Genomic DNA, 57,671 nt, shown 5'->3' with positions numbered 1-57,671 from the left:
TCCGCCAGCCCGTCGCCCTCGGCCAGCCCCTCGGCGTCGGCGAGCGCCACCAAGGCCAAGGCGGACCCGGACCTGACCCGCAAGGCGGCCCCCAAGCCGCCGTCGACCAAGGTCCTCCGCTACGACTACCAGGCGCAGACCACCTACTACAACTGCGGTCCGGCCGCGGTGCGCAACGCGCTCAGCGCCTCTGGCGTCGAGCGGACCCAGGACGAGCTGGCCGGCCCGCTCGGCACCACCGAGATGGGCACCAACTCGGCGCTGGACACCACCCGGGTCCTGAACCAGATCGTCAAGGGCGACCCGTACCGGACCCGGATGTTCCAGGGCACCCCCAGCTCCGCGCAGATCGACCGGCTCCAGGCCGACGTGGTCGCGGCGATCACCGACGGCCGGGGCGTCGTGGCGAACGTGGCGGGGACCGCCACCGACACCGACGGCGGCTGGCACTCCTTCCCGGGCGGCCACTACATCGCGGTGGTCGGCTACAAGAACGACGGCCGCACCGTCCGGATCGCCGACTCGGCGGACCCGAACCTGCCGTCGTACTGGCTCAGCACCATCGACCTGGCGAACTGGATCGCCACCCGCGGCTACTCCGCCTGATCCACACCGTCGCACGCACGGGCGCCGGCTCCCCTGGGGGCCGGTGCCCGTCGCCGTTGGCACGGGTCTCGCGCGGCGGAACCGGGCGGTGGCACACTGCGGCCCATGACCGACGACTCGGGTACCCGCCGGCTGCTGTTGCTGCTGCACGGGATGGGCGCCACCGGCGACGTGTGGCTGCCCTGGGCGCCGCTGCTGGAACACCGCTGGCCGGGCCGCTGGCTGGCGCCGGACCTGGCCGGCCACGGCTTCTCGCCGCCGCTGCCCGGCTACTCCTTCCCCGGGTTCGCGACGCAGGTCGCGGCGGGGCTCGGCCCGGTGGCCGAGGGTGCCCGCCCGGGTGACCGGCTGGTCGTCCTCGGCCACTCCCTCGGCGGGGTGGTCGCGCTGGCGCTGGCCGCCCGCGACGCCGGGCTCCCGGTGGACGCGGTGGTCGGGCTGGGCATCAAGGCGGTCTGGTCGCCGGCCGAGCTGGCGAAGGCACGCGAGCTGGCGGAGCGCCCGGTGACCTGGTTCGCCACCCGGGACGAGGCGGCCCGCCGCTACCTGAAGGTGGCCGGTCTCGGCGGGCTCTTCGCGCCGGACCACCCGGTGGTCGACGCGGGGCTGCGTGCCGAGGACGGCCGCTGGCGGCTGGCCATGGACCAGGCCGCCTTCGCGGTGGGCGCGCCGGAGCTGCCGGCCCTGCTGGCCGCCACCGACGTCCCGGTGCTGCTGGCCCGGGGCGAGCACGACCCGATGGTCAGCGACGCGCAGCTCGCCGAGCTGGGCGAGCCGGTGGCGACCCTGCCCGGCCTCGGCCACAACGCGCACGTGGAGGACCCGGCGGCGGTGCTGGCCCTGCTCGACCCGTACCTGTGACCGGTTGCGAACGGCGGGCGTCGCCGCCGCAGGTCGCGTGCGGCTCGGAACCACCTGCCGACCTGGACGTCCGAGCTCGCCGTCCACACCGGACCTCGCCACGGCGCTTGGTGTACCGCCGGACGCCGTCCGCCACTGACCGCAGTCCGTTCGTGAGTCCTGACCAGGGATAGCGCCGCGCTGGTCGAAGATCTCGCCGCCGGCCTCGGGAAGCGCGGCCAGGTCGCTCTGGTGCGCACTGAGCGGCCCCACTGACGTCGTCGGCGTCGGGTCGGGTGCCGATCTCGTCAGTAGGGCGTCAGCATGACGGCGCTGTTGGCCTATTCCAGGGCGCTCAGGGGCGCACGCGGATGACGGTCTTGCCCTTGCGCCGCTCGGTCGGGTTGAGCGCGGGGATGGCGTCGTCGAGAGTCGCGACTGTTCCGATGTGCGTGCGAAGGCGCCCGTCTCGCACCCGGTCGACGATTTCCACCAGCTGACTCGGAACGGACTCGACGACGAAGTCGACCGCCAAGCCGTCGACAGGGCGAGCCTCAACAGGTCCGACCACCGACACCAGCGTCCCGCCAGGCCGGATGATGCTCGCCGAGCGCCTTTGGATATCACCGCCGATGACATCGAAGACCAGGTCGACCCCGCCGATGTCGTCGAGATCCTCGTGGTCGAGGTCGAGGAACTCGTTCGCGCCGAAGTCGAGCGCCGCCTGGCGGTCCGCCGCCCGACCGGTACCGATGACGTAGGCGCCGAACTCCCGGGCGAGCTGCGTCACCACTGACCCGACGGCGCCGGCGGCGCCGTGTGCGAGGACGCTCTGCCCCGCCTGAAGACGACCGTGCTGGAACAGGCCCTGCCACGCGGTCAGGCCGGAGATCGGCAGACTCGCACCCACCGTGAAGTCGACGTTCCCCGGCAGCGGCGCGAGGTTGCGTGCCTCCACGGCCGCGTACTCAGCCAGCGTTCCATCGCGGTGCCAGTCCGTGATCCCGAACACCCGCTGCCCCAGCGAGAGTCCCGTCGTGCCGTAGCCGAGGGAGGAGACCACTCCGGCGAACTCGTGGCCGATGATCGCCTGGGCGCGATCGTGACCGGAGCGATCGACCCACGTCGAAGGCCACTCCCACTCCGCGGGGACGAAACCCGACGCGTGGACTTCAACGACGACCTCGTTGATCGCCGGCGTCGGCTCAGGCCGCTCCGCGAGTGTGATCCCGGCTGCTTCTGCGGCCTGATCCATCGCGACGATTGCCTTCATGGGTGCCTCCGTATATCTCGTGCTCATCGGCTCTGTGCGCCGCTTTTTGGGCCTGCTAGCCCACTAGCGGCAGTCAACGCGACGCGAATGTGGGCTGTCAAGCCCAATCCGGGTTATCGTGTGTGTCATGGAAGCCACAACGGAAGCTCGGGTGCGGCAGAGGCTCACGGACAAGGGGCAGGCGACCCGAGCCCGCATCCTCGAGCACGCCGCGGAGCTCATCTACACCAAGGGCGTCCACGCGACGAACAACGAGCAGCTCCGTCGCGCGGCAGGCATCAGCGGGTCACAGCTCAACCACTACTTCCCGACCAAGGAGAGCCTTGTCCTCGCGGTCATCGAGTGGCAGGCCGAGCGCGTCCTCACGTTCCATCGCAGTGAGCGGTTTACCCACTTTGAAAGCCTCGACTCCCTTCGGGAATGGGCGGGCTTCTACATCGCCTACGAGCGCTCCTACCAGGAAGGCTGCAGCCTCGGCTCGCTCGCCAGCGAGATCATCAAGACGGACCTTGACGTTCGCACGGAACTCGCGAACGCGTTCGAGCAGTGGAGAGACATCTTCCGAGATGGACTCGAACGGATGCAGAGGCTCGGCCACATCAGCGTTGAGGCGGATCCCACCCGACTGGCCTATCTCCTGCTCTCCGCCTTTCAGGGCGGCATGCTCCTCGCCCAGGTCGCCCGCGACATCGCCCCGCTGAAAGACACCCTGCGGGCAGCCATCGACTACGTGCAGACATTCGCGATGCCCCCTGCTGCCGGCGCACTCGAAGATCTCACTGAGGCCCAGCGCAAGCAGCCCGGCCGGCCCCGCAAGCTCGACCCGAACCAGTTCGCCACGGCCCGGGCCGCTCTCGCCGCCGGCCAACCGGTCGAGCAAGTCGCAGCGGCCTTCGGCGTCAGCCACGCCACCCTCTACCGCCACCTCGCCGAACACGACGACGAACAAATTTCCCCCTGAGCAGCAGCGATCAGGGCTGGCCGTGCTCGTTTTGCGGCTGGTGACACGATCCTTACCGGCACCCCCACTCCCACTGATGGCTGCGCAACGGCGGCGGTCACCGCGCCCTCGGCGACGTCGAGCAAACCCGCCAGCACCTCCGGCGCATGACCGCACCCTGACCCTGCACGACATCCGGTGGGCCGGCGCGAGCGTGCCGGCCCGTCCCACGGGCTACGCGGCCGGGCCGCGAGGGAACAGCCCACGGGGTTCCAGATCCAGCCGGGTGGTCGGTACTGCGTCGGGCGGGTCGAGCACCAGGTCGCCGAGCCGGCGGATGGTGTGTGTGATGTATGGGGTGATGGTGGCCAGGTCGTCGTGGTCGACTGGGTGGCCCTCGGCGGCCAGCGTGTTCGCCGCGTCGGTGATATCCAGCGCGGTGGAGTAGATGGCGCAGTTGGCCATCTGTCGGTGCACTAACTGACGTGCCCATTGAGCACCGCTGCTGTACTTAGCTGCTGTACGACAGCAGAAAGGCCACCTCCCGAGACTGGGAAGTGACCTTTGACCTGCGTGGGCGATACTGGGATCGAACCAGTGACCTCTTCGGTGTGAAGCAGGACGCTGCACCCACTCTGACCTGGAAAAACGAGAAGCAGCAGGTGGCGGCGGGTGCAGTTAAGGGCCGTCAAGGAACAACACCGAGGCTGATGTTCACTCAGCGTGACCGATGTCCTGAGGCGGCGCGCACGGTCGGCGGCAGATGTGCCCACCTAATCAAGCCTGGACCGCGCCCGTTCGGCTACCCAAACGACCAGCGGCAAGAACTGACTCCCAGCGTTTGGGTGAAGCCTCCGGGGCGGCCACTTTGCCCCCTAGCAGTCGTTGCTATCGGAGTTCCTTGCGGACCTGCGGCAGGACCTCGGTGCCGAGTAGCTCGATGCTCTTGAGGAAGGTGTCGTGGGGCATGCCGCCGACGTCCATCTGCAGGATGTGGCGGCTGTGTCCGAGCAACTGGTGCAGGTGCAGGATGCGGTCGGCGATCTCGTCGGGTCCGCCGGCGAAGACCATGCCGCCGGGCTCGTAGTTGTTGCCCCTGCCAGTGGGCGTCATCGCGGCGCGGCCGAGTTCGGCGGCGCCGGTGGTGAACATGCGCAGCTCGTGCTCGAGGTAGGTGGCCTTCGCTTGCCGGTCGTCGGTGGCGACGAATCCGTGCACGGCGACGGCGATGTCCGCGGTCTCGGCGGGATGCCCGACTTCGGCCCAGGCTTGCCGGTAGGCGGTGCCGTACTGCGCCCAGTGCTCTGCGGTGCCGCCGAGGATCCCGAGGAACATCGGTAGGCCCAGCTCGACGGCCCGCAGTACCGACTCGGGGCTGCCGCCGGTACCGAGCCAGATCTTGAGTGGCTGTTCCGGGCGGGGCACGATCAGCGCGTCGTTGAGGGGCCGCTGCCGGTGGGGGCCTTTCCAGGTGACGCGGTGGTGCTCGTTGGCGGCGATCAGCAGGTCGAGCTTGGAGCGGTAGAGCATGTCGTAGTTGCGGACATCAAGGTCGAACAGCGGGAAGGTGATGTCGGAGGATCCGCGTCCGGCGACGACCTCAATGCGCCCGGGGGCGATCGCTGCGGCGGTGGCCAGTTGCTGGAAGACCCGTAGCGGGTCGTCGGTGGACAGCACCGTGACGGTGGTGCCGAGCCCGATGCGCTGGGTGGAGGCTGCTGCGGCGTTGACCAGCGAGGTCGGGGACGACAGTGGCATCGAGGGGGTGTGGTGCTCGCCGAAGCCGAAGAAGTCGAGACCGGCCTGTTCGGCGACGTGCACGGCTTCGAGCACGTTGCGGATCGCCTGAGCGGTGTTGCCACCTGCGATGGGCGGGGTGTTGCCGAACGAGTAGACGCCGAGCTCGAGTGTCATGCGGGGTGCTCCTTGGTTCGCGGCCGCTCGCGTTGGTGGCGGGTGGCGCGCAGCATGGCCTTGTACATCTGCCGGGGTGCGGGCGGATCGGGTAGCGGCTGCGCGGCCTGGGCGGCGCAGGCCTGGATGAGGTAGCCGACGAGCCGGCGCCAGGTGTCGGGGGCGGCGTCCACGGTCGCGGTGAGCACGCCGGCGTTGGCCATGAGGAACATCGGCATGTCCTCGGTGACGAAGTCGGCACGCAGTTTGCCCGCAGCCTTGGCTCTGTCGATCAGGGTGGTGAAGTCGGCGAAGGCGCGGGCGCGGTCGGCCTCGAACTGCTTCGCGGTGGGGAAGGTCATCGTCAGCACGGTGGTGAAGCCGCGGTCGCCGGCCTGCATGGCGCAGATCTGCTCGACGTAGCCGCAGAACCCCTGCCACGGGTCCGGATCGGCCAATGCCTGGCGGGCGGTGTCGGCGTACGCGGTCATCTTGGTCTCGAAGGCCGCGGCGATCAGGTCCGCCCGGGTCGGGTAGCGGCGGTAGAGGGTGCCGACGCCGACTCCGGCCCGCTTGGCGATGTCCTCCATCGGCACCTCGAGGCCCAGCTCGGCGAAGACCTCACGGGCGGCGGTGACGATGCGCTGCCGATTCCGCTCGGCGTCGACGCGCAGCCCAGCGCCGCCTTGGGTCCGGGGTGCGGGTGGCGAGGTCATACGGATCACCATACGGGCAAGTGGAAGGCATCGTCCACTTCCGTGCTACGGTCGGTAGGCGTAGTGGAGGAAAGCTTCCACTTCCTTGGAGGAGATGAACATGAAGGCTGTTGTGACTACCGCGCAGGGTGCGAAGCCCGAGGTCGCCGAGGTGCCGACCCCGCAGCCGGCCGCCGGTGAGGTGCTGGTGAAGGTGCAGGCGTCGTCGATCAACGGCTTCGACCTGTCGGTCGCCAACGGCTACGTCGTCGGGATGATGGAGCACCGTTTCCCGGTCGTGCTGGGCAAGGACTTCGCCGGGACCGTGGAGGCGCTCGGCGAGGGTGTCACCCGCTTCGCCGTCGGCGACAAGGTCTTCGGCGTGGTCACCAAGGCGTACCTGGGTGACGGCGGTTTCGGTGAGTATGTGACCGTTCCCGAGGCGGTCGGCATCGCCAAGCTGCCCGAGGGTGTCGACGTGACCGCCGCCGGCGCCGTCGGCCTGGCCGGCACCGCCGCGGTCGACGCGCTGGACGCGGCCGGCCCACAGGCGGGCGAGACGGTACTGATCAGCGGCGCGACCGGCGGCGTCGGCGCGATCGCCATCCAGTACGCCGCCGCGGCCGGTGCCAAGGTCATCGCCACCGCGAAGCCCGGCGAGGAGGCCGACTTCGTCCGCGGTCTGGGCGCCCACGAGGTGGTCGACCACACCGGTGACCTGCCCGCGCAGGTCCACGCGGCCGCCCCGGAGGGTGTCGATGTGATCGTGCACCTGGCCGGCGACGGGTCCGTCCTGGCCGAGCTGCTGACCGAGAAGGGTCGAATCGCCAGCACCGTCGGTTACGGCGCCGACCAGCACCCGGCGGCCACGTTCATCATGGCCAACCCGACCCCGGCCACCCTGGAGCGGCTCGCCGCTGACCTCGCGGCCGGCCGCCTGAGCGTGCCGGTCGAGCGCACCTTCACCCTGACCGAGGTGCCCGCGGCGTTCGGCGAGTTCGCCGGCGGCACCCGCGGCAAGATCGCCATCACGGTCGCCTGATCACCACACCCCTCGGAGACCCCCGCTCATGAACGTGTTCCTGTGGATCGTGCAAATCGTTCTGGCCGCCGCGTTCGTCCTGGCCGGCGTGATGAAGGCGACGCAGCCGAAGGAGAAGCTCACGCCCAACCTGCCGTGGGTGGAGGACTTCTCCGTCGGCACGGTGCGGCTGATCGGTGTCGCCGAGCTGCTTGGTGGCCTCGGCCTGATCCTGCCCGCCGCCACCGGCATCGCCCCGGTGCTCACCCCGATCGCCGCGACCTGCCTGGCGGTGGTGATGGTGCTGGCGGCCATCACCCACATCCGTCGCAAGGAGCCGTCCGGCGTCGCGGTCAACGCCGTCCTGTTCCTGCTCTCCGCGTTCGTCGCCTGGGGCCGGTTCGGCACCTGGAGCTTCTGACCGGCGACGCGCCGGGGCTGCCGGTCCCGCGCCCCCAGCGGCGACCGGCAGCCCCGGCATCGGCCGGTTCTTCGCCCAGTTCGACTGGGGCGGTCTGCCCCGCCCATGGTCGAGACTCGATCTACCGCTTCGCCACCGAGGTCGCCCCGGCGGTACGCGAACACCCCCACCCTGACCCCACAAGCCTGAACGGAGACTCCTGCATGTCTGTCCTCGTCATCGGCGCCACCGGCGCCCTCGGCCGCCTGCTGCTGCCCGAACTGCAAAAACGTGGCCTGGGCGCGGCCGACATCACCGCCGCCGGCCGCAACCAGCAGGTCCTCGACGCCCTCGCCGCCGACGGCTACCGCACCGTCCGCGTGGACCTCGACGACGCCGACCAGATCCGCGGCGCCGTCGCCAGACACGACCAGGTGGTGCTCATCTCGGGCAAGGACCCCCACCGGCTGCAGCAACACCGCGCCGTCGTCGACGCCGCCAGGGCCGCCGAAGTGGAGCATTTCTTTTACACCAGCGGCGTCCGCGCCGACGACCCGAGCTTCGCGCTCGGTGCCGACCACAAGGCCACCGAGGACGCCATCAAGGAGTCCGGCCTGCGCTACACCATCCTGCGCAACGGCTGGTACATCGAAAACTACATCCAGGCTATGCAGGGTGCCGCGAAGACGGGCGTCTTCACCGCCGCCGTCGGCGACGGCCGCGTGGCTCCGGCCGGCCGACGCGACTTCGCCGAAGCCCTCGCCGCCGTGGTCACCACCGACGGCCACGAGGACAAGAACTACAGCCTCACCGGCGACACCGACTACACGTACGCCGATCTCGCCGACGCCATGGCGAAGGTCCTAGGCAAGCCAGTGCAGTACCAGCCGGTCAGCGCCGAGCAGTACCAGGCCATCCTGACCGGCGCCGGCCTGGACGAAGGAACCGCCGGGTTCCTGGCCGCCCTCGACGTAAACATGGGCGCCGGGATCATGGCGTACGCCGGTGACGACCTCACCCGCCACATCGGACACCGCACCATGTCCCTGGTCGAAGGGCTGAGCCAGTGAACGTCACCGTCTTCGGCGCCACCGGCGCCATCGGGCAGCTCATCGTCGCCGACCTGCTCACAGCCGGGCACACCGTCACCGCCTACGTGCGCAACGTCGGCAAGGTCCCGTCGACCTGGCCCCAGGGCTTGCGCCTGATCGTCGGTGAGATCACCGACGCCGCCGCGATCGACCAGGCCGTGGCCGGCGCGGACGCGGTCATCTCCGCGCTCGGCCCCAGCATGGACCGCAAGGCCACCGGCCTGCCGCTGGTCGAGGGCACCCGGCTGATCATCGAGGCGATGAGGCGCCACGGCGTCGGACGGTTCATCGGCAACGGCACGCCCAGCATCGTCGACAAACGCGACAGGCCGACCCTGCAGCAGAAGCTCATCGGGTTCATGGGTCGCAACCTGGTGAGCCGCGCCTACCAGGAGATGCTGGGCATGTCCGACCTCATCATGAGCAGCGGCATCGACTGGACCATCGTGCGGTTCAGCGCACCCAAGAACGGCCCCGCACGCGGCGTGAACCGCTACGGCTTCTTCGGCACCAACAAGATCGGCATGGCAGTGACCCGCGCCGACATCGCCGCCTTCACCGCTGCGCAGCTCACCGACGACCGGTTCCACAACGCCGCGCCGGCCATCAGCAACTGACGATCAGAGCACGTACGGCAGACCGCCGACCGACGTCACGCCCGTGCCCGGCGGCGGGCATGCGCGACACCCGGTCGGGCGTGCCGGCCGGGGCCGCAGTCGGCAGTGCCCGCACCCCGGCGAGACAGGCGGCCGCGGCTGGGGGGGTGTCGTATCCGGGGCGGCCCATCGGGGTCGGCGCCACCTACCAGCAGGCGCTGCAGGACGAAGCCTTGCCCGAGGCCGAGCATGGGGGCGCCGACCTGCTCTGGAATCGCGTCGGCGGGCAGATTCCCGGCCGCCTGCCAGCGGCGTGCGACCTCGGCGAGGTGCCCCTGCAACCGCCAATACACAGTAGCGCAGCGGGGCGAGCCGACCTGCCGCGCGATCAGCATGACCTCTTCGGAAGGGCCGAAGAGGTCACCGAGCTGGAGGCCCTGCTCACAGAGTTCCCCGTGAGATTGAAGTTCCAGTCCTCAGGATCCGCGCTGCCGCCGGCACAGGCACAACCAGAGCCACACATCGATACGGCGGAACCCTGGACGCCGGCGCCGGCAAGATCGAGACGACAACCGGCACGAGTCAAGCGGGACCAGCGGAGCGTGACCTCTTCGGTGTTCTCTGCGAGGTCACGCCGGACCGCTCGACCGCATCACCGCAGGCCGAAGCCCTCGTTCCTGGCCGGCGTTGGTGAGCACTTCGGGCGCGGTGACCACTTCGCCAACCTGCACCCAATCTGCTCCCAAAAGCAAGGCCAGGCCATCCAGGGGCTCCTTACCGCTGTGACCTGCGCATACTCCCCTGCCAGGCGACATGGGTCGCTGTCGATCGCTGCGCAAAACCGCTGAGCACTCCGTGTGAACTCTCGGCAAGGCGGTCGGTTCGGGCTTGATGCGAGGTCAGACGGCCTGCTGACGCGTCCGGCTCGACTGACACGGTTGCTGTACTCCGCTGCTGTACTGCTGGCATCACACGAGGCGCTGGACACGGACCTTCGGGCGCTCGTTCTTCAGGTGGCCCTGCTTGTGCTGGCGGACCTGCTCGTCCCAGATCTCCTGGTCGTACTCCGGGTCCGGCGGGATCCACTTGTGGGAGCCGTCGCTGTAGTGGAACTTCTCGTCGCCGGGCCGCAGAATGCTCACCGCATCCAGCCGAGGAAACGCCGATACAGCGTGCCGGCGGGTGCCCAGGTCAGATCGGCGGTCGCACGAACCAGTTGCGCCCCCATGTAGAGAGACAGGGACACCGGAGCATCCTCGAACTCTGCTCGCAGCTCCCGGCGTCGGGTAGTGCATGGCCATGGTGCGCCACAGCCGCCGCAGCTCCAGATCGGCAGCACTGGCCCGTGGGCGCTCACTTGCCGCCCTCCGCAGACTGCGGCGCCGGGTGATAGTCGAGCGACCGGTCTTCTACCGTCGAGGGCTGCTGCTCCGTGCCTCGCGCCTGATCCAAGAGCCGCCGCCGGGCAGCCTCCTGCTCCCGTGCCTCAATGCGCTGTCCGGTGCCGGGGAGCGCCGGTGGCGACGGGAAAAGCCGGCTGACGATCTGTCGTAGAAGCCCGACAATCAACGTCACGAATTCGCCCCCTCTTCTTTGCAGGGCGCGGAGAGGCAGCGGCTGATGTGCCCTGTTCCGCACCCCGGTGCAGTGAGGAACAGCGTCACGCCACAAACATCGTCGATCCAGAAGGTGACTGTCCGCTAACCGGATGTGCTGTCCGCTGATGGCCGCCGCCCGGGGGCGAACTCGATGCACAGGTCGCGTAAGGTCGCGGCCTCCGGCACTCCCGCCTGCTCCACCTTGGCCAGCAGCTCCGTAGCCCGCCACCAGTTCGACGGCACCACCCGTCCGGACGCCACGGCCTTCGCCCCGAGAGCTACCGCCTCGTCTGACTGGCCAGCGGCGACCAAGGCAAGGCCCAGGTCAAGACGGGCTGACGCGGACCGGCGGGGCCGCGCTCCTCCATCGCCGTCTGGGTCCAGGTCCGCCAGCACGGCTCGCGCAACCTGCTCGGCACCAGGGTCCCCCGCCCACGACAACGTCGTAGCCGTGTACGCGGCAGCCTTGGCCGGGTCATAGCGATAGTGGTGCTCCGCACGCTCAGGAACCGGCAAATTCGCCGCCAGTCGCTCCACCCGATCCAACGCACGCCGCGTCGCACCAACGTCACCCATCCGCGCCCACGCACGCGCCTCCTGGGCAGTTGCCTGAATGTAGGCGGAGCTACCCTTCGGAGCGACCCGCTGGGCCTGGCGGGAAAGGTCGAGTGCTGCCCGGTAGTCGCCCTGAGTCAGCACGTCCCAGGCGCGGGTCTCCAGACACCAAGCCCGGATCTCGGCGTGCTCGGCGTGCTCGGCGAGGTCATGCCCGGCCCGCAAATGGGCAGCCGCCGCAGACCGCTGCCGCAGATCGATGTGAACCGTGGCCCGCAGCACCGCCAACCACCCGCCAGCAACCAACAGCCGTCGTTGCTGAGCAAGCGTGACACGACCGTCGAGTAGCCGCCCGACGTAGGCCAGGTGCCGTCGCACCAGAGGCAGGAGATCAGCTGGGGCCATTGTCGGATAGGCGCTGGCAAGGTCATCAACGCCCTGCTCGATACGGCCGAGCACGTCCTTACTGACATCACTGGCGACAACCCTCGCCCGGAGCTCGCCGGCCTCGGCAGCATGGTCTATGGGTGCATCGATCAAGCGAGCGAGAACGCCTCCCGCGTCGAGGATCCGGTCCAGGTGGCGCGCGGTGTCGACGGTCGGAGCCTTGAGCCCCGTCTCCAGCTCGTGCAGATGGCTCTTACTCCGATGGGCGAGCTGCCCAAGAGACCGAAGCGACAGACCACGGCGCTCTCGGAACTCACGCAGAGCTACGCCGAAGCGCGGGTCGACGAATGAGGCCATAGCGCCGCTCCCAGCTGAAGGTCCAAGCTGACTCGCCGGCCGCCACCCAGCGAGCCATCGCTCTCGACCGTACCCCTCCACGTGGCGCATCGATGTCAACCGGCAGGACGATCGACCGACGCAGACGGCCTGCCCGTCGCCTCGGTCCCGTGAACAGCAACGCGTGCCGCCGGGCCTCTCGCTTGTAAGTTCTGGGCGTTCGTCCGGTGGGGTCCGTCCGGATCCACGACCTCGGGCGGCTGTCTGCGCCCGGCCGCCGGCGGCTGCCCTCGTGCTCGCTTGACTCATCGTGCTGTTCGAGCCCATGTGGGGGTCATACCGGGGTCAGTCTCGGCCCTTAACGTCCGATGTCGAACAAGGTTGCGGCGGTGCCATACACCAGGGCAAGCAGTAGCGGAGCCACCAAGGCGCCCCACACCAGAGCGAAGGCCATGGCTGGCCACCAACCGGGTGTGTGGGAGTCCCGGTCGTAGCGAAGCCAGACCAACGGACCCAGCGAAATCGTAAACGCCGGCCAGGCAACCAGGATGATCCAGAACGGCGGAGGGTTCGGCTCCCACCAGACCAACATGATCCAAACGGCGATGCACGTCAACAGCATCCAGACCGCGGTTGAAGGCAACGACCGCAAGAAGGCCCGTAGGGATATCTCCTTCTCATCCGTGCCCATAAGTGCCTCGTTCTAGGGAGCAGTCGCGCCGGCTCGCAGCTCCAGCATGACTGACAGGCGTGCCTCGCGTCGACACCCCAGTTGGGGTTGCCGCAGGGCTATGGGTGTTCCCCTCTGAAGCTGATGGGCTCGCCTGGGCGGCGCAGCATCGGCTGTCTGGCATCCGCGGGGTATCTCATCTGGCCGTCGCCATCGGCATCTGAGCGAAGGCGCGCTGGACTAGCCGGACCGGAGCCGGTGGACGCGCCCCGGGCCGACGTTCAGGCGGTGGGGGAGAGGGGTGACCCCTCCTGCGCCACCGCGTCGGCGGCGCGCGGCGACGGGGGCTCCCACCCCGGCTCCAGCTCGCGCCGGGCCGCCTCGAGGAACCCCTCGGCGTACGAGTCGGCCGGGAAGTCGCCCAGGTAACGGCGGCGGGTCTCCCACCGGGCCGAGGCCAGCGGATCGGTGTCCAGCAGCCCGGTCAGCACGTCGTCCACGTTGGACATGTCCCGCCGCAGCACGTAACCCGAGCGGGCGAGGGGGAACCGCGCCACGAAGTCGTCGCCGTCCACCCCCATGTCGGTCACCGCGTACGGCTTGCCGGAGTAGAGGAAGTCGGAGATCACCCCGGAGACGTCGGAGACCAGCGCGTCCGCCCGGTTGACGCAGTCGACCAGGGACAGCTCCCGGCTCGCCGCGGCGCCCCAGAGGTGCTGCCGGCCGGTGCGGTTGCGGTCGGCCGCCAGCAGCTCGGTCAGCCGGGCCAGCTGCCGGGCCGAGGCCGGGTTCTGCGAGGTGTACGGGTGGGCCCGCAGGATCACCGTCGCCCCGCGGTCCAGCAGCCGGCGCAGCAGCGTCTCGGCCACCGGCAGCGAGCAGTAGTTGGCGTCGGCGTGGTGCCCCGTCCAGGTCGGGGTGTAGAGCACGGTCGGGTGCGCCAGGCCGGTGACCGGCTCGGTGCGTACCTCGATCGCCTCGACCTGCGGGCGGCCGACCACGACGAACTTCTCCGCCGGGATCTCCACCCCGGCGCGGGCGTACCGCTCGACGGCGGCCGGACCGGCCACGAAGATCCGGTCGAAGATCGCCGACACCGGGTTGGCGCTCGGCGCCTTGTCGCTGTCGCCGTGGTGCAGCTGCACGTGGGTGAGCTGGGAGAACCGGATGCAGTGGCTGTTCTTCGCGCCGTGGTTGACGTAGAAGGCCACCCGCAGGCTCGGCACCAGCGCCTCGTCCATCGCCTTGAGCGTCGGGCAGTAGACGACCGGGGCGCTCGTCGCGGCGGCGACGGTCGGCAGGAACTCCGGCTCCCGCAGCAGCACCAGGAACGGCCGGCCGAGCCGCTCCAGGTACGGCAGCCACATGGTGACCTGGTACTCGGAGCCGGGGGGAGCGGAGAAGTAGAGCAGGAACTCCGGCTGGTGCGCCCGCAGCGCCCGGGCGATCGGCCCGCCGCCCGCCACCGGCCGGAACCGCCGGCGGGCCAGGTCGAGCCCGACCGCGGCGCACGCGCCGGCCACCAGCAGGCTGGCGGCCAGCGCGACGACGGCGGGCAGGGCGAGCGCGGCGCACACCGCCACCACCCCCAGCAGGGCCAGCAGCGCGCCGCCGAGTCGCGCGGCGACCAGCGGGGTCCAGGTGCGCACCGGCAGGTTGGCCGCCCGGATCTCCAGGTTGCCGGCGTCGCGCAGCGGCCCGACCAGCAGCACCAGGCCGAGCAGCGCCAGCGCGGTGAGCACCAGCGCCGGGTCGAAGCCGCCGTCGAGCCGGCGGGCGTACCCGACCAGGATCCCGGCGGCGAGCAGCACCGACTCGGCGTTGATGTCGGCGCCCGGCCGGACCCGGCGCTCCGCCGCGGCCGCGACGAGCGCGGCCACCGCCAGCGCCAGACCCCAGCCGGTGGCGCCGGTCAGCGCCACCACCAGGAACGCGACCACGGCCAGACCGGTGGTCAGGCACCGCGCGATCAGTTTCCTGACCAGGTCACCACGCATGTCGCCCACTCGTCTCCGGGTCGCGGGTCAGCCGGCGTCGACGCCGCTGGCCAGCCGGTCCTGGTCGGCGGCGGTGGGCTGCGCCGGCACCGGCGTCGGCTCGCCCGGCGCCCGACGTACGTCGATCACCTGGCCGGTCAGGTCGGAGATCAGCACGTCCAGCGAGGACTGGGCCACGGTCTCGGCGGCGAGCAGGGTGTGCTCGGGCTCCTCGCCGAAGGCCTTGGTACGCATCGGGGTGGCGGTGCGCTCCGGGTTGATGCAGTTGACCCGCACACCGAACTCGGCCCACTCGTCGGCCAGCGCCTGGGTCAGGTTGACCAGCGCCGCCTTGGTGGCGGAGTAGAGGGCGTACTGGGCCCGGCCCCGGGTGTAGGAGCTGGACGTGTAGAGCAGCAGCTGACCCTTGGTCTGCTGGAGGTACGGCAGGGACTGCCGGGCAGCGATGACCGGGCCGACGAAGTTGACCTGGAGCACCCGGTCCATCGTCTCCTGGTCCATGTCGGTCAGCGAGCCCTTTTCCAGGATGCCGGCGGTGACCACCACGTGGTCGATCCGGCCGGTGGCCTCGAAGGCGGTCTTCAGCGCGGCCTCGACGTCCTCGGCGCGCTCGACGTGGGTGCCGGTGGAGGAGCGGCTGAACGGGAAGACCTGGGCGCCGTAGCGGCGGGCCAGACCGGCCAGGTCGTGGCCGATGCCGTAGCTGCCGCCGAAGATGACGATCGTGCGGCCGGCCAGCTCCTCGGTGTAGCTGCGGTGGTCGGTCAGCCGGGGCGCCTGGGCGGCGGCGAGCTGGAAGAGCTTGTCCGCCAGGTGCACGTCGACCGGGTGGGTGACCTTGATGTTCTCGTCCGAGCCGTCGATCACCTTGATCGGCGTGCCGGGCAGGTAGCGCAGCACCACGCCGCAGTCGTCGGTGGCGGCGAAGTCCGGGTCGCCCTCGGCCCGCCGGTACGCCTCCCGGATGGTGCCGGAGCGGAACGCCTGCGGGGTCTGGCCGCGGCGCAGCGTGGCGCGGACCGGGATGTCGGTGATGCACTCGTTCTCGTCGACCTGGATGATCGTGTCGGCCGAGGGGATCGCCACGTCGACCGCGGAGTAGCTCCAGAGCGCGTTCACGCACTCCCGCACGATGCGGGCGCTGACCAGCGGCCGGACCGCGTCGTGGAAGAGGATGTTGACGTCGCCCTCGCCGACCGCGTCCAGGGCGATCCGGGTGGTGGCGTTGCGGGTGTCGCCGCCCTCGATCACCTTGCTGACCTTGCGGAAGCCGGCCTTGTCGACGATCTGCTGGGCGTCGGCGACGTGGCCGGTGGCCATCAGCACGATGATCTCGTCGATCTCCGCCGCGGCCTCGAAGACGGCCAGGGTGTGCTCGATGATCGGCTTACCGGCGATCTTCAGCAGCTGCTTCGGGATGCCCAGGCCGAGCCGCGTCCCGGTGCCACCGGCCAGCACCACCGCCACCGTCCGCGAGGGCCGCCACGGCGCCGGGGTCTCCGGTGTGGCGTCCGGGCCAGTGGTGTGGTCCTGCGTCATTGCCGATCCTCACTTCCAGGAAAGCCTGAATGAAAGATTGCGCCCGAGTGGCGACGGGTTGAACCTTAACGCGCGGACCACGCCGCCCCAACGGGGCGACGCGGCCCGGGTTGTTACTTACCGTTCGAGAACGCCTCGTATGCCCGGATGACCTCGTCGGTCGGTCCGTCCATCCGCAGCACGCCTGATTCCAGCCAGATCGTCCGTTCGCAGGTGTCCCGGATCGAGGAGAGCTGGTGGCTCACCAGGAACACCGTGCCGGCGCCCTCCCGCAGCTCCCGGACCCGCTGCTCGCTGCGCTTGCGGAAGCCCTTGTCGCCGGTGGCGAGCGCCTCGTCGATCAGCAGCACGTCGTGCTTCTTGGCGGCGGCGATGGAGAAGCGCAGCCGGGCCGCCATGCCGGAGGAGTACGTCCGCATCGGCAGGCTGGCGAAGTCGCCCCGCTGGTTGATCCCGGAGAACTCGATGATCTCCGGGGCCATCCGGGCCACGTCGTCCGGGTGCATGCCCATGGCCAGGCAGCCGAGCGTGACGTTCCGCTCACCCGACAGGTCGTTGAGCAGGGCGGCGTTCACGCCGAGCAGCGAGGGCTGGCCCTGGGTGTAGACCGCGCCCCGGTTCACCGGCAGCAGGCCGGCGATGGTGCGCAGCAGGGTGGACTTGCCGGAGCCGTTGCTGCCGATCAGCCCGATCGCCTCGCCCCGGTACGCGGTGAAGGAGACCCCCTTGACCGCGTGCACCTCCTGGATGTTCGGTGCGGAGGAGCGCTTCACCAGCCGCCGCAGCGCGGCCACCGGCGAGCTGCCCCCACCGGCGCCCTTGTGCACCCGGTAGATCACGTGCGCGTCGTCCACCACCACGGTGGGGATCCGCTCCGTCAGCCGGGGCAGCGTGACGGTGGCGTCGTTGGACGCCTCGAAGTGGTCAACCACGGCCGTACTCCTGTTCGCCGCGCCAGAAGTAGATGAAGCCCCCGACACCCGCCAGCACCGCCCACGCCGCACCGACCAGCCAGAGCTGGGCCAGCGACTCGTTGAGCAGTGGCGCCTGCTCGAGCAGGGAGTAGCGGGCCAGCTCGATGTAGACCAGCATCGGGTTGAACTGGACCACGGTCGTCGCCCAGCCCGGCAGCCGCTCGAAGAGGCTGACGTTGTAGAGGACGCCGGAGCCGTACATCCAGGTGCGCAGGAGGAAGGGCATGACCTGCTTCAGGTCGCTGGCCTTCGCGCCCATCCGGGCGACCACCATCACGATGCCGGCGTTGAAGACCGCCTGGAGCAGCAGCGCCGGCACCACCATCAGCCACTTGAGGGTGATCGGCTCGCCGGTCACCAGCACGATCCCGACCAGCACGATCATCGAGGCCAGCAGCTGCTGGAACTGGGTGAGCGTGGCGGCCAGCGGCAGGCTGGCCCGGGGGAAGTGCAGCGCCCGGATCAGCCCGAGGTTGCCGCTGATCGACTGGGTGCCGGCCAGTACCGCGCTCTGGGTGAAGTTGAAGATGAACAACCCGGTGGTCAGATACGCGATGAAGTTCGGGATCTCGTTCTGGGCCAGCACCACGCCGAAGATCAGGTAGTAGACCAGGGCGTTGGTGAGCGGGGTCAGCACCTGCCAGACCTGGCCCAGCCTGGCGTTGCTGTACGAGGCGACGAGCTTGGCGTTGGCGTACGCGGCGATGAAGTGCCGGTAGGACCACAGCCGGCGGCTGTATTCGGCCAGGGAGGGGCGCTCACCGGCGACCCGTAGTCCGTGCCGGGCGGCCAGTTGCGCCTGGGTCAGGCCCGTTTCGGGGTCGACCAGCGCGGTGTCGGCCATGGAAGGGCGCTCCGATCTTTCGTGCCAACGGGATGCGCGCGACGATGGAATCTTACGAGGGACTGTTCGCGGGGGCCGCCTCGTCGCTGGGTGGACGGTAGTCCAAAACACGTCGGGACGCAACCGTACCGTCGTTGCGGTACATTGGCCCATGTGACAGCTGCGGAAGGTCCCCGATGACCAGCGAGAAGAGGCGTGCGCCGGCCGGCGCCGCGGTGCTCCGGGGCGACATCACGAAGGCCATCCGGCGCGCGCTGATGCAGGAGCTCGCCGCGGTCGGCTACGGCCGGCTCTCGATCGAGGCGGTCGCCCGCCGGGCCGGGGTCAGCAAGACGGCCATCTACCGGCGGTGGAGTTCCAAGCTCGAGCTGGTCCTGGAGACCGTGGTCGCCGCCGCCGGCAGCAAGCTGCCCGCGCTGGACACCGGCACCCTCCGCGGCGACCTGGCGCTGCTGTTCCAGGTGGTGGCGCACGCGCTGAGCCACCCGCTGGCCTCGCAGATCATCCCGGACCTGCTCGCCGAGGCGGCCCGCAACCCGACCATCGACCAGAGCCTGCAGCAGGTGCTCCGGGGCAAGCAGCAGGAGATCGGCGGCCAGCTCATCGGCCGGGCGATCGAGCGCGGCGAGCTGCCGGCCGGCACCGACCCGGACGCCGCGGTCGACCTGATCGTGGGGCCGCTCTACTGGCGGCTCGCCATCGCCCGCACCCCGCTCACCGACACCTACCTCGACACCCTCGCCGAGGCGGTCGCGGCCGGCCTCGGCGCCGAGCCGGCGCTGCCCCGCCAGCGCGAGGCGCCGGTGTCCGGCTGATCCGGGACAGACCGGTGGGCCCCGACGCGTCACCGCCACGCCACCTGTCGGACATCACGAAAAGGTGGTTCGGGCTACTCTGCAACCCGGACCGGAGTCGGGCCGCGCCGGTGGCGCCGCCCGCCGCATGCCTGTCGCGCACATCGCCCACCCAACGACAAGGACGACCCGTGTCGAACGCCGACCACGTTGCCGTCGAGGAGCGTCCCGCCCTCGCGGACGCGTCTCCCGAGAGCCCGCAGGCGCCCGGTCGGCGCCGGCTGTCCGCGCTGATCGCGGCGGCGCCCGCCGCCGTCACCGACGCGGGCGTGGTCGGCTTCGCGCTGTGGACCGTGCTCTACCACGCCGCGTTCCTGTTCAGCCTCCGCCCGTCGGTGACCTTCCTGATCTGGGTGGCGTCCGCGCTGCTGCTGGCCGGCTGGGCGGGGGTGCGCGCCTGGCGGCGCAGCGGCGCGGCCACCGCGTCGACGCCGCCGAGCCCGGCCCCCGCCGCTCACCCGCGCCGCTGGGTGCTGCCGGTCGTGGCGGCCGCCGCCGTGGCGGCGATCACCGCCGGCCTGGCCGGCACGCCGGCCGGGGACGGCATCTCCTGGTGGGTGCCGGCCGGCGCCGGGATCTTCGCGGCCGTCGGCGTGCTGCTGCTGACCCGGCGGGCCTGGCTGGCCGGGCCCGCGCCCGAGCCGGCGGCGCCCGCGCCGACCGCGCTCCAGTCGGCGTACGCGCTGCTGGTCTCGGTCGGGGTGGCGATCTCCTCGCTGTTCATCGCGCGCAACACGCCCGACGACGTCTACTACGTCGGCAAGTCGGTCTGGGTGGCCGAGCGCGACATCGTCCCGCTCAACGACTTCCTCTTCACCGAGAACGTCGCCCCGGCGATGGGCTCGCAGCCGCCGACCCCCTCCATCGAGGTGTTCGCCGGCGCGCTCGGCCGGGTGCTCGGCATCCACGGCGCCTCCGCGACCTGGTACGTGCTGCTGCCGGCGCTGGCCGTGCTGGCCATCCTGGCGCTCTGGCGGCTGGTCCACCGGTGGGCGCCCCGCCGCCCGGTGCTGGCCTTCAGCGTCGCCGTCGCCTACCTCTACCTGGTGGCCGGCGCGGACGCCGCGCTGGGCACGTTCCACCTGCCCCGGCTCTACGAGGGCAAGGGCATGTTCGTCTCGGCGGTCATCCCGCTGATGTGGCTCTACCTCACCGAGTGGTTCGACACCCGCTCGCGCCGGTCGCTGCTGCTGGTCTTCGCGCTGTCGGTGACCGCCGCCGGCCTGACCACCACCTCGGCGATCATCCTGCCGATGCTGGTCGGCGCGGCGGGGCTGGCCATGCTGCTGGTCGGCCGCTGGAAGGACGCCCTGATCGGCGGGGTGGCCGCCGTCGCGTACCCGGTCGGGGCGATCGTGGTGTCCCGGCTGGTGCTCGGCGGGATGACCGCGACCGGCGCGGACGACGCCTTCTTCGACGCCGAGTACACCTACCGGCGGACGCTGCTGGTGGGGATCGTCGGCGTGATCAGCGGCCTGGCGCTCTGGTGCGGTCCGCTGCTGGCCCGACGCCGCACCCCGGCGCTGCTGGCCGCCGGCGCCACCCTGACGATGAGCGTGCTGCTGATCCCCGGCGTGCTGGAGGTGCTGGGCGACCTCAGCGGCATCTCGGTGGTGCTCTGGCGGGTGCCCTGGCTGCTCGCGCTGCCGGCGCTGATCGGCCTGCTCTGCACGGTGGACGTCCCGTCACCCGCGCCGCTGCTGCGCGGCGCGGTCGGGGTCGTTGTGGCGGCGGCGATGGTCGCCTGCTTCGCGGTCTGGGCCACTCCGATGTGGTCGCCGGAGAGCTGGGTGCAGACGCACGACCGGCCCACCTGGAAGCTGCCCCAGCAGCGGCAGAAGATCGCGTTCTGGATCAAGGATCAGGACCGGCCGGACGGCCTCCTGCTCGCCCCGTCGGTGATCATGCGGGCCTCGCTCATCGTCACCAGCGAGGTCCGGGTGGTCCTGCCGCGCGACTTCTACCTGGTCGAGTACGACCTCAACTCGGACTTCGCCAAGGACCGGCTGCTGCTCGCCGGGTTCGCCGACGGCCGGATCCAGCCGCCGAAGGACGAGGTGGCCACGGCGGTGCGGCGGGTCGGCGTGGGCACGATCTGCGTCTACAACGGCAACCGGTACGCCCGCGACACCGTGGTCGACCTCGGCTTTGAGAAGTTCGCCGCGCGCAAGGGGCCGGGGGCGATGACCTGCTACCGACCGGCCGGTTGAGCGGTCCGACACCCACGCCCCGGTGGCGCGCCGGCCCGGGTCGCGGCGACGATGATCGTGCCCGACACCCGAGCGACACCGGGGCATCCACTCGCGTTAAGGTCGCAGTCACCCGCAGCCGGGTCGAACCGGACACGGCGCGGGACAGACCACCCACGTCGCGGCGTGACGTCGACGACAAGGGCAACGCCCGTCATCGATCTCTAGGGAGCGTAACCGTTGTTCGGCACGTTAATGGAACGCATCGGCGTCGCCGCCCGTGGCGCGCTGCTGGTGCTGTCCTACCTGGTCATGCTCGTCGCAGGTGCCCTCGGCTGGGTGCCCGTCTTCGCCGTGGCCGGGCTGGCCGCCGTCGTCGGTGAGTTCGCCCTCTCCCGGTGGTCGCCGGCGTCGGACCTCCTGCTGGAGAAGGTCGGCCTCAACCGGGGCTACCGGCAGCTCAGCCGCGACCTGGCCACGGTGCTGCTGGTCGCCGCGACCGTCCGGCTGACCGCGATCGAGGTGACCTGGCTGCTGATCCTGCCGGCCGCGGTGTGGGTGATCGCGGTCTTCTCCGGCGCGCTCAACACGATGATCGACCGTCGCAACCCGATCTCCGCGCTGGTCCGCAACATCGAGCTGGGCCCGATCCGGTCCGCGCCACGCCCGCCGCAGTGGGCGTCCGACCTCGCCGGCGTCCCGCTGGCGGTGGCGAACGTGCTGCTGATCCCGGCCGCCGTGGTGGCCGCGGTCCAGGGCGACGTCGCCCCGGTCCTGGTCGTCGGCGCGGTGGCCGTCATCGTCGCCGCGGCGGTCGGCGCGATCATCGCGCTGACCTGGCTGCGCGGCCGGGGCACCGGCCAGAGCCCGGTGCTGCCGGTGCTCCAGCGCTGGCTGGACAGCTACCGGCCCGAGGTGGCGCTCTACTTCGCCGGCCCGGCCAAGGACGTCTACCAGGCCAACATGTGGCTGGCCCCGACCGAGGCCCTGAACCAGCGCGGCATCGTGCTGATGCGCAGCAGGGAGGCCTTCCTCGAGCTGGCCGACACCCGGCTGCCGGTGGTCTGCGTACCGGCCGGGGTGGACTTCATGAACCTCGAACTGGGCAGCGTCCGCGCCGCGCTCTACGCCGCGAACGTCGGCGCGAACATCCACCTGCTCCGCGAGCCCGGCATGAAGCACGTCTTCGTCGGGCACGGCGACAGTGACAAGCAGGCCAGCGTCAACCCTTACAGCAAGGTGTACGACGAGGTGTGGGTCGCCGGCCTCGCCGGCCGGGAGCGCTACGCCCGGGCGGGTGTCGGCGTACGCGACGAGGACATCGTCGAGATCGGACGCCCGCAGCTCGCCGGCGTGCACACCTTCGGCGCGCGCGCCGAGGACCGGCCGTTCACCGTCCTCTACGCCCCCACCTGGGAGGGCTGGCTGGACGACGACCCGTACCACACCTCGGTGGTGCTGATGGGGGAGCGGATCGTCAAGGGCCTGCTGGCCACCTCGCCCGCGGTCCGCCTGATCTACAAGCCGCACCCGCTGACCGGCTCCCGGTCCAAGGAGGCCAAGGCCGCGCACGAGCGGATCGTGTCGCTGGTCCGGGCGGCCGGCGGCGACGTCGACGCCACCTCGCTGGACGGCCCCGGCCACCGGGTGGTCACCGGCCGCGTCCCGGCGCTGTTCGACTGCTTCAACCAGACCGACCTGCTGATCAGCGACGTGTCCAGCGTGGTCTCCGACTTCGTGCAGAGCCAGCGGCCGTACGTGGTCGCCAACCCGAGCGGGCTGCCCGAGGACGAGTTCCGCCGGGAGTTCCCGACCTCGCGGGCGGCGTACCTGCTCTCGGTCGACTGCGGCGAGCTGGAGAAGATCCTCGCGCTCACCCGCACCGGTGACGACCCGATGACCGAGGCCCGGCGCGAGCTGAAGACCTACCTGCTCGGCCCGGCCGAGGCGAACCCGATGGACCGGTTCGCCGAGGAGATCGGGCGGCTCTGCCGCTGACCCAGCGCACCAGGAGGCCCGGGACGACGACTCGTCCCGGGCCTCCTCGTCTGCCGGCTCAGCGCAGCAGGTCGGCCACCGCCTCGGCGGCGGGCACGTCCGCCGGTAGCTCCGCGACGCCGGTGACCGCCGCCAGTGGCAGCGCGCCGTACAGGTGCGGGAACCGGGCACCGTCGCGGGACGGCTCCCAGCGCAGGTCGTCGCCGAGCCGGTCCTCCTCGACGGTGAGCAGGGCCAGCCCGGTGGCGCCGGCGTAGTGCCGCCGGGCGGTCTCCACGATCTGGTCCGCCGCCGACAGGTGCAGGAACCCGTCCTGGCGGTCCAGCGCCGAGGCGGGGACGTACCCGTCGACCTCGGCCCGCGCCCACTCGTCGAGGGTCACCAGTTTGTAGATCATGACGGCAGCGTACGGCCCGCTCCGCCCGCCCGGGGCCGGTCGGACACGTCCGGTGGCCGGACCGGGCCTCCCGCCCGTCGCGCTCTTCTGCCACCATTCGCACGTCATCCGTACGACGAATGGGGGTCACCCGTGCGCATCCTGCTGGTCGAGGACGACCGTCGGGTGGCCGCCGCCCTCTCCTCGGCGCTGACCCGGCGCGGGTACGAGGTCGAGCACGCCGCCACCGTCGCGGCGGCCCTCTCCGCCGCCCCGTGCGACCTGGTGCTGCTGGACCTGACCCTGCCCGACGGGGACGGCACCGAGGTCTGCCGGGAGCTGCGCCGGCGCAGCAGCCAGCTCGGCATCATCGCGGTGACCGCCCGGGGCGAGGAACGCGACCGGGTGCTCGGCCTGCGGCTGGGCGCCGACGACTACGTGGTGAAGCCGTTCTCGATGGTGGAGCTGCAGGCCCGGATCGAGGCGGTGCTGCGCCGCGCGTCGCACACCGTGCCGGAGCGGGACCTGATCGAGGCCGGCGCCGTGCGCATCGACGTCGCCGGCCGTACGGTCACCGTCGCCGGGCGGCCGGTGGCGCTGACCCGCAAGGAGTTCGACATCCTGCTCTCGCTGGCCCGCCAGCCCGGCGTCGCGGTGCCCCGGGACCGGATCCTGCTCGACGTCTGGGGCACCACCTGGGCCGACCGGCACACCGTCGAGGTGCACGTGGGCTCGCTGCGCGGCAAGCTCGGCGAGCCCCGCCTGGTGGAGACCGTGCGCGGGGTCGGCTACCGGCTCCGCGGCGAGTGAGGGGCGGCCGGTGCGTCGCCGACTGGTGATCAGCTACCTGCTGCTGATGGTGCTGGTGCTGCTGGCGTTGGAGACCCCGCTGGCGGCCACCCTCGCCTCCCGGGAGACCGACCGGATCCGCGCCGACCGGCTCGCCGACGCGACCCGGTTCGCCTCGCTGGCCGGGCCGGCGCTGCGCGGCGGCGTGCCCGGACCGCTCAGCGGCGAACTGGCCGCCTACGAGGAGCTGTACGGCATCGGCGCGGCGGTGGTCGACCGGGACGGCCGGACCGTGGTGGTGTCGCCCGACTGGCGCGCCGGCCGGGACGCCGAGACGGCGCGGGACACGGCCCTGGCGGGCCAGCAGTTCAGCGGGCCGGAGGCGGTCTGGCCGTGGGTGGACGGCCCGCTGGTGGTGGCGGTGCCGATCAACGACGGTGGTGAGGTGCTCGGCGCGGTGGTGACCGCCACCCCGGCCGGCAAGGTGCGGCGCACGGTGACGGTCTGGTGGCTGCTGCTGGCCGGGATCGGGCTGCTCGCCGTGCTGGCCTGCGTCTCCACCGCGTTCGGGCTGGCCGGCTGGGTGCTGCGCCCGGTGACCGAGCTGGACGCGGTGACCCACGAGATCGCCGAGGGCGACCGGGGGGCGCGGGTGCAGCACCGGCTGGGCCCGCCCGAGCTGCGCCGCCTCGCGGCCAGCTTCAACAACATGGCCGACGCGGTCTCCGACGTGATGGACCGGCAACGTGCGTTCGTCGCCCACGCCAGCCACCAGCTCCGAAACCCGCTGACCGCGCTGCGACTGCGGGTGGAGGAGCTGGGCCCGAGCCTGACCGACCCGGACGGCCGGGCCGAGCACCGGCTCGCGCTGGAGGAGACCGACCGGCTGGCGCTGGTGCTCGACGCCCTGCTCACCCTGGCCCGGGCGGAGCGGGAGGAGAACCAGCGGGTGACCGTGGACGCGGCGGAGGTCGCCGCCTCGCGGGTCGCCGCGTGGGAGCCGCTGGCCCGGCACCGCTCGGTGGCCCTCCGGCTGCGCGCCCGTGGCCCGGCGTACGCCCGGACCGTGCCCACCGCCGTGGACCAGGCGCTGGACGCGCTGATCGACAACGCGGTGAAGTTCAGCGGGGCCGGGGGAGAGGTCACCGTCACCGTCCGGTACGCCGACGGCGGCACCGCCCTGGAGGTACGCGACACCGGGCCGGGCATGACGCCGGGCCAGCTCGACCAGGCCACCGAGCGGTTCTGGCGGGCGCCGGACGCGCAGAACATCGACGGCGCGGGGCTGGGGCTGACCATCGTCGCGGTGCTGGTGGACGCCTCCGACGGGCGGCTGACCATGCGGGCGGGGGAGCCGCGCGGCCTGGTCGCGGAGCTGTGGTTCCCGGCGGACGCCCTGGTGCCGAAGCAGGCGGGCCCGGGGCACTCCGCCGAAGACGTGGGCGTCGACGGGGCGCCGGCCGGGACCTGAGCGGTCAGGGTTTGACGGAGCGGTACCAGCCCGCCGCGCCCGGGTGCAGCGGCAGCGGCGCGGTGGCGATCGCCGAGCGGGGGCTCATCCGGCCGGCCGCCGGATGGGCCGCCGCCAGCTCGGCCCGGCGCTCCATCAGCAGCCGGGTCACCTCCCGCACCAGCGACTCCGGCAGGTCCGCCCGGACGATCAGGTAGTTCGGGTTGGCCACCGTGGTCACCGGGTCGAGGTGGTACACCGAGCGTGGGATGTCCCGCGACACGTACACCTCGCGGTAGCTGCGGCGCAGCGGCTCGGTCCACTCGCCGAGGTCGACGATGCGGGTGGCCGAGTCGGCCGTCAGCTCGCGCACCGCGCGCACTGGCAGCCCGCCGGAGAAGAAGAACGCGTCGATCTCGCCGGCCCGCAGCGCGGCCACCGAGTCGTCCAGGTTGAGGTGCTTCTGCTGGACCCGGTCGCCGCCGAGTCGGGCCACCTCCAGCAGCCGGGTCGCGGTGACCTCGGTGCCGGAGCCCGCCGCGCCCACCGACACCCGCCGGCCCTGCAGGTCGGCGACCGTCCGGACCGGGCCGCCGGCGGTGGTGACCAGGTGCAGCAGGTCGTCGTAGACCCGGGCCACCGCGAGCACCGACGGGTGCGAGGCGGGCCCGGTGGGCAGCACGTCGGCCTGGGTGAAGCCGAGTTCGGCCGCACCCGCGCCGACCAGCCGCATGTTCTCCGCGGAGGCGGCGGTGACCACCACGCTGGCCCGCACCCCGGGCAGCTCCCGGTTGAGGATGGCGGCCAGCGACTGCCCGAAGGCGTGGTACACGGCCGTCGGGCTGCCGGTGGCGATCCGGATCGGCACCGGCTCGGCCGGGGAATCACGGCAGGCGCCCAGCCCGGCCGTCGACACGAGGAGCAGCATCAGCAGCGCCGCCGGGGCGGCGGCGCGCCGCCGGCCGGGGACAGACCAGCAACGGCTCACGCGCAGCACTCTGCGCCGCGTACCGCCCCGGGCGCAAGCCCGCCCGGTCGGTGTACCGGGTCAGCGGGCCGGGGCGAGCGCCGCGCGGTCCATGATCCTGAGCCGGTCCGGGCCGTCGGCGACGCTGACCACGAAGCAGCCGGCCCCCGGCCGGAGCAGGGCCGGCACGTCCAGCAGGGCGGCGCTACGGACCAGCACGGCGGCCAGCTCCCGATCGGTCAGCCGGACCCCCAGGATGTGCCGGCGCACGTGCCGGCCGCCGGCCAGCAGCGCCGACCGCCAGGCCGCCGCGGCCAGCCGGGAGCGCCAGGCCGCCCGGGCCGTCGACGCGCCGGGGGCCGGCCCGCCCAGCAGCTCACGGCGGCCTCGCCGCCAGCCCGACTCACGCAGCTCCGCGTACGCCGCCCGGTGTTCCCGGGGCACGTGCAGCCGGTGCAGCTCGTAGCGGCGGCGCAGGCCACCGCTGACCACCTCGTGCTCCACCGGCACGTCCAGCCGGTTGAGCAGTTGCCGCATCCGCAGCGCGGCGTCCTCCCGGTTGAACTCCACCGGCCGGTACGGTTCGATCGGGACCCGCTCGGCGGCCGGCGGGGGCGTGCAGCGGACCAGGCAGGCCACCTCGAACGCGTCGCCCAGGGTGAGCCAGTCCATCGGCGGCGGGGGCGGCGGAACGCGGGGCCGGTCGAGCAAAGTGGGTTGCGGGGCCATCGGACCGCTCCTTGTCGGCGTCGGGGTCCCCATACCGTCACCCGCGCGCCGGCCGGGTTCCACCGATCCGGCCCAGCCTTGAGGAAATCTTGCGGCTCGTCAGAGCTCGGTGACCACCACGTCGAGCTGCCGGGGGCGCCCGGGCGGCGTCGGCTGCTCCTCGACCGTGTACTTGAGGTCACGCAGCGCGGTGACCAGCCCGGCGGCGGTGCGCGGCCGGGCCCCGGCCACCAGTAGGTCGCGGACCAGCCGACCCTTGGTGGCCTTGTTGAAGTGGCTGACCACGCTGCGGGTCGGCCCGGCCGGCGTGTCCCGTTCGTGCAGCACCCGCACCGTCACCGTGCGGCCGGCCTGCTCGCCGCGCGGCGCCCAGGTGGCGGCGTACGCGCCGGAGCGCAGGTCCAGCACCGGCCCGTCGCCGGCCGCCGCCGCCATCGCCGCGGCCAACGCCCGACGCCAGTACGCCGACAGCGCCCCCACCCCCGGCAGCTTCGCCCCGATCGGGCAGCGGTACGGCGGGATCCGGTCGGTGAGGCGTACGGCGCCCCAGAGGCCGGAGCTGATCAGCACGGTCCGGCGCGCCGCCCGCTGCGCCGGGGCCGGCAGCGAGGCCAGGTCGAGCGCCTCGTAGAGCACCCCGGTGTAGACCTGCCCCGCCGGTGCGGTCGCCGCCCGGTCCAGCCGTGCGTTGCGGGCCAGCTCGCCCCGCTGCCCGGCGCTGAGCCCGAGTGCGGCCAGCGCCGCCGCCTCGTCGCCGCCGCTGAGCCCGATCAGCGCGGCCAGCACCTCCTGGCGGGCGGGGGTCAGCTCGGGCAGGGAGAGCCGGGTCAGGTCGAGCCGCCGGCCCGTGCCGGCGTCGGCCTTCCCCTCGGAGGGCGGCAGCAGGATGAGCACGCCGCCAGCCTACGGGCCGGGATCAGCGCCACGGCCGCACGGCGGCCGGCGGGTGGTACACGCGATAGCCGGCCACCTCGGCCAGGGCGGCGGCGTCGGCCCCCTCGCCGAGCAGGCGGCGCAGCCGGCGGTCCGCCGCGGAGTCGACCGCCAGCACGTACCCGGGCCGCTCCGCCCGGCCCACCTGGTCCCAGTACGGCCGGTAACGGTTCTGCCCGGGGGTGAGCGCGCCGTCGAGCACCGCGCAGACCACCCGCTCGTCGGTGCTGAAGGTCAGCCGATTGCAGGTCCAGTAGTCGCCGTACACCTCGCGCAGCCCGGTACGGCGCACCGCGTCGGCCAGCTCCCGCGCCTGCCGCTCCTCGGCCCGGGCCGCCTCCGTCCCGGTCAGGAAGAGCCCGGTGGCCACCACGGCGGTGGCGGTCAGCCCGGCCAGCACCGCGGTCGCGGTCGCTCCGGCCAGCCGGCCCGCCGCGCCGACCGTGCCTCGCCAGCAGGCCACCGCCGCCGCCCAGAGCGGCCAGAGCACCGCGGACAGGGAGAGCTGGAGCAACGACAGGTAGCGGGCGTTGCCCAGCGGGTCGCTCACGGCGAGCGGGCTGCGGACGTACGCGAACAGGGTCAGGGCCGCGCCGGCGACCAGGGCGAGCTGCGCGACCGGCCGGACCCGCCGGGCCGTGGGCAGGCCGGCGGTCCGGCGGTACGCGACCAGCGCGAGCAGCGCCGCGACCGCCAGCAGCACCGGGTAGAGCAGGCCGAACCACTCCTGCCAGCGCGCGCAGCCGGTGATCGGGCAGAGCCCGGTGGCCAGCGGCACCCCCTCCGGCAGACCGCCGCGCACCCGAGCGGACCAGGGTGGCGGCGGGCCGGCGGTGGCGCTGACCTCGCGCAGCACCGACAGCGAGTCCAGCCCGGGCGGCGCGACCAGGTTGTCCCAGATCATCGGCGCCAGGCCGACGACGAAGCCGGCCAGCAGCAGCAGCGCCGGCCAGCCGAGCAGGTCCCGGCGGGCGGCGTAGAGCAGCAGCAGCCCGGCCACCGCCAGGTACGGCACGATCAGCCAGTCCGACCAGAGCGCCAGCCCGGCCAGCAGCCCGGCCAGGCCGATCGCGGCCCACCGGCGCCGCACCCGGTCCTGGGCCAGCGCCACCGCGATCAGCAGCATCGCCAGCACCGCCGGTTTCACCTCGGGCCGCCCACCCACCACGGTCAACTGGTCGCGCACCACCCGTTCCGTGCCGAGCGCCAGCAGACCCATCACGAAGGTGGCGAACCAGGGCGAGTAGAGCCGACGGGTCAGCCGGTACGACAACCAGAGGAAGAGCGCGTACAGGGCCAGCAGCGGCAGCCGCAGCACCGGCCAGCTCGGACCGGCCAGGGCCACCAGCGGCGCCGCCAGGTACGCCTCCGCCATGCCCATGTAGTGCTGCCCGTAGAGGAACACCGGGCGCTCCCTGCCGGCGGCGATGTGCAGGGCGGCCAGGCCGAAGGTGGCCTCGTCGCTGTTCGACGGGGGCACGGTCAGCAGGGTCAGCACCAGCCGGTAACCCACCCCGACCGCCCCGAGCAGCAGCGCGACGAGCGCCGGCCGGTCGAGCCGCGGCCGCTCCGCGTGGTCCTGCGATCCCGATGTCGACACGACCAACGCCCCCGTCGCCGTCCCGACCGGAGTGTTTCACGCCGTGTCGGAGGGCCGGGGCGGATCCCGGGAGCCCGGCGCCTCTCGCGTGGCCGCTTCCGCCCAGGTGTGGCAGGGTTGCAGCGTGCCACCCACTCCCGCAGGCCAGCTGGCCGTACCGAACCTGCACCGAGCCGCGCGGATCGAGGACGCCGTGCACCAGCTGGTGGAGCGTCGCCTGCGCCGCACCGGCTGGCAGGCCAACATCATCGCGTACGCCGGCTACGGCGCGCCGGGCTGGGCGCGGGTGCTCTGCCGGGTGCTGCTCGGCCGCCCAGACACCCGGCAGCGGGGCCGGCTGGAGAAGGTACGCGGCTGGCGCAGCTTCACCACCCTGCCCGCGAAGCACGTCAAGGTGACCATCGAGGCGGGCGGGGTCACCCACGAGGCACACGCCGACCGCAGCGGCTTCGTCGACACCATCGTCGAGGGCGACTTCACCCCCGGCTGGTCCTCGGTCCGCCTCCGCGTCGCCGACGCCGAGCCGGCCGAGGCGTTGGTGCGGATCCTCGACCCGGAGGTCCGGTTCGGCATCCTCTCCGACATCGACGACACGGTCATGGTGACCGCGCTGCCCCGACCGCTGCTCGCCGCCTGGAACACCTTCGTGCTGGACGAGCACGCCCGGGCTGCGGTTCCCGGCATGGCGGTGCTCTACGAGCGGCTGGCCACCGCCCACCCGGGCGCGCCCGTCTTCTACCTCTCCACCGGGGCGTGGAACGTCGCGCCGACGTTGACCCGGTTCCTGTCCCGGCACCTCTACCCGGCCGGTCCGCTGCTGCTGACCGACTGGGGCCCGACCGCCGACCGGTGGTTCCGCAGCGGCCGGGAGCACAAGCGCGCCACCCTGGCCCGGCTGGCCCGGGAGTTTCCCGAGGTGCGCTGGCTGCTGATCGGCGACGACGGGCAGCACGACCAGGAGATCTACCGCGAGTTCGCCGCCGCCCACCCGGACAACGTCGCCGGGGTGGCGATCCGCCGCCTCTCGCCGACCCAGTCGGTGCTGGCGGGTAGCCTGCCCGCCCCGGCCGGCCAGTCCTCGTCCGGCCCGGTGGGGCAGAAGTGGCTCTCCGCGCCGGACGGCGCCGGGCTCTGGAAGCTGCTGCGGGACGCGGGCCTGGTCTGACGTACGCCCGACCAGGCCGCGCCCACCGCGCCGGTCCTAGTCCGTGCGTGACCCGCTGACCGTGCCGGCCCTGCCGCCGTCGGCAGCCGTACCCGTGCCCGTGCCGGCCATCCCGCCGTCGGCGGCGGGTCCGCCGGGCTCTTCCCCGGCTGCGTCGGCACAGCCCGGCGCGCTCGGGTCGGCCACCATGTAGGCCGAACCGGCACCGCCCGCACCCTGGTGCTGTGCTCCGGCCTGGTCCTGTGACCCGGCTTGGTCCTGTGCTCCGGCCTGGTCCTCGGCACCGGCCTGGTCCTCGGCTCCGGCTTGGTCCTGCGCTCCAGCCTGGTCCTCGGCACCGGCCTGGTCTTCTGCGCCGCTCTGCTCGTGGGCGCCAGCCTGGTTCTCGGCTCCGGCCTGGTTCTGTGCGTCGGCCTGGTCGTCGGCCTCGTTCTGGTTCCCGGCTTCGTTCTGGTTCTGTGCACCGGCCTCGTTCTGCGCCTGGTCCTCGGCTGCGGCCTGGTCGCGCGCGGCCTGCCGGGCCGCCCGCGCCTGCTGCACGATCGCCCGCAGTTGCTGGATCCGGACGCGGATCTGCTGGATCCGCTTGGCGACCTGCCCGCCGGCATTCGCCGCCTTCTGGCCGCCGGCGTTCCCGGCCTTCTGCCCTGCGTTCCCGGCCTGCTGGCCGGCGGCGTTCCCGGCCTGCTCGGCGCCCGCCTCCTGCCCGCCGGCCTCCTGCTCACCTGCGGCCTGCTGTCCACCGGCCGCCTGCTGCCCTGCGCCCTGTTGCTCACCGGCCTGCTGCCCACCGGACCCCTGCGCTCCCGCGCCGGCCTGCTGACGAGCCCTGGCCGCCTCGACGATGTCGGCGATCTGCCCGAGCAGCCCACCCACGGCGTCGATGATCCGGGCCGCGCGCGCCGCGCCCGCGCCGGCCGCCGCGCCTCCGGAGGGAGTTGCGCCTGCGCCGGGATCCGCGCCTGCGCCGGGAGCCGCCTTCCCGGCCTGGGCCTGCTGCGCCCCCTGCACGATGTCGCGGATGCCGCCGAAGATCCCGTCGAGTCGCTGCACCCGGGCCTGGGTCACCCGCGGGTCCGCGAGCTGGCCGGTCCGCTTCCCGGTCAGCTGCTCGGTGACCGCCCACGCCTGGTCCAGGCGGGTGGCCATGGCCACCTCCCACGGGACCATCGGGCAGGCGGCCCCGGCGACGTCCACGTCGCCGTCGCAGCCGGCGGCGGTGCGGCGCTGCTGGATCAGGTCGACCACGGCCTGTCGGTTGGCGATCCGGGCCGGCGAGTTGGCGTCCGGATTCTGCCGCTGTCCGGCGATGAAGGTCAGGTTGTTGCGCAGGGCCGTGTCCAGGCCCTGGCAGTTCTCCGCCGCCTGACCGGTCCCGGTCGCGACCGCGAACGCCGCGCCGGCCGTCACCGCGAGCGCGACCCCGCCGGCGATCTTCCGTTGACGGGACGACCCCGTCACCCTTCGTCTGCTCGTCGTGCCCCTGCTCCACGCCATCGAAGCTCCTCCGCCTCGTCGTCACGGGTATCCGGCATCCGATGCGGGATACGGCGGCGACTGCGGAGACGGTTCACGTCGCGGCACGGCGACGACGCAAAGTTCGACGGAGGGTGAGAGTTGGGGTGTTGCCGGCTACTGCCGGTAGTGCATGGCTGGTCGATGTTCCAGTGAGCGATATGACTCTGAGGCATATTTATGACTCACAGGTATATCGCTCACCACGACCATGTCTCCCCGACGGCGACCTGACCAACCGGCCCGCGACCTGACCAACCGGCCCGCGACCTGACCAACCGGCCCGCGACCTGACCAACCGGCCCGCGAGCCGGCCAACCGGCCCGCGGACCGGCCAAGCGGCCCGCGACCCGGGACCAGCCCGATCAGTCGCGGCGGAGCCAGAGCACGCCCAGCGGCGGGACCCGCAGCGCGACCGACGCCGGCATCCCGTGCCACGGCACGTCCTGCGCGTGCACCGCGCCGAGGTTGCCGACTCCGGAGCCGCCGTAGTGGTGCGCGTCGGTGTTGATCACCTCGGTCCAGGTGCCGCCGGCCGGCAGCCCGACCCGGTAGTCCTCCAGCGGCAGCGCGGAGAAGTTCGCCACGCAGACCAGCGTCGCGCCGTCGGGGGCGATCCGGACGAACGAGACGGTGTTGTGGGCGACGTCGTCGCCGGCGATCCACCGGAAGCCGGCCGGGTCGGTGTCCTGCGCCCAGAGCGCCGGCGTCGCCCGGTAGACCGTGTTGAGGTCTCCGACGAGGCGTTGCACGCCGGCCCGGGCCGGGTCGTGGGTCAGGTACCAGTCGAGGCCGCGCTCCTCGCTCCACTCCCGGTCGTCAGCCAGCTCGCAGCCCATGAAGAGCAGTTGCTTGCCCGGGTGCGCCCACATGTACGCCAGCAGCGCCCGCACGTTGGCCAGCCGCTGCCAGGTGTCGCCGGGCATCTTGGCGGCGAGCGAACCCTTGCCGTGCACCACCTCGTCGTGGCTGATCGGCAGCACGTAGTTCTCGCTCCAGGCGTAGGCCAGGGAGAAGGTGAGCTGATGGTGGTGGTGCTGCCGGTAGATCGGGTCCTTGGCGGTGTAGAGCAGGGTGTCGTGCATCCAGCCCATGTTCCACTTGAACCCGAAGCCGAGCCCGCCCTCGGCGGTCGGCCGGGTCACGCCGGGCCAGGCGGTGGACTCCTCGGCCACCATCACCACCCCGGCGTGGTGCTTGTAGACGGTGGCGTTGACCTCCTGGAGGAACGCGATCGCCTCCAGGTTCTCCCGGCCGCCGTGCACGTTCGGGGCCCACTGCCCCTCCTGGCGGGAGTAGTCCAGGTAGAGCATCGAGGCGACGGCGTCCACCCGCAGGCCGTCGACGTGGAACTCCTCGCACCAGTAGAGCGCGTTGGCGACCAGGAAGTTGCGCACCTCGCGGCGGCCGAAGTCGAAGACGTACGTGCCCCAGTCGGGGTGCTCGCCGCGCCGCGGGTCGGCGTGCTCGTACAGCGGGGTGCCGTCGAAGCGGGCCAGCGCCCACTCGTCCTTGGGGAAGTGCGCGGGCACCCAGTCCAGGATCACGCCGATGCCGGCGCCGTGCAGCCGGTCGACCAGGTGGCGGAAGTCGTCCGGGTCGCCGAAGCGGGAGGTCGGCGCGAAGTAGCCGGTGACCTGGTAGCCCCAGGACCCGCCGAACGGGTGCTCCATCACCGGCAGGAACTCCACGTGGGTGAAGCCCATCTCGGTGACGTACCCGGTCAGTTCCTCGGCCAGTTCCCGGTAGCCGAGGCCGGGCCGCCAGGAGCCGAGGTGCACCTCGTACACGCTCATCGGCTCCTGGTGCGGCTGCCGCCGGGCCCGCCGCTCCAGCCAGGCCGCGTCCGACCACTCGTACGTCGAGTGGTGCACCACCGAGGCCGTGGCCGGCGGCACCTCCGCGTACGCGGCCAGCGGGTCGGCCTTGTCCTGCCACCGCCCGTCGGCGCCGAGGATCCGGTACTTGTACCGGGCGCCGATCCGGGCGTCCGGCACGAAGAGCTCCCACACGCCGCTGGAACCCAGGCAGCGCATCGGCCAGCCGTCGTCCGGGCCCCAGCCGGTGAAGTCGCCGACCACTCGCACGCCCCGGGCGTTCGGCGCCCACACCGAGAACGCCACGCCCTCGTCGAAGACCCGCGCGCCGAGCGCCTCCCAGAGCCGCTCGTGGCGCCCCTCGCCGATCAGGTGCAGGTCCAGCTCACCGATGGTCGGCGGATAGCGGTACGGGTCGTCGGTGACCTGCCCGTCGGCCTCGATCCGGTAGTCGAGCACGGTGCCCTCGACCCGGGTCTCGAAGACGCCGACGTCGTGCACCCGCTTCATCGGGTGCCGCTCGTCGCCGACCCGCAGCATCACGTCGCCGGCGCCCCGGCGCAGCGCGCGGATCGTGGTCCACCCGTCGGTGGGGTGCGCGCCGAGCAGGGCGTGCGGATCGTGGGTCTCGCCGGCGATCAGCTGGTCCATCGCGCGTCCTCCGGGGCGGGAGCGGTCGGGGCGGTGCCGCCCGAAAGGTCGGTCGGCACGTCGGCGACGGTGAGGTCGGCCGGGGCGTGCCCGGTGGGCTCCGCTGCGGCCGCAGCGGCCGGGCGGCGCACCGTCAACACGTGCGCGGGCTGAAGATACGGGTCGAGGCGGACGGCGTTGCGCTGCCCCCACTCGTAGCTGGCGCCGGTCAGCTCGTCGTGGACGGTGAACCGCTCGTGCCAGTCGAGGCCGAGGGCGGGCATGTCGAGGGTGGTGTTGCCCCACTGCACGGTGCGGGAGTCGAACGAGCAGACCACGATGACGGTGTTGCCGCTGTCCGGGTCGTGTTTGGACCAGCAGAGCAGCGCCGGGTTGTCGATGTCGTGGAAGCGCAGGTTGCGCAGCTGGTGCAGGGCCGGGTTGTCCCGGCGTACCCGGTTGAGGGTGGCGATGAACGGCGCCAGCGAGCGGCCCTGCGCCTGCGCGCCGGCCCAGTCCCGGGGGCGCAGCTCGTACTTCTCGTTGTCCAGGTACTCCTCGGCGCCGGGGCGGGCGACGTGCTCGAAGAGCTCGAACCCGGCGTACACGCCCCAGGAGGGGGAGAGCAGCGCGGCCAGCACCGCCCGGATCTTGAACATCGGCGGGCCGCCGTGCTGCAACGAGGAGTGCAGGATGTCCGGGGTGTTGGGCCAGAAGTTCGGTCGCATGTAGTCGGCCGCGGCGACCAGCTCCTCGCAGTACGCCCGCATCTCCGCCGCCGAGGTGCGCCAGGTGAAGTACGTGTACGACTGGGTGAAGCCGATCTTGCCCAACCCGTGCATGATGGCCGGTCGGGTGAACGCCTCGGCGAGGAAGAGCACGTCCGGGTCGACCTTCTTGACCTCGGCGATCAACCAGTGCCAGAAGTCGAACGGCTTGGTGTGCGGGTTGTCCACCCGGAAGATCCGGATCCCCTCGCCGACCCAGTGCAGCACCACCCGCAACACCTCGGCCCGGATCCCCTCCGGGTCGTTGTCGAAGTTCAGCGGGTAGATGTCCTGGTACTTCTTCGGCGGGTTCTCCGCGTACGCGATGCTGCCGTCGGCCCGGGTGGTGAACCACTCCGGGTGCTCGGTCACCCAGGGGTGGTCCGGCGCGCACTGCAACGCCAGGTCCATCGCCACCTCCAGGCCCTGCTCGGCGGCGGCCGCGACGAAGTCGCGGAAGTCCTCCGGCGTACCCAGGTCGGGGTGGATGGCGTCGTGGCCGCCCTCGGCGGCGCCGATCGCCCACGGCGAGCCCACGTCGTCGGGCCCGGCGGTCAGCGAGTTGTTGGGGCCCTTGCGGTTGACCCGGCCGATCGGGTGGATCGGCGGCAGGTAGAGCACGTCGAAGCCCATCGCCGCCACGCCCGGCAGCCGCTCCATCGCGGTGCCGAAGGTGCCCGAGCGGGCCGGGGCGTCGACGGTGGCCGGGATCGCGCCCTCGGAGCGGGGGAAGAACTCGTACCAGGCGGAGAAGAGCGCGCGGGGGCGGTCCACCCAGAGCCGGTGCTCCTCGCCGGTGGTGACCAGCTCGCGCACCGGGTGCTCCCAGAGCAGGTCGGCCAGCTCCAGGGCCGGGGCGACCCGGCGGGGCAGGTCCAGCTCGGTGTCGCGCAGCGCGGCCACGGCGGCCTTCACCCGCACGACCTCGACGGCGGGCACCAGCTCGGCCGCCGCCGTCAGCACGCGGACGCCCTCGGCGAGGTCGTTGGCCAGCTCCGCCGGCCCCTGCCCGGCGGCGATCTTCTTGGTCACCGCATTCTGCCAGGTGAGGTAAGGGTCTCCGAACGCCTCGACGGTGAAGACCCAGTCGCCGACCGCGTCGGGCCGGATGGTGGCGTGCCAGGTGTCCTGGCCCGGCTCGCCGGGGCGCATCCGGGTGAAGGGTCGCGCCGCGCCGTCCGGGCCGAGCCAGACCACGTTGCAGCCGAGCGCGTCGTGCCCCTCCCGGTAGGCGCGGGCCGACACGGGCACCACCTCGCCGACCACCGCCTTGGCCGGGTAGCGACCGCAGGCGACGACGGGGGAGACGTCTTCGATCGGGAACCGTCCGCTCACCCCGTCAACCTACTGCGCGAGATCGCTTCGCGCTCGGGTCAGCCTGCGGCGCCCACCGACCGGTACACCTCCATGGTGCGGGCCGCGACGGCGTCCCAGGAGAAGTGCTCCACCGCCCGCCGTCGCCCGGCCCGGCCGAGTTCGGCGGCGCGCGCCGGGTCGGCCAGCACCTCGTTGATCCGGGCGGCCAGGTCGGCCACGAACCGCGCCGGCTCCAGCGGCCGGCCGGAGCCGTCGCCGGCCTGCTCGATCGGCACCAGCAGCCCGGTCTCGCCGTCGGCGACCACCTCGGGGATGCCGCCGGTGGCGGTCGCCACCACGGCCGTCTCGCAGGCCATCGCCTCCAGGTTGACGATTCCCATCGGCTCGTAGACGGACGGGCAGACGAAGATCGTCGCGTGCGTGAGCACCTGGATCACCTCGTGCTTGGGCAGCATCTCGGCCACCCAGACCACCCCGGAGCGGTTGGCCCGCAGCTCGCCGACCAGGCCCTCGACCTCAGCAGCGATCTCCGGGGTGTCGGGGGCGCCGGCGAGCAGCACCAGCTGGGTGTCGGCGGGCAGTTCCCGGGCCGCGCGCAGCAGGTAGGGCAGTCCCTTCTGCCGGGTGATCCGGCCGACGTAGACCACGCTGGGGCGGGACGGGTCGATGCCGAGCCGGTCGACGACGTCGGTGCCGGTGTCCGGGGCGTACTGGGCGGTGTCGATGCCGTTGTAGACCACGCGGACCCGGTCCGGGTTCACCTCCGGGTACGCGGTGAGGACGTCGCGGCGCATCCCCGCGCTGACCGCGATGATCGCGTCGGCCGCCTCCACCGCCGTGCGCTCGCACCAGGACGAGAGCGCGTACCCGCCGCCGAGCTGTTCGGCCTTCCACGGCCGCAGCGGCTCCAGGCTGTGCGCGGTCACCACGTGCGGCACGCCGTGCAGCAGCTTCGCGGTGTGCCCGGCCAGGTTGGCGTACCAGGTGTGGCTGTGCACCACGTCGGTGCCGGCGCAGCCCGCGGCCATCTCCAGGTCGACGCCCATGGTGCGCAGCGCGGCGTTCGCGCCGGTCAGGCCGGCCGGTTCGGCGTACGCGGTGACGCCCGGCTCGGTGCGCGCCGCGCCGAAGCAGTGCACCCGTACGTCGGCGAGTCGGCGCAGCTCACGGGCGAGGTACTCGACGTGCACCCCGGCGCCGCCGTACACCTCGGGCGGGTACTCCCGGGTCAGCAGATCCACGCGCAGCCGTGCCGATTCCGTCATGCCCCCGCACCCTAGTGCAGAACTGTGCCCGTACGAGTGGTGAAGTGGCAGCCGGATGGATAGCGTCGGTACATGGCTGCCAAGGTGCTCGCGATCGTCCTGGCCGGCGGAGAAGGCAAGCGCCTGATGCCGCTCACCGCGGACCGGGCCAAGCCGGCCGTCCCGTTCGGCGGGATGTACCGCATGGTCGACTTCGTCCTGTCCAACCTGGCGAACGCGGGCTTTCTCAAGATCGTCGTGCTGACCCAGTACAAGTCCCACTCGCTGGACCGGCACATCACCCAGACCTGGCGGATGTCGACGATGCTCGGCAACTACGTCACGCCGGTGCCGGCGCAGCAGCGCCGCGGCCCGTGGTGGTTCGCCGGGTCCGCCGACGCGATCTACCAGAGCTTCAACCTGATCAACGACGAGCAGCCCGACTACGTGATCGTCTTCGGGGCCGACCACATCTACCGGATGGACCCCCGGCAGATGGTGGACGACCACATCGCCTCCGGCGCCGGGGTGACCGTGGCCGGCATCCGGCAGCCGCTGTCGATGGCCGACCAGTTCGGGGTGATCGAGGTCGGCGAGGACGGCCGGCGGATCCGGGCGTTCCGCGAGAAGCCCACCGACGCGGTCGGCCTCCTCGACGCCCCGGACCAGGTCTACGCCTCGATGGGCAACTACGTGTTCAGCACCGGCGCCCTCTGCGAGGCGGTCGAGCGGGACGCGGAGGACAAGACCAGCAAGCACGACATGGGCGGCAGCATCATCCCGATGCTGGTGGAGCGGGGCGAGGCCAACGTCTACGACTTCAAGGACAACGAGCTGCCGGGCAGCACCGACCGGGACCGCGGCTACTGGCGGGACGTGGGGACGCTGGACTCCTTCTACGACGCCCACATGGACCTGATCAACGTGCACCCGGTGTTCAACCTCTACAACTTCGACTGGCCGATCTACAGCAACCAGCCGCCGTACCCGCCGGCGAAGTTCGTCCACCAGTGGGGCGAGCGGGTCGGCCGGGCGGTCGGCTCGATGGTCTCGCCCGGCGCGGTGATCTCCGGCTCGCTGGTGGAGAACTCGATCGTGTCGCCGAAGGTCAAGGTCCACTCCTGGGCGCACGTCGACGGCGCGGTGCTGATGGAGGGCGTCGAGATCGGCCGGCACGCCGTGGTCCGCCGGGCCATCCTGGACAAGAACGTCTTCGTCCCCGAGGGCGCGGAGATCGGCGTCGACCTGGAGAAGGACCGGCAGCGCTACACCGTCTCCGACAACGGCATCGTGGTGATCGGCAAGGGCCAGCGCGTCGAGCCGTGAACCAGGTGTGATCCCGGCCGTGGCCGGGAAGCAATGAGCGTCGGAGTACCGCCCTTGGAGGTTGCAGCAGTGGCCCATCCCCGCGCCGGACAGCCCGCCGAGCCCGCCGACCTGGTGGACGTGCCGCGGCTGGTGACCGCCTACTACGCCGAGCACCCGGACCCCGACGACCCGGCGCAGCAGGTCTCCTTCGGCACGTCCGGGCACCGTGGGTCGTCGCTGCGCAACGCCTTCAACTCCGACCACATCCTCGCGGTCACCCAGGCGCTCTGCGACTACCGCCGCAAGCAGGGCCTGGACGGCCCGCTCTTCCTCGCCCGGGACACCCACGCGCTCTCCGCCCCCGCCGAGGCGGACGCCCTGGAGGTGCTCGCCGCCAACGGCGTCACCGTGCTGCGGGACAGCCGCGACGGCTACACCCCCACCCCGGCGCTCTCGCACGCCGTGCTCACCCACAACCGGGGGCGCACCAGCGGCCTCGCCGACGGCATCGTCATCACCCCGTCGCACAACCCGCCCGACGACGGCGGGTTCAAGTACAACCCCACCCACGGCGGGCCCGCCGACAGCGACGTCACGAAGTGGATCCAGGACCGGGCCAACGCGATCCTGGCCGCCGGCCTCAAGGAGGTCCGGCGGATCCCGTACGCCCGGGCCCGCGCCGCCGACACCACCGGCGGGTACGACTTCCTCGCCGGCTACGTCGACGACCTGCCCGCCGCGATCGACATCGACGCGATCCGCGACGCCGGGGTGCGCATCGGCGCCGACCCGCTCGGCGGGGCCAGCGTCGCGTACTGGGGGGAGATCGCCGAGCGGCACCGGCTGGACCTGACCGTGATCAACCCGACGGTCGACCCGACCTGGCGGTTCATGACCCTGGACGGCGACGGCAAGATCCGGATGGACTGCTCCTCGCCGAACGCGATGGCCTCGCTGATCGCCGCCCGCGCCGACTATCAGGTCTCCACCGGCAACGACGCCGACGCCGACCGGCACGGCATCGTCACCCCCGACGGCGGCCTGATGAACCCCAACCACTACCTGGCGGTGGCGATCGGGCACCTGTTCCGTACCCGGGAGCAGTGGGGTCCGGCGGCGGCGGTCGGCAAGACGCTGGTCTCCTCCTCGATGATCGACCGGATCGCGGCGGACCTGGGCCGTCCGCTGCTGGAGGTGCCGGTGGGCTTCAAGTGGTTCGTGCCCGGGCTGCTCGACGGCGCGGTCGGCTTCGGCGGCGAGGAGAGCGCCGGCGCGTCCTTCCTGCGCCGCGACGGAAGCACCTGGACCACCGACAAGGACGGCATCCTGCTCTGCCTGCTCGCCTCGGAGATCATCGCCACCACCGGGCGGACCCCCAGCCAGCATTACGCCGAGCTGACCGAGCGCTTCGGCGCCCCCGCGTACGCGCGGATCGACGCCCCGGCCACCCGGGAGCAGAAGGCCGTGCTCGGCCAGCTCTCCCCGGAGCAGGTGGGCGCCACCGAGCTGGCCGGAGAGCCGATCACCGCGACGCTCACCACCGCGCCCGGCAACGGCGCGGCGATCGGCGGGCTGAAGGTGACCACCGAGTCGGGCTGGTTCGCCGCCCGCCCCTCCGGCACCGAGGACGTCTACAAGATCTACGCCGAGTCGTTCCGGGGGCCGGAGCACCTGGCCCGCATCCAGGAGGAGGCGAAGGCGCTCGTCGACGGGGTGCTGGCCAAGGCCTGAGCCGGGGGGCGGTCAGCGCGGCGGGGGCAGCTCGCGGCGGGTCAACTGCTTTCGCATCCCGTCCGGCAGCAGCTCGCGCAGCTGCTCGGGCAGCAGCGGCAGGTCCAGCAGGCTGAGCTTGAGCTGGTTGCGTTCGGCGTAGCGGCGCGGGTCGAGGCGAACCACCAGGCCGGCGTTCTGCTGGTACCGCACGTGCACCGCACCCTCGGTCGAGCCGTCCCGGATGATCACGCCGTCCATCTCCACGGCCACCGGCGCCGAGTCGGGCAGCAGCTCCAGCCGGATGGTCTCGTCGGAGGAGAGCACCACCGACCGCGAGATGCCGGCCATCGGCGCTGACGGCGTCACCACCACGGCCTGCGTCGCCGGCGAGATCAGCGGCCCGCCCGCCGCGTAGCTGTACGCCGTCGAGCCGGTCGGCGTGCTGATCACCAGCGCGTCGCAGCGGTAGTAGCCGTACCGCTGCCCGTCGACGGCGAGGGTGGCGGTGACGAAGCCGGAACCCGGATGGCGGACGAGGGCGATGTCGTTGAACGCCACCACGTCGTCCCCGCACACGTCGCAGGCCAGGCAGGCGCGTGACTCGACGGTGAAGTCGTGGGCGACCAGCCGGTCCAGCGCCCGGGGCAGATCCGGCGGCTCGACCTCGACGAGGAAGCCGAGCTTGCCCAGGTGCACCCCGAGCACCGGCTTCGGGTCCCGCACGGCCAGGCGCAGGGCACCGAGCATGGTGCCGTCCCCGCCGATGCTGATCAACGCGTCCGACCGGTGCGCCAGCTCCGCCGCCGGCACCAGCTCCACCGACGACGGCACCCGCTGCCGGTCCTCGGCGCGCACGGCGAGGCTCTTGCCGTGCCGGACCGCCCACCGTTCGACGATCTCCACGACCGCGGAGACGTCCCGGGTGGGATGCAGCACCAGACCGAACACGTACCCCGCCACCGGTACAGCTCATCACACGGACGGACGGTCCGGCAGCCGTACGGACAGGTGCGGCGGCGGTGGGAGCCCGCCGCCGCATCCGCGTCCGCTAGCGGCGTGGCCGTCCGCTCAGGTGGGCCAGCGACCGGGCGACCAGGTCGTCGCGGACCGCCGGGGCCAGCCCCTCCAGGCCGAAGCCGAGGTAGACGGTGTCGTCGGTGACCACCGCCGCGCCCTCGGTGAACGCCTGCTGGCTACGGGCCCAGTCGTTGCCGCCCGGCGGGGAGCCCGGCGGCGGCCCGGCCACCGTCCACCCGCCCAGGTCCGGCGTCTCGAAGGAGGTCTCCGAGACGACCGTGCCGTCGGTGATCACCCGCGCGTCGTCCAGGAACACACCCAGGCCCTGGGTGCCCCAGTCGGAGACGTACGAGATGGAGATCTCGACCTGCTTGCCGGCGTACGCCGACAGGTCGACGGCGAACTCCCGCCAGCCGCCGGAGCTGCCGGTGGCCGCGTTCCAGCTACCGGTGCTGCCCGTGGGAGAGCAGTCGGCGCCCTGGTAGTGGGCGAGGAACGGGTGCAGGGTCTCCGCCCAGCCCGACTCGCAGCTGTCGCCGGTCTCGGTGCCGGTACGGCCGTTGGCGTCGGGCAGCGTCGTCCAGGCGTCGCTGCCCACCTCGTGCGCCTCGACGATCAGGAAGTCCCAGTTCTGCTCGATGTCGTACGAGGCGAAGAAGCGCAGCTCCCCGCTGGTCGCCGAGGTGAGGTCGACGGTCCGGGTGAGCCGCTTGTACGACTCGTCGGCCCGCCCGCTGTACAGGTACCAGTCGCCGGTGCGGGGGTCGAACGGCGCGCTGCCCGGCCGGGCCCAGTCCACTGCCGCCGAGCTGGCGAACTGCGGGAACCGGTCCGGGGCCAGGAAGCTCGACGTGGTGAGGAACGAGGCCGTGTGGTCCTGGTTCCCCGCCGAGCCGGCCGCGTTGAGCTGCCCCTGGAAGCCGGCGAAGGCCCCGTCCGCGCCGCGCAGCGGGTACGGCGTGCCGTCCGGGTCGCTGCCGCCGTCGCTGACGTAGTTGTAGGCCCCCAGGTAGTACTGCTGGAAGTCGTTCAACAGCGGCAGGCAGGTGGCGTCGTCCGGGTCGGCGCACTCCGCCACCGCCGGGTCCGGCTGGTAGACGTACGAGCCGTTGGCGGCCTGGGCGAAGAGCGCGTACTTGCCGCTGACCAGGAGCTTGCCGCCCTCGTTGAGGTAGTCCCGGACGGCCAGCTCGGTGTCGAGCGCCGCGCGGGCGGCGGTGCCGCCGACCTGGCCGGGCGAGCGCAGGATGGTGTCGTCGCCGGTCTCCCAGACCACCGCCCGGTAGTGCGAGAGCACACCCAGCGGGTGCGGGGCCTTACGGCCCATCGCGTCGAAGTCGTACACGTCGCTGCTGCGGCCCGCCTTGGCCAGCGACGCGGCCACCTCGTCGGCGTACTTCGCGCCTGCGCCGCCGGTCTGCGCCGGGCTGAGCCCGGTCACGTCCTCCACGGCGAGCACCAGCACGTCCCCGCCGATGTCGGTGTGTACCCGGTAGGTGAAGTGCTCGCTGGCCACCGGGCCCTGGCGCGGCTTGACCCCGGTGAACCACACCTCGACCCGGTCACCCGGCTTCGTGCCGGTGACCGTGCCGCGCAGATCGGCGTAGTAGTCGTCGTTCGTGTCGCCGTACCGCTCGCCGCCGCGCCACTCGCGGACCTTGGCCGTCTTCGGACGGCCGCCGTTGACCACGTAGTGCATCCGGACGTCCTTCAGCGCCCGCCGGGTGATCGACGTGACCTGCTGGGTACGCCCGTAGGAGGTGTCGAAGGAGTCGACCACGAAGTCGGGGGTGCTGCGGCCGACCACCGACACCGGGTCGTCCGGGTCGGCCGCCGACTTAGCCACCGACAGCGCGAACGGCAGGTTCTTCGCCACCTCGGCGGAGATCAGCTTCTCGTCGTCCGGGAAGATGAACCCGCTGATGCAGTCCTCCGGCCGCCACTGGTCGTCCGGGTCGGAGGCGGCCGCCGTCTGGCAGGTGGACATCTCCGGGGTGAAGCCGAGGGTGCCGTAGCGGACCTGGGCGTGGGAGTCGGTGTCACCGTTGGTGGTGTACAGCTCGGCGGAGATGTCCGGGTCGTAGCCGGGCACCGCCGGGTGCGCGTCGTCGCCGGCCATCGCCTGGTAGATGACGTCGTCCGGGGTCGGCGTGCTGACCTGCCAGCCGACGCCGTAGAGCAGCAGCTGGGCCGCCGAGTGGTAGTTGACGAAGAACTCGAAGCCCACCCGCTTGAAGAGCGCGTCGAGCGCCTTCGTCTCCGGCTCCGAGTTGGGGCCCGGGCCGCGGTAGGTGTCGCTGTTCGGCTCCGGCGAGGAGCCCTCGTCGTCGTACCCCCACTTGTAGCTGAAGTTGCGGTTGAGGTCGACGCCGTCGGCGGTGGTGATCTGGCCGTTGCCGTCGTTGTCGCGCAGGTTCTTGCGCCACAACCGGTTGCCCGGGGTGAAGGTGTGGTCGTAGCCGTCCGGGTTGGCGACCGGCAGGAACCACAGCTCGGTGCGGTCCACCAACCGGGTGATCTCCGGGTCGGTGCCGTAGTTGTCCAGCACGTGGTGCAGCAGGCGGCGGGTCATCTCCGGGGTGATCCACTCGCGGGCGTGCTGGGCGCTGCCGTAGATCACCGCCGGGCGTCGCCCGTCCGGCACGGTCCGCGCGTTCTTCGTGACCTTCACCGCCAGGATCGGCTTGCCCTGGACGGTCCGGCCGATGGTCTCCAGCTTCGCCAGCTTCGGGAAGCGCGCAGCGGTCGCGGTGAGCTCGTCGCGGATGCCGCCCGGCTCGCTGTACGACCGGAACGCGTCCCAGCCCGCCGCCGCCTGCTCGCGCAGCGCCTGGGAGGCGTCCTTGCCGCGCACCTTCTTGACGTCCAGCCGTACGCCCTGGTCGGCGAGGCGGGCCGCCTCCCGCTTGCTGAGCACCGTCTCCACCCGGGTGGCCCCACCCGCGTCGGTGCCACGCTGGTCGTGGCCGAGGTCGACACCGGCCGCGCGCAGCTTCTCCAGCTGTTGCGGGTCGAGTGTGCCGACGTACACCTCCAAGCTGTCGCGGCCGCCCGGGTCGGACGGTGGCCGCGCGCCAGCCGGTGCGGTCAGCGCCAGAGCGCTGACCAGAGTGAACACGCTTGCGATCGCTAACCGTGTGCGCCTCATCGCGCCTCCTGGTGGAAGGACTCGTGTGCGCAAGCCTGGTGGGAGTTCGCAACTGATGTCAATGCTTAGATGTAACGCGCCGTCATCAATGCGTAACTGCGCTGGTCGGCGCCTCGTTGGGTTCATCGTCACTAGGAAGGGGGCCACCGCTGATGCTCTCGTCGCTGCTGCGGGGCACTGTCCTCGCCGACCGTCATCGGCGCCTGGACCGCAAGATCGCCCTGTACGACGCCCGGCCGTCCCGGGAGGAGATCGAGGACCTCCAGGTCCGCCGGTTCAATGAGGTCTGGGCGTACTGCCTCGCGGAGGTGCCCTTCTACCGGTCCTGGCAGCGGGAACACGATCTCCCGGCGCGGATCGACCACCCGAGCGACCTGCGCGACTTCCCGCCCTTGGAGAAGGAGACGCTGATCGCCCGCAGTGCGGAGATCTTCCAGGAAGGTCGGATCACCGAGTTCTACACCACCGGCGGGAGCACGGGGCAGCCCACGCGCTACCCACGTGGGCCGGGTGAAGTGGATGAGGGCTGGGTCAACGCGTACCTCGGGCGGAACTGGTCGGGCGTCGCCCCGACGGATCCGAATGTGCTCCTGTGGGGACACTCCCACCTGTTCGGCAGCGGTTGGCGTGGGCAGGTGGCCCATCTCAAGCGTCGGCTCGCCGACGGGGGCATGCGAATCACCCGGCTCAACGCCTACGACCTGAGCGAACCGTCCCTGCACCGGCACTACCTGGCTTTCCGTCGGCGGAACCCGGTCTCCCTGGCGGGCTACACGTCGGCGGTGTTCAGGCTGGCCCGCTACGTGGAGCGCAACGGGCTCAAGCTGGGAGACAAGAACCGCCTCCGAGCCGTGATCCTCTGCGCGGAGACCGCCAGCGACGCGGACATCGCCCTGATCGAGCGCGTGTTCCACGCCCCCGCCGTGATCGAGTACGGGTCTGCGGAGACCGGCGTGCTGGCGATGTCCCACCAGCGCACCCGTAACATCCGAATGCTCTGGGACAGCTACGTCTGCCTGGCGGACGACAACGGCGAGCTGCACGTGACGACGCTGACTCCCCGGCTCTTCCCCCTGGTCAACTACGCCATCGGTGACCGGGTCGAGGCGAGTGACATACGCGATGGCAACGCCCTCGCCTTCCGCGCGATCCTCGGCCGGCGTCAGGACTTCGTCCAGGTCGGGTCGGCAGAGGGCGTCCTCGACCTGTCCGCGATCCTGCCCGTGCACATTCTCAAGTCCTACCCCGGTATCGTCGGAGTCCAGTTCCGACAGGAACGGCCGGACGCGCTGCGGATCCACGTCGAGGCGGACCGCTCGCTCGACCTCGACGACGTCGCCGCGTTCTTCCTTCGAGAGCTCAGTCGCGACCACCCTCTCCTGGATCCCCGGTCGGTCACCTTCGCCCAGGTCGACCAGCAGGCGAAGACCCGAGCCGGCAAGCACGCGTTGTTCGTGTCCTGACGTCACCTACGCCGCGGGGGTATCGGGCTCGTGGCCAGGTGGCGCAGGTGGTCCCGGCACTGCACGAGCTCGAGGTCACACCGGAAGTCCGCTCCCGGGCCGCTCCACGACAGGCGCTGCCGGCCCGGTCCGGTCCGACATCCGTCGACGTCTGCGGGCCCGGAGCGCCAGGTGACCGCAGAGTGCACCCACGACCACTGTCGTCAGCGCCTCGCTGGCGAGCGTGGCCGCCGCCGCCCCGGCCGGGCCGAACCGGGGTGCCTGGACCAGCAACGCGAGGCCGGCCAGGCCGGCGGTCAGCAGCGCCAGCCGAGCGGCCGCTCGGTAGTTGCCGTCGCCGAGGCGGGCAAGACCGATCGCCCGGTTGACCGTGAGGAACGGCAGCGCGAGCAGGAAGAGCCCCAACGTCGTGTCCATCCCCGGCACGGTGAGGCCGAGCACCGCGGTGGTGAGCCAGGGCGCGAGCAACCAGCCGGCCACCCCGGTGAGGGCCGCCACGACGACGACCATCACCTCGCTCTCGCGCACCGAACCGTGCGCGCCCAGCCCGTGCCGGTGCCGCACCCGGACCGCCATCGGCACCCGTAGGCCCTGGTAGACCACCGCCGTCAGCGCCTGGTAGACACCGTTCACCGCGGCATAGCTGCCCACCACGTGCGGGCTTGCCACCATGGACAGCGCGATCCCACCGGACCGCCCGGTGAACACCTCCGCCAGGCTGCACGACATCAGGTGGCCGTTCATCCGGAAGGCCGCCGCCGCCGACCGGACGGTCAACCCACGCCACCGCCCGCGCCGCGTTGCCGCGTCCCGGCAGACCAGGCCCTCCGCGGTCAGGAGCTGCAACGCGGTGGCGGCGACCAGGGCGATGGTCAGCGGAACCCCGACCAGCACCAGCACCAGTCCGGCGAGCCGGCTGCCGACCATCACCACCGATGCAGCGACAAAGCGGAACTGCCGGTACAGGTCGCTGAACTGCAGCTGCGTGAAACTGTTGCCGATGGTGCCCAGCGCTGCCGCCGCCAGTGCGACCAGGCCGTAGCCGCGGCCGACGTAGAGCAGCGAGACGCCCACCGCACTCACGATCAGCAGCGGGGAGACCACCAGCACACGTTGGCTGCGGATCGCGGCGCACTCCCGTTCGTCGCCGGTGGCGTAGAGCATCGCCGTCCCGCCGGTCGCCAGGACCGCTACCCAGGTCAGGGCGGCGGTCATGATGGCGTACGCGGCCAGTTCGTCGGTCTGACCGCCGCGCGCGCAGACCGCCAGGATGCCGGCGTTCAGCACACCGCTCAGCAGGCTCGACAACGCGGCGAAGATGGTCTGGCCCCGCACACCTGAGTCCTTCGCGGCGCCGCCCGGCGGGGTGGACGGCGTGTCGAGTCGGTCGTCGGTAGGCGGCGGAGGTGCCGAGGCGTCAGCGGCGGGTGTCAGCGGACGGATGTGCACGTGCCGGCTCCCGGGACGGTGGCAGCGGATCGCCTGCGTCCTGCAGTTGGACGCGGACGTGGTCGAGGATGTTCGATTCATCGCTGGCGGCGGCCCAGCGCCGGTACGCCTCACCGGCCACCCGCCGTGCTCGCAGTCGCTCCTCAGGGGTGAGTCGGGCGATCCGTTCCAGCTCGGCGGCGAGTGCCGGGGCGGTGAGGTCGCGCAGGACCACACCGCCGCCGTCGCGGAGGACGTCGCTCCACGGGGTGCGGTCCGAGCAGACGACCGGGCACGACGCGGAGAGACTCTCGGCGATGACGTGCCCGAAGTTCTCGCCCCGGGTCGGCATCGCGAAGGCGTCGTAGCCGGCGAACGTCTCCCGCACCCGGTCGGGTGCGAGCGGGCCGTGGTACGTGCACTGGACCGTCGGCGGCAGGTCGTCGATGAGCTGCTGGCAGCGGCTCCAGTAGACCGGGTCCTCCGCCGGCCCGAAGAGGTCCAGGCGCATCGGTGCGGTGGTCAGGCCGAGGGCGGTCAGGAGCAGGTCCACGTTCTTCATCGGGCTGATCCGCCCCACGAAGACCAGCCGTGCCTCGCTTCGGGAAGCGCCAGGAGGAAGGGGCTCGGCGGGCAGCCCGGCCTGGTTCGCCCGGACCGTCACGTTCGCCCACGGCAACGCCCGGCGGATCATCTCACCCTCCAACTGGCTGCCCGCATGCCAGTCGACGGGACCTCTGCGAAGTACGTGGACCCACGACCGCAGGAAGATCCGCTTGCGCAGCGCGCCGAGGGCCAGCGCCGCCGGGGAGAACTCACCCCTGGGGGCGATCATCACCCGGGGAACCCGGAGCAGTCCCAGACGGGCCGCGATGATGGGCAGCAGCGAGTAGGTGGACCAGAAGCTGTTGACGTACAGGAGGTCGAAACGGCGGCGCCGTATCGTGCGCCAGAGCGTCCACCAGTGGCGGGCACGCCGGGGGTTGAGGTAGAACACCCGGGCGCGACCCCGGTCGACCCACCTGCCGGAGAGGCCCGGGTAGGCCGCGGACCCGCCGAGGTCCCGGTCGCCCGTCACCAGCGTGATGGCGACCTGCTCCGAGCAGGAGTCGACCAGCCTGGCGATCGAGCGGATGGGCCCGCCGGCGCGGAACCCGGGCTCAAAGAAGTTGTAGGTCATGAGCACCGACAGGGGAGGCGGCTCCTCCCCGCAGGTCGCCCGTCGGGCCCTCCGGTCCTGTCCTTCGCTCACGATCACGACCTGTGGCAACGGGTGACGTCTGGCCGGTGGCTGAATGGCATGCTTGGACAAACGACCTGGCCACGGCCTCGGTGACGGCGCGTCGGTGGCTATGCGTAACCAAGTGGTCGGCATAGCGTTGCCTCTGGTGTCGGTTTCAGCTGGTACGGGGACTTCGACCCTGCAACCCGCACGGACGTCGCCGATCGGGCCCGATGCCTCGCGTCCGTCTGCGTGGCACGCCCGTCGACCCCCGCACGTGGATGCCACGGGGGAACGGGATGTCAGTGCAGGAGCGTCAGCAGGATGACCGGTGGAGGCGCCTGACCGAGTGGTCGGGTCCGCATCACTTGGCTCATCAGGCCGGACCGGCGGCACCCGAGACAGTGGCGGTGGCTCCGGACGGGTTGAGCCGGAATCTTCCGATCGGCCTCGGCTGGATTGCGGCCGGGATCTCGGCGCTCGGTGTCGAATCCTTCGCTGTCACCGCCCATCCGCAACACTCGGCGACGCTGCTGCTCAGTGCCCTGGCTCTCCTCTTCGGGCTCTGGGTCTTCCTCGCCGACGGAGGGATGCGGATCACCGCTGTCGGCGTGTACAACTTCAGCTTCGCCCTCTTCGTTGGCTTCGCCGCGCTGTACTCCGAGCTCAAGGCCGGACCCGGCGGGGCCCCGGTGCCGATCCTGCCGGGCCTGACGCTGTGCTACTTCCTCCATGTCTCGACCTGGCTCCTCTTCTGGAGTCGGCTACGTCGGCGCCCGGAGAGCGAGCCGGTGCGGGCGGACCCGGCGCTGAGCCGGTGGGCGCTGCGCTGGGGTATCACGCTGCTGGCCCTCGGCGTGGTGCTCAGCCTGGCCTTCCCCAGCCGTTACCACCATCTGCTCATCGATTCGGCCGGGTTTGTCGGCGTCGTCCTGCTGGGCCTCGGCCTGCTGCCTGGCCGGCGCCGTCGGCGGCGGCTGGTCTACGGATTGGTGCCGGCGGCGGGCTTCGGGCTCTACTACGCCTATCTCTTCAACGACTTCGGACGAATCGTCCTCGGCTCACTCGGCTTCGCCCTGGCGATGATTCTCGCGAACAGGGGTCGTGGCCGCCGGCACGTCAAGGTCTGGGTGCTCGCCGTCGCCGCACCCGCCGTGTTCGTGCTCGGCCAGATCAGAGCGACCTCCATAGTGGACAACCCGGACGCCGACGGTCTGGGTTCGGTCGTGACGCCGTTCCGCGACTTCACCAGGCTGCTGGAGCTCAACGCGATGGGCGTACTGCCCAAGGGGTGGGGCGAGACCTTCTGGGCGGCGGCGGTGACCCTGGTTCCGCGCGCGATGTGGCCCGAGAAGCCGGACGGCCTCGGAGCGGCCCTGGTGCCCATTCTCTCCCCGGAGATGGTGGGCACCGGCCACACGCACGCGGCGCTCTCCTTCGGAGAATGGCTGATCAACTTCGGGCTGGTCGGTCTGGTGCTGATGGTCCCGATCACCGGGCTCACGCTGCGCTGGATCGACCGGGCGGTGGACCGGGTGGCGGCGCGGCCCCTCACCACGCCGCGGCGGCTGCTGGGCTATACCGCCGGCGTCCTCGTCGTCGTCGGCATGGTCGATCTGATGTGGGTGGGCACCTCGACCTATGTGAGCCGGACGGGCTGCCGACTGCTGGTGCTTCTGCTGCTGTTCGTCCTCGTCGCCTGGAGGCACCGTCCGCCTTGGGGTCTCTCGTCCGAGGGATCCGCCGCACCACCTGCGTCCGCTTTACGCCATTAAACGCACCTTGACCGGTATGTTGCTCGTTGTCTGCATTGACCTTTCAATGAAGAGGAGCACGAGTGAGCACTGCGCTTGCCGGCAGCCGGGTCCTGATCACCGGCGGCACAGGATCGTTCGGTCAGACCATGGTGCGACGAATGCTCGACCGGGACGTCGACGAGGTCCGGGTGCTGAGTCGCGACGAGGCCAAACAGGACGCGATGCGCCGTGTCGTCGGTGACGACCGCGTCCGGTACTACGTCGGCGACGTACGCGACCTCGACTCCGTGGTGGGGGCCAGTCGCGGCATGGACCACATCTTCCACGCCGCGGCGCTCAAGCAGGTGCCGTCGTGCGAGTTCTTCCCCCTCGAGGCGCTGCGGACCAACGTCATCGGTAGCGCGAACGTCATCGAGGCCGCGGAGCGCAAGGGGGTCCGGTCGGTGGTGCTGCTCAGCACCGACAAGGCCGTCTCCCCGGTCAATGCCATGGGTATGACGAAGGCCCTCATGGAGAAGGTGGCCCAGGCCCACGCCCGCAACAACGCGCGCAGCAGCACCACCGTGTCGTGCGTGCGGTACGGCAACGTGATGTACTCGCGCGGCTCCGTCATTCCGCTGTTCATCGAGCAGATCAAGGCGGGCCGGGCGCCAACGGTGACCGATCCCGGCATGACCCGCTTCCTGATGTCCCTCGACGAGTCCGTCGAGCTGGTGGAGCACGCCTTCCGGCACGCCCGGCCGGGCGACATCTTCATCCGCAAGGCGGTCGCCTGCGCCATCGGCGATCTGGCCGAGGCGGTCTGTCAGCTCTTCGACGTGCCGTCGAAGCTGGACATCATCGGCGTCCGGCACGGTGAGAAGCAGGACGAGACGTTGGCCAGCCGCGAGGAGCTCGCCACGGCTGATGACTTCGGAGACTTCTTCCGGGTGCCGATCGACGCGCGAGACCTGAACTACGCGCTCTACACCTCCGAGGGCGAGCTGCGTGAGTACCCGGCCGAGGACTTCAACTCGGCGAACGCACCGCGTCTGGACGTACCCCAGATCATGGACCTGCTGCGCACGCTGCCCGAGATCCGGGCGGAGCTGGCGCTGCGGGACCCGGTGCTGGCGTGCTGAGGCTGGCGCTCACCGGCGGTCGCGGCTTCCTGGGCTGGCACGTGCGGGTGCTGGCCCGCGCCCTGGGCTGGTCCGAGCCGGTGCTGATCAGTGGCAGTGACCTGCTGGACGCCCCGACGGTGGCGGAGCAGCTCGACGGCGTCGACCGGGTGCTGCACCTGGCCGGCGTCAACCGGGGCGACGCCCGCGACGTCGCGGCGGGCAACGTCGAGCTGGCCGCGGCCCTGGGTCGGGCGCTGCGCCTGTGCGCGGCGCCGCCCGGCGCGGTGGTCTTCGCCAACTCGGTGCAGGCCGGCAACGGCACCCCGTACGGCGACGCGAAGGCGGTCGCCGCCGCCACCCTGGCCGCGGCCCGTCCGGACCTGCTCGACGTGCGGTTGCCGAACCTGTACGGGGAGCACGGCCGGCCCTACTACAACTCGGTGGTGGCCACCTTCTGCCGGCTGCTCGCCGAGCAGCGGTCGCCGGAGGTGCACGAGGACCGGGAGTTGAGCCTGGTGCACGTCAGCGACGCCGCGGCGCGGCTGATGGGTGCCCCGGACGGCGGCCCGTGGGACGCGGCCATGCCGGCGCTGCGCACCGGCGTACGCGAGCTGGCCGACCGGCTCGCCGGGTACGCCGACCTCTACCGCGGCGGCGAGATCCCGGCGCTGACCGACCGGCACGCCGTCCGGCTGTTCAACACCTACCGGTCACACTGCTTCCCCGCCAGCTACCCGCTGTCGCTGACCCGTCGGGCCGACCTGCGCGGCGAACTGGTCGAGGCGGTGAAGGCGCACGGCGGCGGCCAGACCTTCTGCTCCACCAGCCGGCCGGGCGTGACCCGGGGGGAGCACTTCCATCTGGCCAAGGTGGAGCGGTTCTGCGTGCTGCGCGGCAGCGCGGAGATCCGGCTGCGCCGGGTCGGCACCGACGAGGTCGTGCGGTTCCCGGTCGGCGGCGACGAGCCGGTGGTGGTGGACATGCCCACCATGTGGGCGCACAACATCGTCAACACCGGGCCGGACGAGCTGCTCACTCTCTTCTGGACCAACGAGATCTTCGACCCCGCCCGGCCGGACACGTGGACGGAGCCGGTGGAGCTGACCGCGCCGGAGCCGGCGGTGGTGGCGGCGTGAGGCAGGAGCGGACATGACCCGGGTGATGACGGTGGTCGGCACCCGCCCCGAGATCATCAGACTGTCCCGGGTGCTGGACCGGCTCGACCGCACGGTGGACCACGTGCTGGTGCACACCGGGCAGAACTGGGACCGGTCGCTGTCGGACGTGTTCTTCACCGAGCTGCGGCTGCGCCAGCCGGACCGCTTCCTGCGGGTGGACACCTCGTCGCTGGGGCGGGTGCTCGGCGGAGTGCTGATCGGCATGGAGGAGGCGATCGCCGCGCTGCGGCCGGACGCCCTGCTCGTGCTCGGGGACACCAACAGCTGCATCGCCGCGCTGATGGCCCGCCGGATGCGGGTGCCGGTCTACCACATGGAGGCCGGCAACCGCTGCTTCGACCTGAACGTCCCGGAGGAGACCAACCGGCGGCTGGTCGACCACGTCGCCGACTTCAACCTGGTCTACACCGAGCACGCCCGGCGGAACCTGCTGTCGGAAGGCCTGCACCCACGGCGGATCCTGCACACCGGCTCGCCGATGCGCGAGGTGCTGCTGCACTACCGGGCCGACATCGAACGCTCGACCATCCTCGACCAGCTCGGGCTGGCGCCGGGGGAGTACTTCGTGGTCAGCGCCCACCGGGAGGAGAACGTCGACCGGCCGGACCGGCTGGGCCGGCTGCTGGACTGCCTGCGCGCCGTGCGCGACGCCTGGGGCCTGCCGGTGCTGGTCTCCACCCACCCGCGTACCCGCAAGCGGTTGGAGGCGCTGGCCGCCGACGCCCTCGCCCTCGACGGCATCGCGTTCCACGAGCCGTTCGGGCTCTTCGACTACGTCCACCTGGAGAGCCGGGCCCGCTGCACGCTGTCGGACAGCGGCACGATCAGCGAGGAGGCCGCGATCCTGGGCTTCCCCGCGGTCACCCTGCGGGAGTCGATCGAGCGGCCGGAGGCGCTGGACGCCGGCGGCATCGTGATGACCGGGCTGGACCCGGCCGGGGTGGTGGAGGCGATCGAGGTGGTCGTCGAGCAGGTCGCCGCCGACGGCGTGCCCTGCCCGGCCGACTACGCGGTGCCGGACACTTCCCGCCGGGTGGTCGACTTCATCCTCTCCACCGTCCGCCGCCACCACGACTGGGCGGGCATCCGCCGCTGAGAACACCGTCGGGGGCCGGGACCGCGCGGCGGTCCCGGCCCCCTTTTCGGTACGCGGCGTGCGGGTCAGCGACTGATGACGGCCTGCAGGGTACGGGCGAGGATCAGCAGGTCGCCGAGGAAGCTGCGGGTCTCGACGTAGCGCACGTACATCTCGACCTTCCGGGGCAGCACCACGGAAAGGTAGTACTCCTCGGGCTGCGGTGCCCGGGCGAGTTCGGTGGACTCGTTGCGGTAGGCGATCGAGGCGGGGTCGGTGATGCCGGGCCGCACCGACAGGATGCGCCACCGCGCGACGGGCGGCCAGCAGTCCACGTACCGGCGTACCTCCGGTCGCGGACCGACCAGGCTCATGTGACCCAGCAGCACGTCGTAGAGCTGTGGCAACTCGTCGAGCTTGCTGGCCCGGAGGAACCGGCCGACCCGGGTGATCCGGTCGTCGGTGTCGGAGGTGACGGCTGAGCCGGGAGCGACCCGCATCGTGCGGAACTTGTGGATTCGGAAGCTGCGGCCCCGGCGGCCGGCGCGTTCCTGCCGGAACAGCACCGGACCGCCGTCGTCGAGCCGGATGGCGACGGCCACCGCGGCCAGCACCGGCGCGCAGAGGATCAGGGCCACCGCGGCGACGATGATGTCGAAGCACCGCTTGATCATGTGAGCACCTTGTGGACGGTGGTGACGACCCGGTCGACCTGTTCATCGGTCATCGCGGAGAAGATCGGCAGGCTCACCACCCGCTCGAACTCCGCGCTGGCCACCGGGAACATCGCGTCGGTCAGCTGGTACCGCTGCCGCCAGTAGGTGTGCTGGTGCAACGGGATGAAGTGCACGCTGCAACCGACGCCGAGGCGGGACATCTCGGCGACGAACGCGTCGCGGTCCACCGACGCCTCGGGGCGCAGGCGGACCACGTACAGGTGCCAGGCGTGCACGTCGCCGGCGGGGGCCGGCCCGGGCAGGTCGAGCGGGAGGTCGGCGAAGGCCAGCCGGTAGCGCTCGGCGATCTCCTCCCGCCGTGCCCGCATCGCCTCGGCCCGGTCGAGTTGGACCAGACCGAGGGCGGCGGCAGGGTCCGTCAGGTTGCACTTGTAGCCGGCCGCGACGACGTCGTACCGCCAGGCGGGGCGGTCGCTGCGGTACCGGTCGAAGCCGTCCCGGTCGAAGCCGTGCAGGCGCATCACCCGGACCCGTCGGGCGAGGTCGGCGTCCCGGGTGACCAGCATCCCGCCCTCTCCGGTGGTGATGGTCTTGGTCGCGTAGAAGCTGAACACCGTCGCGGCGCTGGTGCCGGCGCCGACACCGATGCCCTCGGCGGCGGCCGGAAAGGCGTGGGCGGCGTCCTCGACCACGGCGAGCCGGTGTGACTCGGCGAAGGCGCGCAGCCGCGCCGGCGACACCAGTTGGCCGGCGAAGTGCACCGGCAGCACCGCGACCGTGCGCGGGGTGACCTTGTCCGCCGCGTCGGCGAGGTCGATGTGCAGCGTCAGCGGGTCCACGTCGACGAGCACCGGTTCGGCACCGAGGTGCACGACGACCTCTGCCGTCGCGGTGAAGGTCCAGGTCGGCACCAGCACTTCCATGCCGGGCCCGACCCCGAGCGCCTCCAGCGCCAGATGCAGGCCGGCGGTTGCCGAGTTCAGTGCGACGGCGCTGACCCCGTGACCGCAGGCCTCCGCGACGCGTTGCTCGAAACGTGGCACCAGCGGCCCGCTGGAGACCCAGCCGGAGCGGAGCGCAGCGGTGACAGCGGCGATCTCGTCCTCGCCGATGTCGGGTAACGCGAAGGGAAGTCTGCTGTTTTCCACCCAGAACTCCTCTTTGCAGCTCGACGACCGGTTTTCCCTTGCCGGAGGTTAAACTGTCTTTGCACCTTATGGTGACTATTTAGGCTTTTGCGAATATCGCTCGGGAGGTTCCGAATGCGGGTTGGCCTGCTGACCCAGTGGTACGACCCCGAACCGGGGCCGGCAGCGCTGCCCGGCGCCCTCGCCCGGGCGCTGGCCCGCCGGGGCCACGAGGTCCAGGTCCTGACCGGCTTCCCGAACTATCCGACCGGCCGGGTCGTCCCGGGCTACCGGATCCGTCCCCGTCGGGACGAGGTCGACGGCGACGGCGTGCGGATCCGCCGGGTCGCCCTCTACCCGAGCCACGACCGTTCGGCGCTGCGCCGTCTCGCGAACTACGGGTCCTTCGCCGCCTCGGCGCTCGCGTTGGGCACCGGCGCGCTGCGCGGCCTGGACGCGCTGTGGGTGAGCAACTCGCCCATCACCGTCTCGCTGTCGATGTGGTACGCCCGTTACGTCCACCGGGTCCCGGTGGTGCTGCACGTGCTGGACCTCTGGCCCGACAGCGCGTACGCCAGCGGCTTCGTCGGTCCGGGTGGCACCGGCACGCTGCTGGCCCGCGGCATGGGCGGCTGGTGCGCCGCGATGTACCGGTGCGCGGACCGGATCGCGTACATCTCCCCGGGGGTGGGCGACCTGCTGGCCCGGCGGGGAGTGCCCGAGCGCAAGCTCGTGCACATTCCGATGTGGGCCGACGAGACGGCCGCCACCACGCCCGACCGGGACCTCCGGGCCGAACTGGGCCTCCGCGACGACCAGGTGGTGCTCGTCTACGCCGGGTCGATGGGGCAGGCGCAAGG

General features: G+C 71.9%; 48 protein-coding genes (2 of these 48 running past the window's edge). 21 read left to right on the top strand and 27 right to left on the bottom strand.

Translation table 11 applies throughout. The features are described from left to right. Together GA0074696_RS22650 and GA0074696_RS22645 are read left to right on the top strand one after the other, a co-directional pair. Positions 1-606, top strand: partial view of a C39 family peptidase gene (locus tag GA0074696_RS22650; RefSeq protein WP_088962971.1) — the 3' portion only. Its footprint begins 219 nt before the window's first position; only the last 606 of its 825 coding nucleotides appear in the window; its start codon lies off the left edge, out of view; the stop codon is at positions 604-606. A 105-nt stretch (positions 607-711) separates the two neighbouring features. After that, entirely contained in the window at positions 712-1,467 is a 756-nt protein-coding gene (locus GA0074696_RS22645; protein WP_088962970.1) for an alpha/beta fold hydrolase, read from the top strand. 334 nt (positions 1,468-1,801) lie between these two features. Here GA0074696_RS22645 and GA0074696_RS22640 read toward each other — a convergent pair whose 3' ends face one another. Further along, a complete protein-coding gene (locus tag GA0074696_RS22640) occupies positions 1,802-2,719 on the bottom strand; it encodes an NADP-dependent oxidoreductase (RefSeq protein WP_088962969.1) in 918 nt (305 codons plus the stop codon). A 127-nt stretch (positions 2,720-2,846) separates the two neighbouring features. Between GA0074696_RS22640 and GA0074696_RS22635 the strand changes: the two genes are divergently transcribed. Further along, entirely contained in the window at positions 2,847-3,680 is an 834-nt protein-coding gene (locus GA0074696_RS22635; protein ID WP_088962968.1) for a TetR family transcriptional regulator, read from the top strand. A 213-nt stretch (positions 3,681-3,893) separates the two neighbouring features. Here the strand turns inward: GA0074696_RS22635 and GA0074696_RS22630 are convergent, their stop codons facing one another. The 3 genes from GA0074696_RS22630 to GA0074696_RS22620 form a co-directional block, all read right to left on the bottom strand. Continuing rightward, the gene (locus tag GA0074696_RS22630) at positions 3,894-4,136 is read right to left on the bottom strand and encodes a Tn3 family transposase (RefSeq protein ID WP_269458685.1); all 243 of its coding nucleotides are present in this window, start codon (positions 4,134-4,136) and stop codon (positions 3,894-3,896) included. A gap of 411 nt (positions 4,137-4,547) precedes the next feature. Then, positions 4,548-5,573, bottom strand: a complete 1,026-nt coding sequence (locus GA0074696_RS22625) for an LLM class flavin-dependent oxidoreductase (protein WP_088962966.1) — start codon at positions 5,571-5,573, stop codon at positions 4,548-4,550. Then, complete coding sequence (locus GA0074696_RS22620; RefSeq protein ID WP_088962965.1) at positions 5,570-6,268, bottom strand: TetR/AcrR family transcriptional regulator; 699 nt, start codon at positions 6,266-6,268, stop codon at positions 5,570-5,572. Before GA0074696_RS22620 ends, GA0074696_RS22625 begins: the two co-directional genes overlap by 4 nt. 100 nt (positions 6,269-6,368) lie before the next feature. Between GA0074696_RS22620 and GA0074696_RS22615 the strand changes: the two genes are divergently transcribed. The 4 genes from GA0074696_RS22615 to GA0074696_RS22600 all read left to right on the top strand — a co-directional run bounded on the left by GA0074696_RS22615 (position 6,369) and on the right by GA0074696_RS22600 (position 9,376). Then, on the top strand, positions 6,369-7,289 hold the full coding sequence (locus tag GA0074696_RS22615; RefSeq protein ID WP_172894392.1) for an NADP-dependent oxidoreductase: 921 nt from the start codon (positions 6,369-6,371) through the stop codon (positions 7,287-7,289). Positions 7,290-7,317: 28 nt separating this feature from the next. Then, positions 7,318-7,689 carry a DoxX family protein gene (locus tag GA0074696_RS22610; protein ID WP_088962963.1) on the top strand — a complete coding sequence of 124 codons (372 nt, stop codon included), beginning with the start codon at positions 7,318-7,320 and terminating at the stop codon, positions 7,687-7,689. A 203-nt stretch (positions 7,690-7,892) separates the two neighbouring features. After that, entirely contained in the window at positions 7,893-8,738 is an 846-nt protein-coding gene (locus GA0074696_RS22605) for an NAD(P)H-binding protein (protein ID WP_088962962.1), read from the top strand. Then, positions 8,735-9,376 carry an NAD(P)-dependent oxidoreductase gene (locus GA0074696_RS22600; protein WP_088962961.1) on the top strand — a complete coding sequence of 214 codons (642 nt, stop codon included), beginning with the start codon at positions 8,735-8,737 and terminating at the stop codon, positions 9,374-9,376. The genes GA0074696_RS22605 and GA0074696_RS22600 overlap by 4 nt, the downstream gene beginning before the upstream one ends. A 947-nt stretch (positions 9,377-10,323) precedes the next feature. Here the strand turns inward: GA0074696_RS22600 and GA0074696_RS31230 are convergent. The 8 genes from GA0074696_RS31230 to GA0074696_RS22565 all read right to left on the bottom strand — a co-directional run bounded on the left by GA0074696_RS31230 (position 10,324) and on the right by GA0074696_RS22565 (position 18,255). Beyond that, the gene (locus GA0074696_RS31230; protein ID WP_172894390.1) at positions 10,324-10,497 is read right to left on the bottom strand and encodes a hypothetical protein; all 174 of its coding nucleotides are present in this window, start codon (positions 10,495-10,497) and stop codon (positions 10,324-10,326) included. A gap of 211 nt (positions 10,498-10,708) precedes the next feature. Continuing rightward, positions 10,709-10,930, bottom strand: coding sequence for a hypothetical protein (locus GA0074696_RS30925; protein WP_157746086.1), 222 nt, complete (start codon positions 10,928-10,930; stop codon positions 10,709-10,711). A gap of 125 nt (positions 10,931-11,055) precedes the next feature. Further along, positions 11,056-12,252, bottom strand: coding sequence for a helix-turn-helix domain-containing protein (locus tag GA0074696_RS22590; protein WP_088962959.1), 1,197 nt, complete (start codon positions 12,250-12,252; stop codon positions 11,056-11,058). 337 nt (positions 12,253-12,589) lie between these two features. Continuing rightward, the gene (locus tag GA0074696_RS22585; protein WP_088962958.1) at positions 12,590-12,922 is read right to left on the bottom strand and encodes a hypothetical protein; all 333 of its coding nucleotides are present in this window, start codon (positions 12,920-12,922) and stop codon (positions 12,590-12,592) included. A gap of 260 nt (positions 12,923-13,182) precedes the next feature. Further along, positions 13,183-14,898 (bottom strand): CDP-glycerol glycerophosphotransferase family protein, encoded by a 1,716-nt coding sequence (locus GA0074696_RS22580; RefSeq protein WP_088962957.1) that lies wholly within the window; start codon positions 14,896-14,898, stop codon positions 13,183-13,185. Between the two features lie 27 nt (positions 14,899-14,925). Further along, on the bottom strand, positions 14,926-16,437 hold the full coding sequence (locus GA0074696_RS22575) for a bifunctional cytidylyltransferase/SDR family oxidoreductase (protein ID WP_088962956.1): 1,512 nt from the start codon (positions 16,435-16,437) through the stop codon (positions 14,926-14,928). Positions 16,438-16,550: 113 nt separating this feature from the next. Then, a complete protein-coding gene (locus GA0074696_RS22570) occupies positions 16,551-17,369 on the bottom strand; it encodes an ABC transporter ATP-binding protein (RefSeq protein ID WP_088962955.1) in 819 nt (272 codons plus the stop codon). Next, positions 17,362-18,255, bottom strand: coding sequence for an ABC transporter permease (locus GA0074696_RS22565; RefSeq protein ID WP_088962954.1), 894 nt, complete (start codon positions 18,253-18,255; stop codon positions 17,362-17,364). Before GA0074696_RS22565 ends, GA0074696_RS22570 begins: the two co-directional genes overlap by 8 nt. Before the next feature lie 215 nt (positions 18,256-18,470). Here GA0074696_RS22565 and GA0074696_RS22560 point away from each other — a divergent pair, with 215 nt between their 5' ends. The 3 genes from GA0074696_RS22560 to GA0074696_RS22550 all read left to right on the top strand — a co-directional run bounded on the left by GA0074696_RS22560 (position 18,471) and on the right by GA0074696_RS22550 (position 23,296). Beyond that, a complete protein-coding gene (locus tag GA0074696_RS22560; RefSeq protein WP_088964725.1) occupies positions 18,471-19,070 on the top strand; it encodes a TetR/AcrR family transcriptional regulator in 600 nt (199 codons plus the stop codon). A 170-nt stretch (positions 19,071-19,240) separates the two neighbouring features. Then, complete coding sequence (locus tag GA0074696_RS22555; RefSeq protein ID WP_088962953.1) at positions 19,241-21,319, top strand: DUF6077 domain-containing protein; 2,079 nt, start codon at positions 19,241-19,243, stop codon at positions 21,317-21,319. Positions 21,320-21,538: 219 nt separating this feature from the next. After that, positions 21,539-23,296: a CDP-glycerol glycerophosphotransferase family protein gene (locus GA0074696_RS22550; protein ID WP_172894388.1), complete on the top strand. Its 1,758-nt coding sequence runs from the start codon at positions 21,539-21,541 to the stop codon at positions 23,294-23,296. Positions 23,297-23,354: 58 nt separating this feature from the next. On the opposite strand, the gene GA0074696_RS22545 is transcribed toward GA0074696_RS22550, so the two are convergent. Beyond that, a complete protein-coding gene (locus GA0074696_RS22545) occupies positions 23,355-23,693 on the bottom strand; it encodes a DUF952 domain-containing protein (RefSeq protein ID WP_088962951.1) in 339 nt (112 codons plus the stop codon). Between the two features lie 132 nt (positions 23,694-23,825). Here GA0074696_RS22545 and GA0074696_RS22540 point away from each other — a divergent pair, with 132 nt between their 5' ends. Beyond that, a complete protein-coding gene (locus GA0074696_RS22540; RefSeq protein WP_088962950.1) occupies positions 23,826-24,482 on the top strand; it encodes a response regulator transcription factor in 657 nt (218 codons plus the stop codon). A gap of 10 nt (positions 24,483-24,492) precedes the next feature. Next, positions 24,493-25,932, top strand: a complete 1,440-nt coding sequence (locus tag GA0074696_RS22535) for a sensor histidine kinase (RefSeq protein ID WP_088962949.1) — start codon at positions 24,493-24,495, stop codon at positions 25,930-25,932. A gap of 4 nt (positions 25,933-25,936) precedes the next feature. Here GA0074696_RS22535 and GA0074696_RS22530 read toward each other — a convergent pair whose 3' ends face one another. From GA0074696_RS22530 to GA0074696_RS22515, 4 genes are all read right to left on the bottom strand, one after another. Continuing rightward, positions 25,937-26,899: a TAXI family TRAP transporter solute-binding subunit gene (locus tag GA0074696_RS22530; protein ID WP_407940506.1), complete on the bottom strand. Its 963-nt coding sequence runs from the start codon at positions 26,897-26,899 to the stop codon at positions 25,937-25,939. A 60-nt stretch (positions 26,900-26,959) separates the two neighbouring features. Further along, positions 26,960-27,607 (bottom strand): hypothetical protein, encoded by a 648-nt coding sequence (locus tag GA0074696_RS22525; RefSeq protein WP_088962948.1) that lies wholly within the window; start codon positions 27,605-27,607, stop codon positions 26,960-26,962. A gap of 99 nt (positions 27,608-27,706) precedes the next feature. Continuing rightward, the gene (gene yaaA, locus GA0074696_RS22520; RefSeq protein ID WP_088962947.1) at positions 27,707-28,501 is read right to left on the bottom strand and encodes a peroxide stress protein YaaA; all 795 of its coding nucleotides are present in this window, start codon (positions 28,499-28,501) and stop codon (positions 27,707-27,709) included. Positions 28,502-28,523: 22 nt separating this feature from the next. Continuing rightward, positions 28,524-30,140 carry a hypothetical protein gene (locus GA0074696_RS22515; protein ID WP_088962946.1) on the bottom strand — a complete coding sequence of 539 codons (1,617 nt, stop codon included), beginning with the start codon at positions 30,138-30,140 and terminating at the stop codon, positions 28,524-28,526. A gap of 124 nt (positions 30,141-30,264) precedes the next feature. On the opposite strand from GA0074696_RS22515, the gene GA0074696_RS22510 reads away from it, so the two are divergent. Continuing rightward, positions 30,265-31,305: an App1 family protein gene (locus GA0074696_RS22510; protein WP_172894386.1), complete on the top strand. Its 1,041-nt coding sequence runs from the start codon at positions 30,265-30,267 to the stop codon at positions 31,303-31,305. Positions 31,306-31,341: 36 nt separating this feature from the next. Here the strand turns inward: GA0074696_RS22510 and GA0074696_RS31460 are convergent, their stop codons facing one another. From GA0074696_RS31460 to glgA, 4 genes are all read right to left on the bottom strand, one after another. After that, positions 31,342-32,766, bottom strand: a complete 1,425-nt coding sequence (locus GA0074696_RS31460; RefSeq protein ID WP_197700762.1) for a hypothetical protein — start codon at positions 32,764-32,766, stop codon at positions 31,342-31,344. A gap of 419 nt (positions 32,767-33,185) precedes the next feature. Next, positions 33,186-35,288, bottom strand: a complete 2,103-nt coding sequence (gene glgB, locus GA0074696_RS22500; RefSeq protein WP_088962944.1) for a 1,4-alpha-glucan branching protein GlgB — start codon at positions 35,286-35,288, stop codon at positions 33,186-33,188. Beyond that, positions 35,276-37,369 carry an alpha-1,4-glucan--maltose-1-phosphate maltosyltransferase gene (locus GA0074696_RS22495; RefSeq protein WP_088962943.1) on the bottom strand — a complete coding sequence of 698 codons (2,094 nt, stop codon included), beginning with the start codon at positions 37,367-37,369 and terminating at the stop codon, positions 35,276-35,278. The genes glgB and GA0074696_RS22495 overlap by 13 nt, the downstream gene beginning before the upstream one ends. A gap of 38 nt (positions 37,370-37,407) precedes the next feature. Further along, positions 37,408-38,616, bottom strand: coding sequence for a glycogen synthase (gene glgA / locus GA0074696_RS22490; RefSeq protein WP_088962942.1), 1,209 nt, complete (start codon positions 38,614-38,616; stop codon positions 37,408-37,410). Positions 38,617-38,688: 72 nt separating this feature from the next. Between glgA and glgC the strand changes: the two genes are divergently transcribed. Together glgC and pgm are read left to right on the top strand one after the other, a co-directional pair. Beyond that, positions 38,689-39,921, top strand: coding sequence for a glucose-1-phosphate adenylyltransferase (gene glgC / locus GA0074696_RS22485; RefSeq protein ID WP_088962941.1), 1,233 nt, complete (start codon positions 38,689-38,691; stop codon positions 39,919-39,921). A 69-nt stretch (positions 39,922-39,990) separates the two neighbouring features. After that, positions 39,991-41,634 carry a phosphoglucomutase (alpha-D-glucose-1,6-bisphosphate-dependent) gene (pgm, locus tag GA0074696_RS22480; protein WP_088962940.1) on the top strand — a complete coding sequence of 548 codons (1,644 nt, stop codon included), beginning with the start codon at positions 39,991-39,993 and terminating at the stop codon, positions 41,632-41,634. A gap of 12 nt (positions 41,635-41,646) precedes the next feature. Here pgm and GA0074696_RS22475 read toward each other — a convergent pair whose 3' ends face one another. After that, positions 41,647-42,576, bottom strand: coding sequence for an NAD(+)/NADH kinase (locus tag GA0074696_RS22475; protein WP_088962939.1), 930 nt, complete (start codon positions 42,574-42,576; stop codon positions 41,647-41,649). Between the two features lie 88 nt (positions 42,577-42,664). Further along, positions 42,665-45,781 (bottom strand): M14 family metallopeptidase, encoded by a 3,117-nt coding sequence (locus GA0074696_RS22470; RefSeq protein ID WP_088962938.1) that lies wholly within the window; start codon positions 45,779-45,781, stop codon positions 42,665-42,667. Positions 45,782-45,933: 152 nt separating this feature from the next. Between GA0074696_RS22470 and GA0074696_RS22465 the strand changes: the two genes are divergently transcribed. Next, positions 45,934-47,244 carry a phenylacetate--CoA ligase family protein gene (locus GA0074696_RS22465; protein ID WP_088962937.1) on the top strand — a complete coding sequence of 437 codons (1,311 nt, stop codon included), beginning with the start codon at positions 45,934-45,936 and terminating at the stop codon, positions 47,242-47,244. Between the two features lie 75 nt (positions 47,245-47,319). On the opposite strand, the gene GA0074696_RS32325 is transcribed toward GA0074696_RS22465, so the two are convergent. Both GA0074696_RS32325 and GA0074696_RS22455 read right to left on the bottom strand, forming a co-directional pair. Beyond that, positions 47,320-48,579, bottom strand: coding sequence for a hypothetical protein (locus GA0074696_RS32325; protein ID WP_088962936.1), 1,260 nt, complete (start codon positions 48,577-48,579; stop codon positions 47,320-47,322). An 82-nt stretch (positions 48,580-48,661) separates the two neighbouring features. Beyond that, positions 48,662-49,924 carry a glycosyltransferase family 4 protein gene (locus GA0074696_RS22455; protein WP_157746085.1) on the bottom strand — a complete coding sequence of 421 codons (1,263 nt, stop codon included), beginning with the start codon at positions 49,922-49,924 and terminating at the stop codon, positions 48,662-48,664. 269 nt (positions 49,925-50,193) lie between these two features. On the opposite strand from GA0074696_RS22455, the gene GA0074696_RS22450 reads away from it, so the two are divergent. The 4 genes from GA0074696_RS22450 to wecB all read left to right on the top strand — a co-directional run bounded on the left by GA0074696_RS22450 (position 50,194) and on the right by wecB (position 55,028). After that, on the top strand, positions 50,194-51,669 hold the full coding sequence (locus GA0074696_RS22450) for a hypothetical protein (RefSeq protein ID WP_157746084.1): 1,476 nt from the start codon (positions 50,194-50,196) through the stop codon (positions 51,667-51,669). A 62-nt stretch (positions 51,670-51,731) separates the two neighbouring features. Next, entirely contained in the window at positions 51,732-52,772 is a 1,041-nt protein-coding gene (locus GA0074696_RS22445; RefSeq protein WP_088962933.1) for a polysaccharide biosynthesis protein, read from the top strand. Continuing rightward, positions 52,766-53,890 (top strand): polysaccharide biosynthesis C-terminal domain-containing protein, encoded by a 1,125-nt coding sequence (locus GA0074696_RS22440; RefSeq protein WP_088962932.1) that lies wholly within the window; start codon positions 52,766-52,768, stop codon positions 53,888-53,890. The genes GA0074696_RS22445 and GA0074696_RS22440 overlap by 7 nt, the downstream gene beginning before the upstream one ends. Before the next feature lie 13 nt (positions 53,891-53,903). Then, entirely contained in the window at positions 53,904-55,028 is a 1,125-nt protein-coding gene (wecB, locus tag GA0074696_RS22435; RefSeq protein WP_088962931.1) for a non-hydrolyzing UDP-N-acetylglucosamine 2-epimerase, read from the top strand. A gap of 65 nt (positions 55,029-55,093) precedes the next feature. Here the strand turns inward: wecB and GA0074696_RS22430 are convergent, their stop codons facing one another. Both GA0074696_RS22430 and GA0074696_RS22425 read right to left on the bottom strand, forming a co-directional pair. Further along, on the bottom strand, positions 55,094-55,681 hold the full coding sequence (locus GA0074696_RS22430) for a sugar transferase (protein ID WP_088962930.1): 588 nt from the start codon (positions 55,679-55,681) through the stop codon (positions 55,094-55,096). Further along, positions 55,678-56,832, bottom strand: coding sequence for a DegT/DnrJ/EryC1/StrS family aminotransferase (locus GA0074696_RS22425; RefSeq protein ID WP_088962929.1), 1,155 nt, complete (start codon positions 56,830-56,832; stop codon positions 55,678-55,680). Before GA0074696_RS22425 ends, GA0074696_RS22430 begins: the two co-directional genes overlap by 4 nt. 114 nt (positions 56,833-56,946) lie before the next feature. Between GA0074696_RS22425 and GA0074696_RS32320 the strand changes: the two genes are divergently transcribed. Further along, positions 56,947-57,671 carry the 5' portion of a glycosyltransferase family 4 protein gene (locus GA0074696_RS32320; RefSeq protein WP_088962928.1) on the top strand. 517 nt of this gene lie beyond the right edge of the window, so 725 of the gene's 1,242 nt are visible here — the first part of the coding sequence; its start codon is at positions 56,947-56,949; its stop codon lies beyond the right edge, outside the window.

The organism is Micromonospora purpureochromogenes, assembly GCF_900091515.1.
Taxonomy (GTDB): domain Bacteria; phylum Actinomycetota; class Actinomycetes; order Mycobacteriales; family Micromonosporaceae; genus Micromonospora; species Micromonospora purpureochromogenes.
This window is presented reverse-complemented; position numbering and strand designations above follow the sequence as displayed.

What these genes read in the sequence shown, in the direction of transcription:
- GA0074696_RS22615 (WP_172894392.1), top strand. Translation starts at nt 6,369, where the DNA reads ATGAAGGCTGTTGTGACTACCGCGCAGGGTGCGAAGCCCGAGGTCGCC.
- GA0074696_RS22605 (WP_088962962.1), top strand. Translation starts at nt 7,893, where the DNA reads ATGTCTGTCCTCGTCATCGGCGCCACCGGCGCCCTCGGCCGCCTGCTG.
- GA0074696_RS22430 (WP_088962930.1), bottom strand. Translation starts at nt 55,681, where the DNA reads ATGATCAAGCGGTGCTTCGACATCATCGTCGCCGCGGTGGCCCTGATC.
- GA0074696_RS22450 (WP_157746084.1), top strand. Translation starts at nt 50,194, where the DNA reads ATGTCAGTGCAGGAGCGTCAGCAGGATGACCGGTGGAGGCGCCTGACC.
- GA0074696_RS22580 (WP_088962957.1), bottom strand. Translation starts at nt 14,898, where the DNA reads ATGCGTGGTGACCTGGTCAGGAAACTGATCGCGCGGTGCCTGACCACC.
- glgC (WP_088962941.1), top strand. Translation starts at nt 38,689, where the DNA reads ATGGCTGCCAAGGTGCTCGCGATCGTCCTGGCCGGCGGAGAAGGCAAG.
- glgA (WP_088962942.1), bottom strand. Translation starts at nt 38,616, where the DNA reads ATGACGGAATCGGCACGGCTGCGCGTGGATCTGCTGACCCGGGAGTAC.
- GA0074696_RS22610 (WP_088962963.1), top strand. Translation starts at nt 7,318, where the DNA reads ATGAACGTGTTCCTGTGGATCGTGCAAATCGTTCTGGCCGCCGCGTTC.
- GA0074696_RS22590 (WP_088962959.1), bottom strand. Translation starts at nt 12,252, where the DNA reads ATGGCCTCATTCGTCGACCCGCGCTTCGGCGTAGCTCTGCGTGAGTTC.
- GA0074696_RS22625 (WP_088962966.1), bottom strand. Translation starts at nt 5,573, where the DNA reads ATGACACTCGAGCTCGGCGTCTACTCGTTCGGCAACACCCCGCCCATC.
- GA0074696_RS22635 (WP_088962968.1), top strand. Translation starts at nt 2,847, where the DNA reads ATGGAAGCCACAACGGAAGCTCGGGTGCGGCAGAGGCTCACGGACAAG.
- glgB (WP_088962944.1), bottom strand. Translation starts at nt 35,288, where the DNA reads ATGGACCAGCTGATCGCCGGCGAGACCCACGATCCGCACGCCCTGCTC.
- GA0074696_RS22645 (WP_088962970.1), top strand. Translation starts at nt 712, where the DNA reads ATGACCGACGACTCGGGTACCCGCCGGCTGCTGTTGCTGCTGCACGGG.
- GA0074696_RS22640 (WP_088962969.1), bottom strand. Translation starts at nt 2,719, where the DNA reads ATGAAGGCAATCGTCGCGATGGATCAGGCCGCAGAAGCAGCCGGGATC.
- GA0074696_RS22470 (WP_088962938.1), bottom strand. Translation starts at nt 45,781, where the DNA reads ATGAGGCGCACACGGTTAGCGATCGCAAGCGTGTTCACTCTGGTCAGC.
- GA0074696_RS22525 (WP_088962948.1), bottom strand. Translation starts at nt 27,607, where the DNA reads ATGGCCCCGCAACCCACTTTGCTCGACCGGCCCCGCGTTCCGCCGCCC.
- GA0074696_RS22545 (WP_088962951.1), bottom strand. Translation starts at nt 23,693, where the DNA reads ATGATCTACAAACTGGTGACCCTCGACGAGTGGGCGCGGGCCGAGGTC.
- GA0074696_RS22565 (WP_088962954.1), bottom strand. Translation starts at nt 18,255, where the DNA reads ATGGCCGACACCGCGCTGGTCGACCCCGAAACGGGCCTGACCCAGGCG.
- GA0074696_RS22465 (WP_088962937.1), top strand. Translation starts at nt 45,934, where the DNA reads ATGCTCTCGTCGCTGCTGCGGGGCACTGTCCTCGCCGACCGTCATCGG.
- wecB (WP_088962931.1), top strand. Translation starts at nt 53,904, where the DNA reads ATGACCCGGGTGATGACGGTGGTCGGCACCCGCCCCGAGATCATCAGA.
- GA0074696_RS22575 (WP_088962956.1), bottom strand. Translation starts at nt 16,437, where the DNA reads ATGACGCAGGACCACACCACTGGCCCGGACGCCACACCGGAGACCCCG.
- GA0074696_RS22585 (WP_088962958.1), bottom strand. Translation starts at nt 12,922, where the DNA reads ATGGGCACGGATGAGAAGGAGATATCCCTACGGGCCTTCTTGCGGTCG.
- GA0074696_RS22620 (WP_088962965.1), bottom strand. Translation starts at nt 6,268, where the DNA reads ATGACCTCGCCACCCGCACCCCGGACCCAAGGCGGCGCTGGGCTGCGC.